The sequence below is a fragment of the uncultured Anaerovibrio sp. genome (assembly GCA_902786545.1).
In the GTDB taxonomy this organism is placed as follows: domain Bacteria; phylum Bacillota; class Negativicutes; order Selenomonadales; family Selenomonadaceae; genus Anaerovibrio.
Genome location: CADACU010000009.1, coordinates 1 through 57,671 on the forward strand (window position 1 = coordinate 1; position 57,671 = coordinate 57,671).

At 44.8% G+C, this 57,671-nt stretch carries 44 protein-coding genes (1 of these 44 running past the window's edge); 42 read left to right on the forward strand and 2 right to left on the reverse strand.

Annotated features, from left to right (window positions below):
* The 5 genes from QZV24_RS02780 to QZV24_RS02800 form a co-directional block, all read left to right on the forward strand.
* The coding region (locus tag QZV24_RS02780; RefSeq protein ID WP_363137805.1) for a DUF1653 domain-containing protein at positions 1-127 on the forward strand (127 nt) is incomplete at its 5' end.
* A 283-nt stretch (positions 128-410) separates the two neighbouring features.
* Positions 411-1,223 carry an SDR family NAD(P)-dependent oxidoreductase gene (locus QZV24_RS02785; protein ID WP_294519837.1) on the forward strand — a complete coding sequence of 271 codons (813 nt, stop codon included), beginning with the start codon at positions 411-413 and terminating at the stop codon, positions 1,221-1,223.
* Positions 1,224-1,734: 511 nt separating this feature from the next.
* The gene (locus QZV24_RS02790) at positions 1,735-2,133 is read left to right on the forward strand and encodes a low molecular weight phosphotyrosine protein phosphatase (protein ID WP_294519840.1); all 399 of its coding nucleotides are present in this window, start codon (positions 1,735-1,737) and stop codon (positions 2,131-2,133) included.
* Positions 2,134-2,265: 132 nt separating this feature from the next.
* Complete coding sequence (locus QZV24_RS02795; protein WP_294519843.1) at positions 2,266-2,886, forward strand: TetR/AcrR family transcriptional regulator; 621 nt, start codon at positions 2,266-2,268, stop codon at positions 2,884-2,886.
* Positions 2,887-3,060: 174 nt separating this feature from the next.
* Positions 3,061-3,762, forward strand: coding sequence for a PrsW family intramembrane metalloprotease (locus tag QZV24_RS02800; protein ID WP_294519846.1), 702 nt, complete (start codon positions 3,061-3,063; stop codon positions 3,760-3,762).
* Positions 3,763-3,820: 58 nt separating this feature from the next.
* Here QZV24_RS02800 and QZV24_RS02805 read toward each other — a convergent pair whose 3' ends face one another.
* The gene (locus tag QZV24_RS02805; protein WP_294519849.1) at positions 3,821-4,948 is read right to left on the reverse strand and encodes a DUF362 domain-containing protein; all 1,128 of its coding nucleotides are present in this window, start codon (positions 4,946-4,948) and stop codon (positions 3,821-3,823) included.
* A gap of 182 nt (positions 4,949-5,130) precedes the next feature.
* Between QZV24_RS02805 and QZV24_RS02810 the strand changes: the two genes are divergently transcribed.
* Positions 5,131-6,249, forward strand: coding sequence for a GGDEF domain-containing protein (locus tag QZV24_RS02810; protein ID WP_294519852.1), 1,119 nt, complete (start codon positions 5,131-5,133; stop codon positions 6,247-6,249).
* Between the two features lie 2 nt (positions 6,250-6,251).
* Here the strand turns inward: QZV24_RS02810 and QZV24_RS02815 are convergent, their stop codons facing one another.
* Complete coding sequence (locus QZV24_RS02815; protein ID WP_294519855.1) at positions 6,252-6,797, reverse strand: DJ-1 family glyoxalase III; 546 nt, start codon at positions 6,795-6,797, stop codon at positions 6,252-6,254.
* A gap of 56 nt (positions 6,798-6,853) precedes the next feature.
* Here QZV24_RS02815 and QZV24_RS02820 point away from each other — a divergent pair, with 56 nt between their 5' ends.
* The 36 genes from QZV24_RS02820 to QZV24_RS02995 form a co-directional block, all read left to right on the forward strand.
* A complete protein-coding gene (locus QZV24_RS02820; RefSeq protein WP_294519857.1) occupies positions 6,854-9,475 on the forward strand; it encodes a DUF4127 family protein in 2,622 nt (873 codons plus the stop codon).
* Positions 9,476-9,679: 204 nt separating this feature from the next.
* Positions 9,680-10,231 carry an adenine phosphoribosyltransferase gene (locus QZV24_RS02825; protein WP_294519860.1) on the forward strand — a complete coding sequence of 184 codons (552 nt, stop codon included), beginning with the start codon at positions 9,680-9,682 and terminating at the stop codon, positions 10,229-10,231.
* Positions 10,232-10,269: 38 nt separating this feature from the next.
* Positions 10,270-10,851: a hypothetical protein gene (locus QZV24_RS02830; protein ID WP_294519862.1), complete on the forward strand. Its 582-nt coding sequence runs from the start codon at positions 10,270-10,272 to the stop codon at positions 10,849-10,851.
* Positions 10,852-10,913: 62 nt separating this feature from the next.
* A complete protein-coding gene (gene priA / locus QZV24_RS02835; RefSeq protein WP_294519865.1) occupies positions 10,914-13,373 on the forward strand; it encodes a primosomal protein N' in 2,460 nt (819 codons plus the stop codon).
* 12 nt (positions 13,374-13,385) lie between these two features.
* Positions 13,386-17,051 (forward strand): dynamin family protein, encoded by a 3,666-nt coding sequence (locus tag QZV24_RS02840; protein ID WP_294519868.1) that lies wholly within the window; start codon positions 13,386-13,388, stop codon positions 17,049-17,051.
* A 172-nt stretch (positions 17,052-17,223) separates the two neighbouring features.
* Positions 17,224-18,834 (forward strand): type I restriction-modification system subunit M, encoded by a 1,611-nt coding sequence (locus QZV24_RS02845; protein ID WP_294519871.1) that lies wholly within the window; start codon positions 17,224-17,226, stop codon positions 18,832-18,834.
* A gap of 2 nt (positions 18,835-18,836) precedes the next feature.
* Positions 18,837-19,964: a Fic family protein gene (locus QZV24_RS02850; protein WP_294519873.1), complete on the forward strand. Its 1,128-nt coding sequence runs from the start codon at positions 18,837-18,839 to the stop codon at positions 19,962-19,964.
* Positions 19,965-19,966: 2 nt separating this feature from the next.
* Positions 19,967-21,193: a restriction endonuclease subunit S gene (locus tag QZV24_RS02855; protein ID WP_294519876.1), complete on the forward strand. Its 1,227-nt coding sequence runs from the start codon at positions 19,967-19,969 to the stop codon at positions 21,191-21,193.
* 566 nt (positions 21,194-21,759) lie between these two features.
* Positions 21,760-24,582: a type I restriction endonuclease subunit R, EcoR124 family gene (locus QZV24_RS02860; protein WP_294519879.1), complete on the forward strand. Its 2,823-nt coding sequence runs from the start codon at positions 21,760-21,762 to the stop codon at positions 24,580-24,582.
* Between the two features lie 123 nt (positions 24,583-24,705).
* The gene (gene dapF / locus QZV24_RS02865; protein WP_294519882.1) at positions 24,706-25,545 is read left to right on the forward strand and encodes a diaminopimelate epimerase; all 840 of its coding nucleotides are present in this window, start codon (positions 24,706-24,708) and stop codon (positions 25,543-25,545) included.
* 11 nt (positions 25,546-25,556) lie between these two features.
* Entirely contained in the window at positions 25,557-26,435 is an 879-nt protein-coding gene (locus QZV24_RS02870) for a YicC/YloC family endoribonuclease (RefSeq protein ID WP_290656915.1), read from the forward strand.
* Positions 26,436-26,450: 15 nt separating this feature from the next.
* Positions 26,451-26,696 (forward strand): extracellular matrix/biofilm regulator RemA, encoded by a 246-nt coding sequence (gene remA, locus QZV24_RS02875; RefSeq protein WP_290656914.1) that lies wholly within the window; start codon positions 26,451-26,453, stop codon positions 26,694-26,696.
* Positions 26,697-26,699: 3 nt separating this feature from the next.
* A complete protein-coding gene (gene gmk / locus QZV24_RS02880) occupies positions 26,700-27,317 on the forward strand; it encodes a guanylate kinase (RefSeq protein WP_294519887.1) in 618 nt (205 codons plus the stop codon).
* Positions 27,317-27,532: a DNA-directed RNA polymerase subunit omega gene (gene rpoZ / locus QZV24_RS02885; RefSeq protein WP_294519890.1), complete on the forward strand. Its 216-nt coding sequence runs from the start codon at positions 27,317-27,319 to the stop codon at positions 27,530-27,532. The genes gmk and rpoZ overlap by 1 nt, the downstream gene beginning before the upstream one ends.
* 22 nt (positions 27,533-27,554) lie before the next feature.
* Positions 27,555-28,748, forward strand: a complete 1,194-nt coding sequence (coaBC, locus tag QZV24_RS02890; RefSeq protein WP_294519894.1) for a bifunctional phosphopantothenoylcysteine decarboxylase/phosphopantothenate--cysteine ligase CoaBC — start codon at positions 27,555-27,557, stop codon at positions 28,746-28,748.
* Positions 28,749-28,866: 118 nt separating this feature from the next.
* Positions 28,867-29,169 carry an STAS domain-containing protein gene (locus QZV24_RS02895; RefSeq protein WP_294519896.1) on the forward strand — a complete coding sequence of 101 codons (303 nt, stop codon included), beginning with the start codon at positions 28,867-28,869 and terminating at the stop codon, positions 29,167-29,169.
* Between the two features lie 33 nt (positions 29,170-29,202).
* Positions 29,203-35,292 (forward strand): non-ribosomal peptide synthetase, encoded by a 6,090-nt coding sequence (locus tag QZV24_RS02900; RefSeq protein ID WP_294519899.1) that lies wholly within the window; start codon positions 29,203-29,205, stop codon positions 35,290-35,292.
* The gene (locus QZV24_RS02905) at positions 35,289-36,620 is read left to right on the forward strand and encodes an MATE family efflux transporter (protein ID WP_294519902.1); all 1,332 of its coding nucleotides are present in this window, start codon (positions 35,289-35,291) and stop codon (positions 36,618-36,620) included. The genes QZV24_RS02900 and QZV24_RS02905 overlap by 4 nt, the downstream gene beginning before the upstream one ends.
* A 22-nt stretch (positions 36,621-36,642) precedes the next feature.
* Entirely contained in the window at positions 36,643-38,922 is a 2,280-nt protein-coding gene (locus QZV24_RS02910) for a SpoIIE family protein phosphatase (RefSeq protein WP_294519905.1), read from the forward strand.
* Positions 38,923-39,008: 86 nt separating this feature from the next.
* On the forward strand, positions 39,009-40,691 hold the full coding sequence (locus QZV24_RS02915) for a phospho-sugar mutase (RefSeq protein WP_294519908.1): 1,683 nt from the start codon (positions 39,009-39,011) through the stop codon (positions 40,689-40,691).
* Positions 40,692-40,754: 63 nt separating this feature from the next.
* Entirely contained in the window at positions 40,755-41,453 is a 699-nt protein-coding gene (locus QZV24_RS02920; protein WP_290656904.1) for a DUF554 domain-containing protein, read from the forward strand.
* Positions 41,454-41,484: 31 nt separating this feature from the next.
* Positions 41,485-42,075 carry a gamma carbonic anhydrase family protein gene (locus tag QZV24_RS02925; protein ID WP_294519911.1) on the forward strand — a complete coding sequence of 197 codons (591 nt, stop codon included), beginning with the start codon at positions 41,485-41,487 and terminating at the stop codon, positions 42,073-42,075.
* A gap of 46 nt (positions 42,076-42,121) precedes the next feature.
* A complete protein-coding gene (locus QZV24_RS02930; RefSeq protein ID WP_294519914.1) occupies positions 42,122-43,207 on the forward strand; it encodes an HAD family hydrolase in 1,086 nt (361 codons plus the stop codon).
* 21 nt (positions 43,208-43,228) lie between these two features.
* The gene (locus tag QZV24_RS02935) at positions 43,229-43,516 is read left to right on the forward strand and encodes a hypothetical protein (RefSeq protein ID WP_294519917.1); all 288 of its coding nucleotides are present in this window, start codon (positions 43,229-43,231) and stop codon (positions 43,514-43,516) included.
* 1 nt (position 43,517) lies between these two features.
* On the forward strand, positions 43,518-46,379 hold the full coding sequence (locus tag QZV24_RS02940) for an AAA family ATPase (protein ID WP_294519920.1): 2,862 nt from the start codon (positions 43,518-43,520) through the stop codon (positions 46,377-46,379).
* A gap of 156 nt (positions 46,380-46,535) precedes the next feature.
* Complete coding sequence (locus QZV24_RS02945) at positions 46,536-47,483, forward strand: RodZ domain-containing protein (RefSeq protein ID WP_294519922.1); 948 nt, start codon at positions 46,536-46,538, stop codon at positions 47,481-47,483.
* A 20-nt stretch (positions 47,484-47,503) separates the two neighbouring features.
* On the forward strand, positions 47,504-49,384 hold the full coding sequence (locus QZV24_RS02950; protein ID WP_294519925.1) for a YgiQ family radical SAM protein: 1,881 nt from the start codon (positions 47,504-47,506) through the stop codon (positions 49,382-49,384).
* Between the two features lie 2 nt (positions 49,385-49,386).
* Positions 49,387-49,842, forward strand: coding sequence for a transcriptional regulator NrdR (gene nrdR / locus QZV24_RS02955; protein WP_290656894.1), 456 nt, complete (start codon positions 49,387-49,389; stop codon positions 49,840-49,842).
* Between the two features lie 24 nt (positions 49,843-49,866).
* Positions 49,867-51,606: a radical SAM protein gene (locus QZV24_RS02960; RefSeq protein WP_294519929.1), complete on the forward strand. Its 1,740-nt coding sequence runs from the start codon at positions 49,867-49,869 to the stop codon at positions 51,604-51,606.
* A 15-nt stretch (positions 51,607-51,621) separates the two neighbouring features.
* Entirely contained in the window at positions 51,622-52,440 is an 819-nt protein-coding gene (gene pgeF, locus QZV24_RS02965) for a peptidoglycan editing factor PgeF (protein ID WP_294519932.1), read from the forward strand.
* Positions 52,441-52,463: 23 nt separating this feature from the next.
* Positions 52,464-53,153, forward strand: coding sequence for a YggS family pyridoxal phosphate-dependent enzyme (locus tag QZV24_RS02970; protein ID WP_294519935.1), 690 nt, complete (start codon positions 52,464-52,466; stop codon positions 53,151-53,153).
* Between the two features lie 32 nt (positions 53,154-53,185).
* The gene (locus QZV24_RS02975) at positions 53,186-53,704 is read left to right on the forward strand and encodes a cell division protein SepF (RefSeq protein ID WP_290656887.1); all 519 of its coding nucleotides are present in this window, start codon (positions 53,186-53,188) and stop codon (positions 53,702-53,704) included.
* A 42-nt stretch (positions 53,705-53,746) separates the two neighbouring features.
* On the forward strand, positions 53,747-54,547 hold the full coding sequence (gene proC / locus QZV24_RS02980) for a pyrroline-5-carboxylate reductase (protein WP_294519939.1): 801 nt from the start codon (positions 53,747-53,749) through the stop codon (positions 54,545-54,547).
* A gap of 7 nt (positions 54,548-54,554) precedes the next feature.
* Positions 54,555-55,346: an RNA-binding protein gene (locus QZV24_RS02985; protein ID WP_294519942.1), complete on the forward strand. Its 792-nt coding sequence runs from the start codon at positions 54,555-54,557 to the stop codon at positions 55,344-55,346.
* A gap of 274 nt (positions 55,347-55,620) precedes the next feature.
* Positions 55,621-57,159: an FAD-dependent oxidoreductase gene (locus QZV24_RS02990; RefSeq protein ID WP_294519945.1), complete on the forward strand. Its 1,539-nt coding sequence runs from the start codon at positions 55,621-55,623 to the stop codon at positions 57,157-57,159.
* A gap of 200 nt (positions 57,160-57,359) precedes the next feature.
* Positions 57,360-57,671, forward strand: partial view of a DivIVA domain-containing protein gene (locus QZV24_RS02995; protein ID WP_294519947.1) — the 5' portion only. Its footprint extends 291 nt past the window's final position; only the first 312 of its 603 coding nucleotides appear in the window; its start codon is at positions 57,360-57,362; its stop codon lies off the right edge, out of view.

Consider the following 57,671-nt stretch of genomic DNA (forward strand, 5'->3'; position numbering starts at 1 on the left):
GAATAAACTATATAAGATTGTTGCCATTGCCCAGCACACCGAAACTGATGAACAGCTTGTGGTGTATCAGGCCATGTATGGCGATGAGGGGATTTATGCCAGACCGCTTGAAATGAATGGCTTATAATTGACGCTCTCAGATGCGTTTTAAGGCCGATTTCAAATCAAATAAGTAAATACCACTAAATAGGCACCTTGCCAGTAAGGTGCCTATTTTAGTTTGCAGGAAATTAGCATTATTCTGTTGAAATAAACATCAATGGTTTCATTGTCATTGTGGGAAAATAGCGATTGCAACGGGTGTTTTAAACAAAGGAGACCGACAGGACAAGGATTCCCATCGAGGACGTTCGATACATCGAAGGGAATTTGTCTGATTCGGATTTCATTATTGTATGGAGGAAATATCGATGGTTGATTACGGATTAAAGAATAGAGTGGCGTTGGTCACAGGAGCGAACAACCCGCAGGGAATCGGAGCAACGACAGCGCTTGCTTTTGCCCGTGAAGGGGCGAAGGTGGCTTTGGTGTACAAGAAGGTGCTTAGGCCGTTTGATAAAAGCAAGACCGATAGAAATGGGACAGACAAATATTACGCGGCAAATGCGGGGAACGCGGATATCGTAGAAAACAGGCTCAAGGAAATGAACGCCGATTATATGGTTCTGGAAAACGACATTTCCAATGAGGATACAGTAAAAGAAATCTATTCGGCAGTTATGGATCAATACGGAAGAATCGATATTCTAGTCAATAATGCGGCAGTCGATGATGAAAACGGTTTTGACACCATCGAAAAAATAACCGCAAATGTGATTGACAATACATTTGCAGTCAATGTTCGCGGAAGCATCTTGATGATAAGGGAATTCATCAAGCATCGAAGCGACTACGGCAGAATCATTAATATTTCCACGGATGCGTCACAGATTTTTGCAGGCCAGATTACGTATGGAGCGAGTAAAGCATCGATGGAAGCGCTAACCCGCAGTATTGCCCTTGAAGTGGGCAAGTATGGAATCACTGTGAATTGTGTTGCTCCTGGTCCAACGCAAACAGGATGGATCGATGATGTTTTGGAAAAAACAGTACTCCCGCTGATTCCAATGGGAGTATTGATGAAGCCGGAAGATATTGCCGAAACGATTTTGTTTTTGGCAAGCAAGCAGGCAAGAATGATTACAGGGCAAGTCATAAAAGTCTCCGGAGGACACGCCCTCTGATACAATGCTTGGATATGAGGAGAATTATATGATACGAAATGTAATCTTTGACATCGGGAATGTGCGAATGGATTTCCGATGGAAGTTAATGCCATACAGTGGGATAAAATACCGGACACAGAGCGCAGCTATGTAAGTGAAGGATAAAATTGTGACGCTCTCAGATGCGTTTTAAGGCCGATTTCAAAATCATACTAGCCGGGATTTAAACCCGGCATTTTTATGCGTATAAGCGACAATTTATAAAAAATAATGGTGAAAAGTATTTAGCTAGTTTTACCACTTTTAATTGGAGTTTTTGAAAAGGGGTGAAAACACCAAAGCCTTGGTATTACTGAAAAAGGGTCAGTGGAAACGAGTTTGAGTTTTACCACTTTTTTACCACTTTTGAAGGGAAAACTATGCCTATTTTATGCCAAAATATAGCTTTTTGTGATAGAATTATGGGGTAGTGAAATTTTTACGAAGCTTGTAAAATCAAGGTTTTAAAGGGGGTTGGGCTGAGTTTGTTATGAAGGATGTGGTGAAAAAAGCCGGGTTAGAGAAAGAATTTTATATTCAATCCAGAGCTACACATAGAGATGAACTGGGGGCAGATACTCATTGGGGGACCAAGGAAAAGCTGGACAAGGAAGGAATACCGTACACCAAACGGCAGGCCACTCTAATGACCAGAGAAGACTACAATAAGTATGACTATATTCTGGGTATGGACGATGAGAATATGCGTTATATCAGCAAGATTATCGGCACTGATCCTGCAAACAAGGTATTTATGCTGATGGATTTTGCCGGGGAACATCGTAGCATTGCTGATCCTTGGTACACCGGCAACTTTGATGCCACTTTTGATGATGTGTTAAGGGCATGTCAGGGGTTGTTGAAGCATATTTGTGAATTGAAGGTTTAACCATGTATTTTGTATTCAAAATATTTATTAAATGATACAATTTTGTTATAGTTCAAGAAATATATATAATTATATTGCATAGAATTTTTATAATTGATATAATAATTTATGCAATGTCTTAGATGAGGGGAAGTGGTCATTATTAGACGCACAAATACTAAGGAACGAATTTTAAAGGAATCATTGAGATTGTTTTCATCATTAGGTTATCATGCTGTAGGTGTGGAAATGATAGCCGCTGCCGTTAAGGTTACTCCACCATCATTGTACAAGCATTTTAAAGGCAAGCAGGAAATTCTCGATGATATCATCGCTCAGTCTGATAAAAATTATCAGGAGCATATTTTTCATTTTGATACTTTTACGACTGAGGAGCTCCGGGACTTTGATTTTGAGAAATTCTGCGAAGCTACAATGGAGCATGTTGACAATGTGCTGCATGATGAAGTGGTAAAATCTGTCCGTAAGCTGTGTATGATTGAACAGTTCCGCAATGAAGAGCTCAGACTTATGCATATCAATAACACTTATGTGGAAAGTGAAGCAACTGCGAAAAATTTTCTTTCCAGCTTGATGAAGGCAAAGGGGATTGAGGTTCCGCCTAACATTGATCATATAGCCAGAGTGTTCGTTGCTCCGCTTATTTCCACTGTTGACCGTTGTTATTGTGATCCTGATTTTGAAAAAGAAGGGATAGAATACATCAAGTCACATGTGAAGTATGTTTGGAATAAATACTTTAAGGATAAATAAAATTGGGTACAAACCGATATGAAATGTTGGTTTGTACTTTTTTTTTGACAAATTTAACGCACAACTGATACCTGAGTAGAATTGGTAAATAAGTTAAATTTGTATATCGAAATTTGAAAATCAAATTATATATGGGGTATAATTAGCTCATAACCTGTGAAAAGAGGAAGCGCAATGGATGATATTCTTATGGCGGTGACGGTGCTGCCAGGATTGGCTTTTGTATATTATATTTATCAATTGGATAAAAAAGAAAAGGAACCGACTGACCTGCTGGTTAAACTGCTGGGCTTGGGTGCATTGAGCTGTATCCCTGTGGTGATTTTTGAGTTGTTGGCGGAAAAGATGATTCTGGAGGAGTTCCTGTATCCGGGGACGGTGGAATATGCTTTTGTCGAAGCTTTTTTAGGTGTTGCTTTGATTGAGGAATTCGCCAAGCTGTATGTATTAAAAAAGTTCACTTGGACTCATCCGGCCTTTACCCATCATTTTGATGCTATAGTGTATGCTGTTTGTGTCAGCATGGGCTTTGCTATTTTGGAAAATATCTTTTATGTATTGGATGGAGGATTTACCATCGCTTTTTCCCGGGCAGTGACATCCATACCGGGACATGGTGTCTTTGGTATATTTATGGGAATATACTATGGTTATGCCAAGGAACAGCTGCATCGTATGCAGCGTCAGCAAAAGGACGAAAATTTGCGCATTGCGCTGATAATGCCCACCCTGCTGCATGGCTTTTATGATTTCTGCATTTTGACCGATGATGAGACAATGATGGGCATTTTCCTTATTTTCATCATCGTATTGTATATTATAGCGTTTATAAAAGTAAGAGAGATGTCCAAACAGGACCATCAGATTTATTACTAAAAGTTTCAATTACAATAAAAAAACGGGGCTGCCAAAGCAGTCCCGTTTTTTGGTTAAATTATTTCATTACAATCAATTCATATTCCCGGCTACCCATACCAATTTTTTCCCCGTGCTCCAGAGTTTCCTTCCAATGAGCATTTGGATTATTGGTTTTCCAATGATCGTGGTGATCATGGAGCTCAGGATGTTCAGCCAATTGGTCACCCAATTGGGAATTGCGGATTGGTTCGGCCTTTTGGCAAATGTCTACGCAGGCCTGATCCAAAGCAACCGGGTCAAAGGAAGCAGCAATACCCAGATTTGGCAGAATAGGGGCGTCATTTTCACCATGACAGTCACAGTTTGGTGATACATCCATTATCATATTGATGTGGAAGGATGGGCGGTCTTGAACAACCGCCTGGGCATACTCGGCCATTTTTTTATCCAAAAGGTCACCGGCATCCCACTGGTCGTTATGAATAGCGTCGAATGGACAAGCACCGATGCATCGGCCACAGCCTTTACAGATGTCCTTGTTAACCACTGCTTTTTTATTTACATAGGAAATGGCATCTGAGCCGCAATGCTTGGAACAAATCTGACAGCCCCGGCATTTTTCCGGATTTACAGCCACCTTACCGGAGGAGTGCTGTTCCATTTTACCGGCCCGGCTGCCACAGCCCATACCGATGTTTTTTATTGCACCGCCAAAACCGGTCATTTCGTGCCCTTTAAAATGAGCCAGACTAATGAAAATGTCTGCATCCATAATGGCTCGGCCAATTTTGGCTGTTTGGCAATATTCACCGTTTTTAACCGGCACCTCAATGTCATCGGTTCCCTTTAAACCGTCACCGATAATAATTTGACAGCCGGTGGTGATGGTGTTGAAGCCGTTCATATTAGCACAGTCCATATGCTCCAAGGCGTGCTTGCGGCTGCCCGGATACAGAGTGTTGCAGTCGGTAAGGAATGGAATACCACCCTGTTTTTTTACCAAATCAGCCACTGCCTTGGCATAGTTGGGGCGGATAAAGGCCAAATTACCCAGCTCGCCGAAATGCATTTTTATGGCCACAAACTTTTTTTCCATGTCAATGTCCTGAATACCAGCCTTCAATAAAAGCTTTTGTAATTTGGTAAGAATACTGGTTCCAACCGGAACACGAAAATCAGTGAAATAAACCTTTGATTTGCTCATACAAACCTCCTAATTGTAAAATACACACTATTATTTTAACTTTTTTCTTAGAGTAAATTCAAACTTTTTAAGAAAAATCCTGCTTACATAGTCAGAAAAATTTTACTTTTGGCTTCCTTGTGTTAAAATAAGTAAGTGAAAGTTTACTTCTATGAAAGTATTCATTCCGAAGGGTGATGAATTTGAATAATGTATTGGATTTGCAGGAAGCATACATATCAACTTTAATTGGTGTAATGCTGCTGCTGGTAGTGATCCAAAATAATAGATGGCGATTCAATGTTAAGCGGCGGGAAAATAAAATATTATTTGTTTTAACCATGTCAGTATTGATTGCCTGTATTTTGGACTGCACGATTTATTATTTGGATGGTAAACCGGGGGCTCTCAACTGGTATTTCCTGTTTGTGTTTAATGCGGCGATGTACGGCATTGCTATGCTCCTGTGCTGCAGCTGGATGGTGTTTATCATGCAGTATTTGATGGGAGAAATTGCTTCCATACATCTGAAGGTTATGAATGGGGCGTTGTTATTAACCTGCGGGATATTGATATATAATTTTTTCAATCCGGTTTTCTTTTATATAAACGAATTCAATCAATATGTCCGTGGGCCATATAACGACATTTTGTTCAGTATAGCGGTATTTTTACTGCTGTACTTGTTCTTCGTTTATGAATACATTATTTACCGAGGTGGCGGTTTGAAGTTTTTCCCGCTTACCAGTTTTGTGTTGCCCATTATTGGCGGTATTGTGGTGCAGATGCTAAATTATGGTATTTTGATAATTTGGCCTGCTGCAGCGATATCCATCACCGGGGTCATTCTCAGCTTGCAAAATGAAATGATTTTTCGGGATAATCTCACCGGCGTTTATAATCGACGATTTTTTGATAATATACACACACTGATAAAGACAAAGCACCCCTTTGGCCTTATGTTCCTGGACCTTAACAAATTTAAGGAAGTAAATGACCGGTTTGGACACAAGGCCGGTGATGAGGTGCTGAAAAATATTTCACAGATAATGCGTAAAGTGGCACGATTCTCCGGTACAGTTATCCGTTATGGTGGCGACGAATTTATTATGTTGATAAATACCGATGACATTAAGGTAATGGAAGCCTATGTCAGAAGATTAAATTCTGAGATAACGACCTTCAATGCTGAAAGTGGAAAACCATACGAGATTTCTGTGGCAATCGGGTACTGTATTACCACCCTGCAGCCGGAAAACTTGGCTGAGGCAGTGCGGAAAGCAGACCAATCCATGTATAAGGATAAACGCGGTGAAAGGTAATTTTAGAGATAGAGGGTGTCTTCACCAACTTCTATGGCTTTTTCACGGCTTACCAGCAATTCAATAATCTTTAGTGCAAACGGAATGGCTGTGGCCGGACCACGGGAAGTAATTATCTTACCGTCAACGGCTACCTTATCGGTGGTGACATTTCCACCGGTGAGATGGCTTTCAAAGCCCGGGTAGCAGGTGCATTTTTTGCCTTGAACCAGTCCATTATCACCAAAAACGGATGGAGCAGCGCAGATGGCGGCCAGCCATTTGCCTTCAGTGGCGTATTTTTTCAACAGGGATACAACAGCCTGACTTTTACCCAGATTTTGAGTCCCAACGCCGCCCCCTGGCAATATGACAATGTCAAAGTCATCAGCATTGACCTCAGACAACAAGGCATCGGCTTCAACAATAATGTTGTGAGCGCCGGTAATGATTTTTGTGTCGTGGATTGAGGCTGCTGTTACATTTAAGCCGCCCCGCCGCAGAAAATCCACCTGAGTGAGGCCTTCTACTTCTTCAAAGCCATTGGCCAATAATACTAATGCATTCATTTATATCGCTCCTTTATTTTTTATTTATGGATATTATATCATAACGAGGTTTTTCTATGATAAAGTTATTTTTTATTACGATGTTAACTGTAAATTTGTTTTTGATGTCTTTTTGTTCGTTGGGGTATGCCAAGGCCAAGGGGACTATTTTATTTGTGCCCCATGATAATCGCCCGACCTCCTGTGAACAGTCGGCTGAGGCCCCGGAGCTGTTGGGGTACAATGTTATAATGCCACCTAAGGAAATGCTGGGAGGACTGCATACCAAGGGAGACATTGACGCTCTGTGGGATTGGGTAAATAACAATTCCAAAGAAGCAGATGCGGCGGTAATATCCACTGATACCCTGATTTATGGTGGGTTGGTGGCTTCCCGTAAACATGATTATACCGACAAGGAGCTGCGCCAACGGACTGAACGAATTAAAAGCATCAAGAAAACTAATCCGAAAATGAAGCTTTATACATTTTCCTCGTTGATGCGCACACCAAAAGATGGTGCGGCAGCCGGTGTTGAAGAACCCGACTATTATCAGGTACATGGCGAGAATATTTTTAAGGCATCCGCCCTGGTGGATAAGAGCGAAATCCGGAAGCTGTCCAGGGAAGAGGCCAAGGCATTAGGTGGCTATCGAAATTCCATTCCTCAGAAGATTTGGAATGATTATTTTGACCGGCGCAAAAGAAATATCACTGTTACCAAGCGGTTAATGGATTATGTTTCCGAGGGTGCCATTGATTATATGGTGGTTGGTAAGGATGATAATGCCCCATATTGTGCCACTCATCAGGAAGCCCGTCAGCTGACCAAATATGCCAGGAAGCTAAAGCAGGACCAGTTTATGTTGTCGACCGGCATTGATGAATACAGCATGCTGCTGTTGACCAGAGCCGTTAATAAGTTGGAAAACAAGCAATATAAGGTTAATGTCCAATACAATGTAGGTATGGGCGGTGAGACGGTACCAGCATTTTCGGATGTAAGAATTCATGATTCCATTATGGCAGAACTGGCTATGGCTGGAGCCAAGGAAGAAGCTTCACCTGATGCGGCTGATTTGGTATTGCTGGTAAATACTGATCCAAATGGCCGGACGCAGGATGGCCGACCTGACCCAGGGGATGCCGATCCAATGTACAATGATGGTAATCCACGGCTGGGTACCTGGGAATTTTTGCGGATTGTCAAGGAAAATTTGGCGGGAAACCGCAAGGTGTCACTGGCAGATGTGGCCTTTGCCAATGGCAGTGATAATGCCTTGATGCATATGCTTCATAAAAATCATTTATTATTCAAATTGCGTTCCTATTCCGGTTGGAATACAGCAACCAACAGCACGGGCTTTGCCTTGGGGCAGGGACTTCTTTCTCTGGGGTTAAATCAAAATCAGTGCAATCAGATGCTGGTAAAGCGATATTTGGATGATTGGGGGTATCAGGCCAATATACGGGAGAAGCTGGCCCAAACCTTCCCATCCAGTAAGTACTATTTTGATTTGGCAGAATATGAACCTACTGCCATAGAGTTTACCCAAAAGGGGTTGCAGGATTTTGCCAGAAATAACCTTTCAGAATATCCTGGTTTGGATAAATTGACAGTGAATTTCCCTTGGCATATCCCATTTATTGGCGGTATCAATGTGCCGGCCAACACCTTTATCAATGATAAGATAGCTTTGCATGGACGCTGGGCCGTGGAGATGAACCAGGCCACTTGTGGACAGGGGGCGGCCTACATTCGGGCAAAGTTTAAGGGCCCGAAAATCGGGGTAAAAATGGATGATAAGAACTGCTGGTGGCGGTACAGCATTGATGGTACCCAGTTTGATCGGATTAAATTTACAGATGATGTGACTGTTTTGGCTACTGACTTGGGATCAGGGGAACATAAAATCACCCTGGTGCGGTCCACTGAAGGTGAGGCAGGACTCAGTATTTTCAAAGGATTCGTTTTTGATAAAGAAGACGATTTACTGGAATTGGTTGAACCGGAACGCCTGCAGCTGGAGTTCGTGGGGGATTCCATTTTAGCCGGTGGTTTTAATGAGAAGTATATCTATTCCGGTACTTATTATGATATGGAGGACAATGATATGTCCTTTGGCCCGCAGCTGGCCCGAATGCTGGGAGCTGATTACAGTGTACTGGGCAAATCGGGTGAAGGGGTTGTTCACAATTATGGTGAAACCTGGCCAAGCCATGAAGTGCATACAGCAGACCGTTATCCATGGACCTGCTATTCCTTTAATGGCGAAGTTGAGCATCCGGTTTGGGATTTTGCCAATCATCCATCTGATGCGGTAATTATTTCCATTGGCACCAATGATTTTACCGATCCGAACCGTAAGCCGGAGGAACAGGATTTTATTGATGGTTACAAGCGGTTGGTGCAGGTAGTAAGAAAATACAACCCACAGACACCAATTATTTGTGTGGAAGCGCTACCAACCATGATTGGTCCACGGGCAGGTCGATGGACAGCGGCTGCTGTGAAGGAGCTGCAACGGCAGGGGGATAAGGCCCTGTACTACATTCCACTAAATAAAGACAAGCCGTTGATGGATGATGAGGATTATGTTGGAGATGGTACTCATCCATCCAAGGAAGGTTCCCAAAAGATTGCCCTGTTCCTCTTGGACAAGGTGAAGAACATTCTGGCTGAACATGGAAAATTATGATATAATTTAACGGTATGGGATACATTTATTCCAATATTTTCGGGTTATCCGGTTTATCCGATGTTAATGGGGACTAAAGTTCACTCCACTAAGGTGGGAGTTAGGCAATCGTCAAGCAATGGGTAACATCGACTACATTCAGATGGAGTTAAATCCTCCATGAATAGGTCTTAATTTTATGATAACCGCTAAGGAGCAAAACAAATGAGCATTTCAACCCAGGATATAAATTATGTAAAGGACCATATCCGTCTGGTGCCGAATTTTCCCAAGGAGGGCATTCAGTTTGTGGATATTACCACTACTTTAAAGGATGCCAAGGCCTTCGGGATTACCCTGGATTATATGAAGGACATCGTAAAGGAAGAAAATATCGATATTGTAGTAGGGCTGGAGTCCAGAGGCTTTATTTATGGTGCTGCCCTGTCAGCTGCCATGAATGTGGGCTTTGTACCAATCCGCAAGCCGGGCAAGCTGCCGGCTGATGTTATCAGTGTTGACTATGAGTTGGAATATGGTCATGATACTATTGAAATGCACAAGGATGCTATCCAGCCTGGGCAAAAAATCCTTATTGTGGATGATTTGCTGGCTACCGGTGGTACGGCTGATGCGGCTGCCAAGCTTATCAAAAAAGCGGGTGGCAATGTAATTGGGGCTGTTTTCTTTATCGAACTGACCTCGTTGGGGGGCCGGAACAAACTGGCAAATGACGGTATCAAGGTTCATTCCATGCTGCAGTATGATTTGGATTAGTTTTTGATTACTTATTTGATGATAAATGGAGCCGATTTATGAAATATTCGTGTTCACATAAGATAATTACCTTGGGAGCTTTGCTGATACTGGTGGCCTGTACTATATTGACATCCGGCTGTGGCTCAAAGGAAATAGCCCTGCATGATGTAACAGTGAAAGGGGCTGGCAGCAATCTTGTTATCAGTTTGCCCTTTGATTTTCGCAAGCCAATGGAACCAAAGGAATTTCCCAACGGTACTACAATAAATTCCACGGCAGACCACGACAGTGATTTTGAGGTAACGGTCAACAGCGTTCATTATGATCGGGCCAAATACAAAGCCTTTACCGGAACGGAGTTTAAACCTGATTTGGATTATTTTGCCAAAGGAATGCTGAATAATTTTAAGGATAAATTCAGTGCATCAGGTGGACAGATGACCGATAGTCAGGTGGCTGGTGTGCCGGCCAAGGTGGTTGTTTTGGACCGTACAAGCAAGGATATAAAGCTAAAAATGAGATTTATTTCCTTCTTCAAGGGAGACGAACTTTGGTGTGTTACCATAGCCTATAAGGGCGATGATAAGGATTTCCATGCGGCCGCCGACAAGATGGTTGAAAGTATGAGATTTGAGTAACAAAGATGAACGAGAGGGGCTGTGAATAAAGCAGCCCTTTATTTTATGTGAGGATTGATATTTTGATACTGGCAGATGTTTATATCAACATTCCCATAAAGAGCATTTCAAAAGCGTACAGTTATATCGTCCCGGCCGAGCTGGACTTTCTTGATGTAGGCTGGCGGTGCATTGTACCCTTCGGTGGACGGGATATCGAGGGGTTTATTGTGGCGGTTAAAAAGGTTGGGGATGATGTTCAGGAAGACTACAAACTCAAGGCTATAAAAACCACCTTGGATGAAGAACCGTGGTTTACCCGGGAAATTATTGAAGCGTCTCAATGGATGTCCGATTTTTATCTTTGCTCCGTGGGGGAAATAATGCGTCTGTTTATTCCCGGAAAAAGTGGGGCTCATATTCAGCTGGAATACGATATCAATCCGGAGATGTTTGACCATATGCTGTTGTCGGTGGAACGATACCATCAGGTATATGCGGCTATTCATGCGGCCGGACCGATAAAGAAACAGGCTTTGTATAAGCAGCTGGTGGCGGATGGTCTGGAAGAACTGGCCAACAGTCTGGATGAAATACTGGAAAAAATGCTCAGCTATAATGTTATACGGCGGATTTATAGTGCTGACAATAAGGCCAAGGCTATTTATGAGTATTTTTTTGTGGCCAATAAACCAATCACCGATGAATTGCTGCAGTCGTTTAGCCGCAAGCCGGCTCAAAAACGCTTGCTGGAGTTTATCAAAAACCGCCAAGCTGGAGAAAATGATTGGGCTGTGACATTTACCGCCACTGATTTAAAGGAAGAAGGCTTTTCACCGGCTATTATCAAGGCCCTGACGGAGGCCGAGGTAATCCGCAAGGCAAAAAGCCGGGTATTCAGGAATAGTTATGTTCTCTACAAACGGGGCCACGATGATATCGAACTGACCCCAGCGCAAAAATCGGCAGTGCATAGTATAGCTCAAGCGATTAAGGCACAGGAAAAACAGGAGTTTTTACTTTACGGTGTTACCGGCAGTGGCAAAACCCAGGTTTATATTGAAGCTGCCAAGGCGGCCCGTCGTATCAATCGGCGGGTGGTGGTACTGGTCCCGGAAATAGCCCTTACAGGCCAAGTAGTTCAAGCATTTAAGAGCTATTTTGATGAAGATATAATTGTTATTCACAGCCGGCTGTCGGTCAGTGAACGTACTGATGCCATACTGCGGGTGCGCCGGGGGGAAGCGGGAATTATTATTGGCGCCCGTTCCGCCTTGTTTACTCCTGCGGATAATATAGGCCTTATCATTATGGATGAGGAGCAGGATAACTCCTATAAACAGGACGAATCACCTCGGTATCATGCCCGGGTGGTGGCCGATAAGCTGGCCGAAATTTACCATGCGCCACTGGTTTTGGGCAGTGCTACTCCGTCGCTGGAGAGCTATTACCGGACGCAAATGGGACTGAGCACCATTTTAAAGCTGCCAGGCCGGATTGGTGATAGGCCGTTGCCTTTGGTGAAATGTGTGGATATGCGACAGGAGCTGAAAAAGGGTCGCCGCAATATTATCAGTTATTCATTGCGTCTGCTGATTGAAGAAACCATCCAAAAGGGCGAGCAAATGATATTGATGCTGAACCGGCGGGGCTTTTCCACCTTCGTAATGTGCCGGTCCTGTGGTGAAGTCATAAAGTGCCCGCAGTGCAATATGCCACTTGTTTATCATAAAAATAAACGATTGATGTGTCATCACTGCGACATAACGGTGCCAGTACCGGATGTTTGTCCAAAATGCGAAAGCCGCTATATTAAATTTTTTGGTTCGGGAACGGAGAAGCTGGAGCAGGAGCTTAGCCAGCTGGTGCCAACTGCCCGGGTTATCCGGATGGACCGGGATACTACCACCGGAAAATTTAGCCATGCTGATATTATCCAACGGTTTCGGAACAAGGAATTTGACATTTTGCTGGGAACCCAGATGGTGGCCAAGGGCCATGATATACCCAATGTTACCGCAGTGGGGATTATCAGTGCTGATTCGGCATTAAATATGCCGGATTTCCGGGCCGCAGAGCGGGTGTTTATGCTTATTACCCAGACTGCCGGCCGAGCCGGACGGGGGGATATTCCCGGCAAGGTTATTGTTCAAAGCTATTCCCCGGAAGCTCCGGCAGTACAGTGGGGACTGCGGCAGGATTATGAAGCCTTTTATCACGAGGAGCTTCAGCTGCGCCAAGCACTGTATTATCCGCCTTTTTGCCGGATCGTAAAGCTTATTTTTCAAAATGAACAGCCGGAGGCAGCCCGACAGCAGGCGGAGAATTTTAAAGCAAAATTCAGAGAATATTTTGGTAGCAATCAGCATTATCAGGTAATGGGACCGGCTCCGGCCCTGATTTATTCCTTCAAAGGTATTTTCCGTTTTTCCATGCTGATAAAAACTGATGATTTGCCTAAGGTGAAGGACTTTCTAAAGGCCAATGGTCTGCAGAAAGATATGAATGTAATAATAGATATTGACCCTATAACCACAAGCTGACTGGGAGAACCAATGAACAGAGATTTATTAGAAAACAAGCTGACGGCCGCTTATGATTATTTCCAAAAAGTGAATGATACCAGAAATATGCACCGGATAAGCAATTTGGCCCAAAAGCTGTATAGCAGTACATATGATATCGCTTTTGCCGGTCATTTTTCAGCAGGCAAGTCCTTGCTGATAAATTCGTTTTTAGGGGATAATATTCTGCCATCCAGCCCGATTCCTACCAGTGCCAATTTGGTGAAAATTCACAAGGGAACAGAAGACTTTGCCCGGGTATTTTTTCACAAAGGAATGACCAGGAAATATCTGGCCCCCTATGATTATGATCTGGTAAAGAGTTTTTGTCGGGATGGGGATAGTGTGTCCTGTATGGAGCTCAGCTATCAGAATATCAATATCCCTTCCGGGGTGGAAATTCTGGATACACCAGGTATAGATTCCGCCGATGATGCCCATAAGAAAGCCACTGAGGACGCCATACATCTGGCGGACTTCGTTTTGTATGTAATGGATTATAACCATGTCCAGTCGGAGTTAAATTTTATTTTCACCAAAGATTTGACCGAGGCCGGCAAGGAGGTTTATCTGGTCATTAACCAGATAGATAAACATCGGGAAACTGAATTGACCTTTGCCACCTTTAAAGATTCTGTGGCCAAGGCGTTTGAAAACTGGGGCGTGAAAGCCAAAGGGCTATATTTCATTTCTGTTAAATATCCTGATGCACCCCACAATCAGTTGGCAGAGCTGATGGCGCTGCTGGAGAATAAGATTGCCCATCGCGGAGATGGGTTTGAAGAATCCATATGTGCATCCCTTACCAGAATTATTACGGAATCCATCCGGGCCATTGAAATAGACTATGACAACCGGAAAAAGGAAGCGGCGGCAATTCTGGAGGGGATCGCCGCAGATAAGCTTCAGCTCATGCGTCATGAATATGAAAGCCTTTCCCATGAGCAGAAAATGCTTAATATGGATTGGGAGGATACTTATAGGGCGGGAATTGCCAAAATATTGGAGAATGCTTATCTGATGCCAACCTCTACCCGTGATTTGGCCAGGGATTATCTGGAAGCCTGTCAGCCGTCCTTCAAGGTGGGCCTGTTTGGCAGGGGAAAGAAAACCATGGCTGAGCTGGAGCGGCGCAAGCAGGCGTTTTTTACTGATGCCTCGGAAAAGGCCCAGACGCAGATTGAATGGCATTTAAAGACATTTTTGCTGGATTTTGTTCATAAGCATCAGATAAACAACCAAGAACTACAGGAAAAAATTCAGTCACTGGTTATTTTGCCCCCGGAGGAATTGCTGACGGAAGCTATGCGATCCGGGGCCAAGCTCACCCAGGACGGCAGCTATGTGATGAATTATACCCAGAATTTTGCTGAAGGTATAAAAAATGTGGCCCGCAATAAGGCCGGTGATATAAAGAATGCATTTGCTGAGCTTTTGAATAATCACCGAGGTCAGCGTATGGAGGTTATCAATTCCCGTTTAAGCGAGCTGGCGGAATATCAGAAGGCGTGGACTACCACAGATTGGTTGGATGGGGAAATGTCCCGTATTGCAACCGGACTTGGCAATATACTTTCCAGCGAAGATATGCTGGAAACTAGGGAGGATATTGCGGAAATTTCCCGAGCTGAAGTTTTGGATGAGGAAATAGTAGCTCCCGAAGGCACCATGGCAGCCAAGGCGTCTATGAACAAAGATGAGGACAGGGAGAAGCCGCTTGGTGCAAAGGCTACAGACCCGTCCGCAAACCATCATGAATTAAATAGTGAAGCGGCGGATCATCTGGATGTATTTAATGCTTCCGGTACAGAAAAATTAAAGGAAATGGCACGGAGACTTCATAAAAGTGCTGAGGTAATTGGGAAAATACCGGGGGTGGAACAGCTGGCCCAGGAGCTGCAGGACAGGGCAGAACGCCTTAACAATAAAGGCTTTTTGGTAACCCTGTTTGGGGCTTTCAGTGCGGGCAAGTCATCCTTTGCCAATTCCTTGCTGGGAGAAAGACTGCTGCCTGTGTCCCCTAATCCAACCACGGCGGCCATAAATATGATTTTGCCGGTGGATGAGGGACATCCCCATGGTACAGTGGCTATAAAGCTGAAATCCGAAAAAATGCTGCTGGAGGATTTATTACGGGCCTTTAAGCCGTTTTCTATGTCACCGGTCAGCTTGAAGGATGCGCTCGTTTTAGCCAAGGAGGCCATAAACAGGGGCGGCAACACCCATCAAAAGGAAAAAGCCTTCCTGCGGGCCTTTATATCTGGCTATAAAGCCGTGGAACACATACTGGGCGAAGCATTTGCCAGTGATTTAGCGGGCTTTGGTGAGTATGCCGCCCAAGAGGATAAGTCCTGTTTTGTGGACTGGATAAAGGTGTATTATGATTGTCCCCTTACTGCCAAGGGGATAACCTTGGTGGACACTCCGGGTGCGGATTCCATCAATGCCCGTCACACCAATATGTCCTTTAACTTTATCCGTCAATCGGATGTGGTGCTTTATGTTACCTACTATAACCATGCCTTTGGCAAGGCGGACCGGGAATTCATTATTCAGATGGGGCGGGTGAAGGACTCGTTTCAGCTGGATAAAATGTTCTTTGTGGTCAATGCCATTGACCTGGCGGAGGACCAGGATGAGGCTGACCATGTTCTAAATTATGTTCGCAGCCAGCTTCGTTCATATGGTGTTGCCAAACCACAGATTTTTGCCCTGTCCAGCCAGGAGGTCCTGGAGGAACGGGAGGCGGGTAACACCACTCCAACGGAATTTGAAAAGGCGTTTTACAATTTTGTTGTAAATGATTTGAACGCTATAGCCCTTTCGGCGGCCTGTCAGGAATTTGACAAGGCCGTGGAGCGTATCCACGACCTTATAAAGATCAGCAAGAGCGACAGTGTGCAAAAGCAGAAGCGGGTGGATGAATTAAAGCGTTTCCGCCAAGACATTGGCCGGGTGCTGGCTGATTTGAGCAATAAGGAGCTGGTTAATGGACTGGCGCAGGAGGCCGCAGAGCTTATCTATTATGTTAAGCAAAGAGTATTCCTCAGGTTTCTTGATTTCTTCCGTGAATCCTTTAATCCGGCTACTTTGAGGTCCGGTGGAAATACCAATGAACAGCTCAAGGAGGCTTTGGATCAACTGCTGGAAAGCATTGGCTTTGACTTAGCCCAGGAGCTGCGAGCCACCAGCCTCAGGACAGATAACTATATCCGAAATGCCTTGTTAAAATTTCAGGAGCAAACTAATCAGCGTCTGGCGCAAATCAGCAATGAATTTACGCTGTCTGTAAAGGAATACAGCTATGATAATCAGCTGAATTTCCCCCAGGCATTTATGGAAGTGCCACGGGAAACCTTCGCCAAGCCGCTGTCCATTTACAAGAATCCCAAGGATTTCTTTGAGGAAGGGGCCGCCAAGCTAATGGCCGAGGAAATGGAAGGGTTGTTATCCCAGCTGGCCGATGATTATTTGGCCCGGGAAAAATCCAAGCTTCTTAGTCAGGAAACAGAATCCCTCTGTCACCTTTATGACAAGGTGTGCCAAAGGTTCAAGAAACGCCTGCAGGAGCGTTTGGAAACTAATATCAAAGCCTTGGACGGCGGCCTTGATATCATGGAATTGGAGCAGGTGTATAATCAGCTGATGCAGTTGTAAGATTCAGTATTAGGTAAAGTAATTAAAAAATTTAAGTTGAAATAGGAACTATGAATGGACATATGTTGTTTATTTATGGTTCCTTTTTTTATTCTGTAGCATTATGTGATAAAATACTACTGTATGTAAGTGAATAGAACACTATTATATGAAATATATTTGGGGGTATTATATGGCATCGCAGGAATTAAATCAGGCTCTTTGGGGAGCGGCCAATGTTATGCGAAGCACTATGAGTGCTGATGAATACAAGGATTATTTGCTAGGACTGGTATTCTATAAGTATCTTTCTGACCGCCAGCTGTATGCGGTAGTGGATTTATTGGAGGACCGTAGGCCGGAGTCCCTGGATGAAGCGCAACAGATTTATGAAGAAGCCCGTAATGGTGGTGAATGGGAAGATTTGGCAGCTGAGCTGGAGGAAAGCTATGGCTTTGCCATCAAGCCTGAATACACCTTTACGGCTCTGTATAAGGCCATAAACGACCGGACCTTTACCACCGACCAGCTGCGTCAGGCCATGCGTGATATTGAGCAGGGTGGCCAGCTAGTTCGTGGGCAGAAGCCTTATGAGGATCTTTTCGAGGAATTTGATATTGATTCCAAGAGCCTTGGTACAACCCCAGCAAAGCGTAATGCCATGCTTTCTGATGTAATGAAGGAGCTGGTCCATATAGATTTCACCCAGTATGGTGCGGATGCCTTGGGTGATGCCTATGAATATCTTATTGGACAGTTTGCCGCAGGGTCCGGCAAGAAGGCTGGAGAGTTCTATACTCCACAGGCCGTGTCTGAGCTGATTACCAGAATAGTGACAATGGGCAAAGCGGATAAGCCGGGCTTTTCCCTGTATGACCCTTGTATGGGTTCTGGTTCCCTGCTTCTGCAGGCCAGAAATTATATAAGTGAGGATTGCCGGAATACTATCCAATTCTTCGGGCAGGAGTTATCCCATACCACCTATAACTTGGCCCGTATGAACATGATTCTTCATAATGTGCCATTTACCCATCAGCATTTCCGTAATGGTGATTCCCTTGGTGATGACTGGCCAACAGAGGAGCCTACCAACTACGATGCAACGGTAATGAATCCGCCATATTCCCAGCACTGGAGTGCAGCGGCTGGGTTCCTTACTGACCCTCGTTTCCAGAGTTATGAGAAGCTGGCGCCAAAGACCAAGGCTGATTTTGCGTTCCTGCTTCATGGTTTCTATCATCTGAAGAATGACGGTACCATGGGAATTATCCTGCCACACGGCGTTTTGTTCCGCGGTGCAGCGGAAGGAACCATCAGAAAACATTTACTGGAGAATGGCAGTATTTATGCGGTTATTGGCCTGCCAGCCGGGATTTTCTTCAGTACCGGCATTCCTACCTGTGTCATTATCCTGAAGAAGGATAATATAGACCGCAGTGTATTGTTTATTGATGCTTCCAAAGAGTTCCGCAAGGATAAGGCCCAGAACTATATGGACCCGGAGCATATCAATAAGATTGTGGAGGCTTATAAGAACCGGCAGGACATTGATAAATTTGCCCATCTGGCCACCTTCGAGGAAATCAAGGAGAACGGCTATAACCTTAATATTCCTAGATATGTGGATACCAGCGAACCAGAGCCGGAAATAGATTTGGATGCTGTAACTGCTGATATGGAGAGTATTGATGCTGATATAAAAAATACCAGCAGTGAATTGCTGGGGATGATGAAGGACCTGACCTTCAGCACCCCGGAAATAGAGCAATCCATGAACAAGCTCATTAAAGCCTTGGAGGTGTAAGGATGGTGGAAAATGATAAGATTGATCCTTTTGCCCAATATTACATCTCTGGTGAGCCGGATAAAGCCCAAAAGGCTCATGCCTGGAAAACGGCCATTGGACTGCAGAAGGTAGATAATCTACAGACCTCAGAGTATTTATTGAAAACGGCTCAGGACAATATTGAAGGGCGTATAGATATTGCTGAGGCCAAGCAGCTTATCGATAGCTACTACAAGCAGGATAGGGCCAAGGGAGAGCAGGTGCAGACAGAGGAAGGGGATAAGGTAGCCACAAGGATAACGGAAATCCTTGGGGAAGAATCATTCGTATTTTCCCCTGCCCAATATCTGTCCATTCATCAGCGGTTATTTACTGGAGTGTATTCCCATGCTGGAAAAATCCGTGATTATAACATCACGAAAAAAGAATGGGTGCTAAATGGTGCTTCTGTAACCTATGGCGGTGCCTTGGAATTAAATGCTACATTGGACTATGATTTTCGGACAGAGAAGGAGTTCAGCTATAAGGGGTTATCCATGAGTGAGATAGTTGGTCATTTGGCCAGCTTTATTTCTCGGCTGTGGCAAATCCATGTATTTGGTGAAGGCAATACCCGTACAACAGCAGTCTTTCTCATAAAATATCTGCGTAGTTTGGGCTTTAATGTAACCAATGATTTGTTTGCTGATAATTCATGGTACTTCCGTAATGCTCTGGTACGGGCCAATTACAATGATTTGCAAAATGATATACATGAGACTACTGTTTTTTTGGAAAAATTCCTTAGAAATTTGCTGTTGGGTGAGGATAATGAGCTGAAAAATCGTTATTTGCATATTGATTGGCAGAAAAAAACGACACATTCAGAAACAAAACGACACATTGAACGACACATTGAGAAAGAAAAGGACCTTTTGACATTGTTGAATGAAAATAAGGTTACTGCCAAAACCAAGAATAATATAATTAGTTTGCATAAAACATTTGGTATAGAAAAGATTTTTGGACGAAGTGATGTAGTTAGCGTTTTGGGTCTTACCGAAAAGCCAGCCAGCACCTTGATAAAGAAAATGGTGGATTTGCGTCTTGTTGAAAGTGTGCGTGGCCTTGGTAAAGGTAAATATAGATTTGTGGTACGGGAGGTGTAAGGATGAATACACCTAATATAAGATTTAAAGGATTTAGTTGTGATTGGGAAAAACGGAAGTTGGGGGATATAGTGGGCAGTGTTATCGGCGGAGGTACGCCTAAAACCAGTATAGACGGATACTGGGACGGAGATATTCCTTGGATACAATCCTCAAATGTACTGGAAAATGAAATGTTTGATTTTGAAATCCCAAAGAAAATTACACAGTCAGGATTAGATAAATCAGCCGCTAAGTTAGTTCCTGCAAACTCTATAGCAGTAGTAACCCATGTGGGTGTTGGAAAACTTGTTTTTGTACCATTTGCTTATACAACAAGTCAGGATTTTACCTCCTTAGCAGAATTAAAAACCGACCATCAATTTACTTGTTATGCTTTATATAAGCGTCTTCAAGACGACTTGCATATTGTTCAAGGTTCAGCGATAAAAGGAATAACAAAAGATGACTTATTAACAAAAGAAATAATGGTTCCTACAAAGGATGAACAATGTAAGGTCGGGAAATATTTTCGCAACCTTGACAACCTTATCACTCTTCATCAGCGTAAGTGTGACAGCCTAAAGCAAGTCAAAAAGTATATGCTGCAAAAGTTGTTCCCTAAGCAGGGGGAGAAGGTGCCGGAAATCCGCTTTGCTGGATTTACTGGAGATTGGGAACAGCGGAAGTTGGGTTCTATAGGTGAAACATATACTGGATTATCAGGAAAAACAAAAGAAGATTTTGGGCACGGTGATGCTAGATTTGTAACCTACATGAACGTTTTTAGTAATCCTGTGGCCGATAAAGATAAAGTTGAGGCAGTAGAAATTGATTATTCCCAAAACGAAGTTCAGTATGGCGATGTATTTTTTACAACTTCATCAGAAACACCAGAGGAAGTTGGAATGTCAAGTGTATGGCTTGAAAGTACGGAGAATACTTATCTTAATAGTTTCTGTTTTGGGTATAGGCCAAAAACAATTATTAATCCGTATTTTATGGCATATGTTTTGAGGTCAGATGAAGTACGGGCAAAAATAATCTTTTTAGCTCAAGGAATTTCAAGATATAACATTTCAAAAAACAAAGTAATGGAAATAGAAATCCCTTTTCCTGATATTAAAGAACAGAAGAAGATAGGTGCGTATTTCTCCAATCTCGACAACCTTATCACCATTCATCAGCGTAAGTCAGATAGCCTTAAAGAAATCAAGAAATTCATGTTACAAAATATGTTTCCCCAATAAGATGGTGCCTATTTTCGCAGCAGTAGAGCTCAGCCAATCATGCGGCATTTCATTAGCATTCTTGGGAGCTCCTTGCATGGGAGGTACTACGAAATCACAGATTTCTGTACCTCCGCATAAAAATAGCACTTGCTGATATATCAGGCAAATGCTATAATGAGCGTAGAAAGAAGGTGCCGCCTAGCGGTCGCCCTCGTAGTTAATCGTTTTTACACGGAATAACCGCTCGGTCTGGCCGGACTAGGAGCGGTTATTTTTTGTTTCCATGATTATGAGCAGAATCAATAGTAAAACCACTATCACACTGTCGTTCATGGGCATCACCCCCTTAAAAGAGGGCAATAAACCGCCAAACAGCACCCGTGAATATTATACCAAACATACAGTCGCAATTCAATAAATTCAAAGTGTATCGGAGCAGATATTATGGCACAGAGCGAAGCATCAATGGAAAAAGCCCTTATAAAACAGCTTACGGAGGATGTGTCCCAGTGGACTTACCGCAGGGATATTACTGACGAATTACTGATGGGGAATTTAATCAGATACAGCAGTTCATGCTGGATGTGGCCAAGTCACCATACAAGGCAGCTCTTTGGCTGGCCGGGGAAAATGGTGAGGCGGTTATTCCTCTTACCAGAGAAGATGCCTCCAAGGGTTCCATTCATCTTATGGCCATCAGCAACCGGGAAATAGCCGGAGGCCGTTCTTCCTACGAGGTCATAAACCAGTTTGTATCGGAAAAGCAGGATGATGAGGACAGGGAGCGCCGTTTTGATGTTACTCTATTGATCAACGGCCTGCCTATGATTCATATTGAACTGAAAAATCAGGACCATCCGTTTATGGATGCCTTCAGACAGATTAAGAAATACAGTCTTGAGGGCAAGTTCCGTGGCTTATTTGGCATGGTTCAGATGTTTGTGGTTAGCAATGGCAGCAATACCAGATACATTGCCGCTGATACCGGTTCCAATCTAAATGAGAAGTTCCTTACCTCTTGGGTAAACAAGAAAAATGAACCAGTGGAGAATTACCTTGAGTTTGCCAAGGAAGTATTGCGTATTCCAGAGGCCCATGAAATGGTGGGAATGTACAGCGTAATAGATTCCGAGCGGAAAAAGCTGATACTGCTTCGGCCTTATCAGGTTCATGCCATCGAGGAAATCAAGAGTGCTTCCTCACGGCAGGAATCTGGCTTTATATGGCATACAACAGGCTCCGGAAAGACTCTTACCTCATATACTGTGGCCAAGAACCTTATTCTGATTCCTGGCATAGACAAGACCATATTCCTCATTGACCGCAAGGATTTGGACCAGCAGACTTCCTTATCCTTCAAGGCTTATGCGGAAAATGACATTATTGATGTGGATGATACGGATAATGTCCATGAACTCCTGCAGAAGCTGAAGAACAAGGACAGAATCGTTATTGTAACCACCATTCAGAAAATGCAGATTATTATGAAGCGGTACAATAATGATGAGAAGAAGGATTCTCCGACCACCAAGAAGCTGCGCAGTATGAGAATTGCCTTTGTGGTGGATGAGTGCCACAGAACCGTTACCCCGGAAACCCAGCGAGAATTACAGAGATTCTTTGCCGGTTCCTTGTGGTATGGATTTACCGGTACGCCTATTTTTGATGAAAACAAGAGGCAGCGTAAGGGTGATTTGGCCCGTACCACCGAGGCTCTGTACGGCCCTTGCCTTCATAACTACACCATTAAGGAAGCTCTGCAGAACAAGGCTGTTCTTGGCTTCCAGATAGATTATCGGGATTCCTTGTCTGAGGATACCATTCTCACCGTAGGGGAAAAGCTAGGTGTTGGCAGCTATGATAATCTTCAGGTACATGATAAGGTGGTAAGGGAGCAGGAGGTATTGTCTGCCTACTACAAGAACAGCGGTGAAGATATTTATGATTCCGATGATCACCGCCGAGAAGTAGTGGAATACATTGTAAATAAATGTGCCGGCAAATTTAGGCTTCATGCACCCCAGGGGGAGGCTTATGAGGCTATTCTGACGGTGCAGAGTATTGATATTGCCCAGAAGTATTACAAGCTCTTTAAGGAATATGTGGCTAGTGGTAATGTTTCCGCATCCATCAAGGAAAAGTGTGTTGATTTCCCTAAGATTGCCATTACTTACACCGTTACCGAAAATGATGATAAATCCATCGTTAATCAGCAGGCAATGAAGGAAGCCCTGAAGGACTACAACGAAATGTTTGACACCAATTTTGCCTTGGACAGCCTTCAGGCATATAATACCAACCTTAATGACCGTCTGGCCCGGAAAAAGGGCCGGTATAAGCAGCGTAAGGAACAGCTTGACCTTGTCATCGTTGTAGACCGTCTTCTGACTGGTTTTGATGCACCGCCTTGTGCTATTTTGTTCGTGGACAGGCCGCCTATGGCTCCCCAGAACATTATTCAGGCCTTCTCCCGAACCAATCGGATTTACGATCAGAACAAGCTCTATGGCATGATTGTGGTATTCCAGCGGTCGGCCCAGTTTCAGACAGCGGTGGATGGAGCCCTTTTACTGTACAGTAATGGTGGAACCAAGGAAGTAAGTGCGCCGCCATTTGCTGAGATAGAGCGGGATTTTCAGGAGGCATTGAAGGAGCTTTGGCAGATAGCGGCCACCCCGGCCGAGGTGGAAAGCCTCAAGGGTGATGTAAGTGCCAGGCAGAAATTTGCCAAGGCCTTCCAGAAGGTAGACCGGCTCAGCGGTGAGCTGCAGGTTTATCAGGAGTGGGAGGACAAGGATTTCTCCGACTATGGCATTGACCGTGAGCAGCTTAATGACTACAGCGGTAAATACAGGAATGTCATTGAGGAGCTGAAAAAGCCGAAGGAAAATGAGCCGGTTATTAACATAGATATTGGCTACGAATTGCAGAATATCGGCAGTGTAACCATTGATTACCGTTACATAGTTTCCCTGATCCAGACCTATATGCCGGATGAGGATGACCTGATAGCAGAGCCTATCCATGATGAAACCATTGATGAGCATATAACCAAGCTGGGCGAAGCCAATCCAGCTCTGGCAAGTGTAATCAGCACCTTCTGGAACGATATGAAAAAAGACCCTATTAAATATAAGGGCCTTGATGCGCTGACAATAATCGAAACCAGTATTGAAAACACCATTGATAGGAAGATCAGGGAATTTGCCAAGGAATGGTGTGTAAAAACACAAGATTTAGAAGCTTGTGTAAATACATTCCAGGATGGTGACAACATCTCCCTGCAGATAGATTATGATGCCTACCGGAAAAGTCACGATGGGGTGAGCAAGCTGAAATACAAGCGGGCCGCCAAGGATGCTGCGGTGGAGCTTATCAAGGATATAAGGCCACTGCGAGATAAGTAATGGGTGTTTATTTGTTTCCACGAGGATATGCAATATCTGTAGTATTTACAATACCAAAAAATATGATAAAATATATTGATGTGTAAAATGAAAACTCCTAGGCAAGTTAGGGAGGAATAGATAATGAAATTTAATTTTACCAAGCTTCAGGGCACAGGTAATGATTTTGTTTTGATTGATTGTTTAAAGGAGCCGGAGCTGGATTATATTGGGGCAGCCAAGTCACTGTGTGACCGCCATTATGGCATTGGGGCCGATGGTATTTTGCTGGTGCTTCCGTCCGATAAGGCCGACATCTGCATGCGGATTATCAACGCTGATGGCAGTGAGGCGGAGATGTGCGGCAACGGTATCCGCTGCTTTGCCCGTTATGTTTATGAAAAGGGCATTGTGACCAAAGAGGAGTTTACCGTGGAAACCGGGGCTGGTATCCTGGTACCGAAGATGATATTGAAGGGTGGCCAGGTCAGTCTGGTTCAGGTGGATATGGGTGAACCAATTCTTGAAGGGGATAATATCCCCGTACAGGGCTTTGGCCTAAACCGGGTCATAAATGAGTCCATTGCCGTAAAGGACAAGGAGTTCAAAATGACCTGTGTGTCCATGGGGAATCCTCATTGCGTGGTATTTGTCGATGATGCCGAGGGCTTCCCGATTTATGAATACGGTCCTCTTTTTGAGTCCCATGAAAAATTCCCCCGGAAAACCAATACTGAGTTTGTGGAAATAAAGGATAGGTCCCATCTCCGTATGCGGGTTTGGGAACGGGGGGCAGCGGTTACTTTGGCTTGTGGTACCGGTTCCTGTGCAACGCTTACGGCTGCAGTGTTAAATGGCCTGGCTGACCGCAAGGCGGAAATACAGCTGGATGGCGGCAAGCTGATTGTGGAGTGGGCCGATAACAACCATCTGTATATGACTGGTCCCGCTGAATTCGTATTTACCGGTGTAGCGGAAATTTAGGAGATATGGCGATGATTAAAAGTATGACCGGCTTTGGTGCCGGGGATTTTGAAGATGAGTCCTTTAAGGTTCATGTGGAAATAAAGACGGTAAATCAGCGATATTTGGAAGTGAATTTCCATATGCACCATACTTTGGCGGCCTTTGAGGCGGATATTACCCAAAAGATTAAGGAATATATCTCTCGGGGCAAATTGGACATAAATGTGAAATATCACGATTTGCGGGAAAAGAAGGTATCCATTATCGTGGATAAGGGCTTGGTAGAGGCCTATGGTTCGGCCTTGACCAATATAAATGAACAGCTGGGGCTGACCCGGCCGTTTTCGGCAGTAGATATTGCCCGGTTCCCGGATGTGCTGTGCGTTGACGATGAAGATAATGATATGGAAGAAGCCGGACCGGCAATTTTGTCGGCGGTGGAAGCTGCCTTGAAGAATTTAGTGGCTATGCGGGAAAAGGAAGGACGCAATATTGAAGGCGATCTGTTGGCCCGGGTGGATACACTGGAGAGCTATGTAAACCAGCTGGAAAAATTGGCACCGGAAATTGTGGCCAATTACCGTCAGCGGTTGGAGACCTTGTTGGAGCAGTATCTGGCCAAGGAGGATATTGACGAAACCAGGATTATCCAGGAAACGGCCCTGTTCACTGACAAGGTGAATTACACGGAAGAGGTTGTCCGGCTGCACAGTCACTTCCAGCAGTTTAGGGAGATTATCAAAGCCGATGAGCCGGTGGGCCGGAAGATTGATTTCCTGATTCAGGAGATGAACCGGGAGATTAACACGGTTGCATCCAAGGCTAATTCGGTGGGAGCCGCCCAGATTGCCGTGGATGTAAAATGTGAGATTGAAAAAATTCGTGAGCAAATTCAAAATATAGAATAAGGGCGTGACGAATTTATGAGTTTTAAGCTAATAAATATCGGCTTTGGCAATGTGGTTTCGGCCAATAAGGTGGTAGCGGTGGTGAGTCCTGAGTCGGCCCCGATCAAACGGGTGGTACAGGATGCCAAGGAACGTGGCCAGTTGGTGGATGCTACATATGGCCGCCGTAAGCGGGCGGTTATCATAATGGACAGCGGTCATGTGATTTTGTCGGCAGTTCAGCCGGATACCATGTCACATCGATTTGTTGAGGAGGATTAGTTAATGCGTAAAGGCTTGCTGATTGTTATATCAGGTCCATCGGGCACCGGCAAGGGTACGGTCTGCGAGGTGGTCAGAAAGAAAAATCCTGATATAGCTTATTCTGTATCAGCTACCACCCGAGCTGCCCGTCCCGGGGAGCAGGATGGTGTAAATTATTATTTCCATACCAAGGAAGAATTTGTGGCGATGATCAACAACGGAGAGCTGTTGGAATGGGCCAATGTTTATGGCAATTACTACGGGACTCCATTGAAAAAGATTGAAGAGCAACGGGCCAAGGGTATCGATATCATTTTGGAAATAGATACCCAGGGGGCCATGAATGTTAAGGAAAAATGTCCGGATGGGCTGTTTATTTTCCTTGTGCCACCATCGCTGGATGAATTGAAAAGCCGCCTGTGCGGTCGTGGTACGGAAGACGATGAAAGCCTGAAGCGGCGTTTGGGTTCGGCTATTGCTGAAATCGAAATTGGCCGTCAATACAGATATGTTGTTGTCAATAAAACAGTGGATATTGCTGCCGACGAAATTACCAATATAATTCAGGCCGAGCGGCATCGCACTGATTTGAATATTGAAATTTTGGATAAGTTGAAAAATCGGAAGGAGATTGAATAATGGATATTGTAACCCCATCTTTAGATCAGGTATTACCAAAGGTAGATAGCCGCTATACGCTGGTTTCTTTGGCGGCAAAACGGGCTCGTGATATTATGGATGGCAGCCACGATGTAAAGGCTGACCGGGTTTCCACCCGAGATGTTACCAATGCCCTGGAGGAGATTTATGAGGGCAAAATCACCTATAAGCGTTTGCGCAATACTTCCAAGTAATTGATTTAAAAGGAACAAGCTTATGCTTAAGGACAAGAATGTTATACTGGGGGTTACCGGCGGTATCGCGGCATATAAGTCAGTGGAAATTGCCAGCCGGCTGCGAAAGGCCGGAGCATCAGTCCATGTAATTATGACGGCCGGTGCTCAGAATTTTATTACCCCATTGACTTTTCGGGAAATAACCGGCAATCCGGTAACGACCACCATGTGGGGGGAAATAACCAACTACAATGTGGAGCATATTGCCTTGGCCCAGTTGGCTGATGTGATAATTGTTGCGCCGGCAACGGCTAATTTTATTGCCAAGGCAGCTATGGGAATGGCGGATGATATGCTGACCACCACTCTGTTGGCTACCAAAGCTCCAATATTTTTTGCGCCAGCTATGAACACCAATATGTATGAGAATTCCCTCACACAGGGAAATATTCAGAAATTGGTGGATTTGGGCTGGCATTTTATTCCACCGGCTACCGGTCATTTGGCCTGCGGCACGGAGGGAAAGGGGCGTATGCCTGAACCGGCAGAAATTGTGGCTTTTGTAGAGGAAAATTCAGCCATGAGCCTCGATATGACTGGGCATAAAGTACTGGTAACAGCAGCAGGTACCTATGAGCCTATTGATCCGGTGCGGTATATTGGCAACCGTTCCAGTGGTAAAATGGGGTATGCCATTGCTGAAGCGGCACAAAAACGGGGGGCTGAAGTTGTATTGGTATCCGGCCCATCGGCACTGAAGGCTCCGGCTGGGGTGAAGCTTATTAAGGTTGAAACTGCGGCGCAAATGCGGGATGCGGTTATGGATAACTGCCAGCAGGCTGATATTATCATCAAGGCAGCCGCTGTAGCTGATTATCGGGTACAGGAAGTTTCTGAGCATAAAATAAAGAAGAATGACCAGGAATTGGTGCTCGTTCTGGAAAAAAATCCGGATATTCTTAAAGAGCTGGGGGCAAAAAAGCGGGCTGGCCAGCTTTTGGTGGGCTTTGCTGCTGAGACGCAGAATCTGCTGGAATACGCCAAGGATAAGCTGGAAAAGAAAAATCTTGATATGATTGTAGCCAACGATGTTTCCAGAAAGGATGCTGGGTTCAATACAGATACCAATCTGGTAAAGCTGCTTTATCGTAATGGCACGGTGGATGAGCTGCCGCTTATGAGCAAGCATCTGCTGGCTGATGAATTACTTAACCGAGTATTGAGATTGAAATAATGTATGATTGCTGAGCAATATATGGAGATATATCTGTATATTGCTTTATTTTTTTTGCAGGAATAGGCTAAATGGTGACGAAATACTTATAATAATTACTTTGAAAGGATGAACTGCTATGGAAATCAAGAAGGAAAAAAATGGTTCAGTACTGAAACTGACTCTTATAGGAAAGCTATCCATCCAGGAAGCCAAGGAATTAGGCAAGGTAGTAGATGATGAGCTGTCCGATGTTACGGATTTGACTTTCGACTTTAAGGAGCTGACCTATGTGTCTTCAGCCGGGCTTAGAGTATTGCTTACAGCTCAGAACATAATGGATGATGCCGGTGGCACCATGAAACTGTTAAATGTTTCACCGTTTATTATGGATGTACTTAAGCTGACCGGATTTAATAAGTTTATGAATATAGAGAATTGATAATCATTTGGTGTCAATCAGGGAGAAAATTAAATGAAATTATTAGTTAATGAATTCTTGGCTCAAGCAACAGCCCGGCCGGACAAACCAGCGGTGATGGATTGCTATGGTACGGATACATATGGCGTTCTTAACCGGCGTTCGGCGATTGTGGCGGCCCGTTTACTTGATATGTCGCAAAATCCAAATACAGGAATGCGGGTTGGTGTACTGCTTCCCCGTAACCGAGCTTATTTAACGGCAGTATTAGGTATTTTACGGTCTGGCGGAGCGGTAGTTCCTTTGGAAGAGGATTATCCGGCAGAGCGGGTACACTCTGTGTTGAGAGATGCAGGCTGTGTTGCCTGTATTTCTATTGAACAGTTATCCGGAAAGGTTGCTGACATCCCTGTTTTGACATTAGAGGATATATTTGCTGATGAGGATACCCTTGCGGTAGATGAGACCATAAATTTATCGGCCCCGGACAAGGAAGGCTTGATTCTCTTTACTTCTGGCTCTACTGGCAAGCCGAAGGGAGTAGTGCACCGTCACACCTTTTTCTCCATGTGGCTTTACACTGTGAAGGGATACCATGAGTTTTCGGGCAAAGATGTGACCTGCTGTATGGCCGGGATGACATTTATTGCATCTTTTGTGGATCTTTATCCGCCGCTTATGGTTGGAGGCAGCGTCTACATTGCCAGCTCCACGGAGCGGATGAATGCAGACATGCTGTATAAAATTATCCAAAAGCGTCATATCACCGGGATGTTTTTGCCACCGCAGATGTTCTATGTAATGCGGGAGTTGTACGGCCGTTTGCCACTAGATTATGTTGTCTTAGGCGGTGAAAAGGCGAAGGCAAAGTACACTATGGACGGCAATATTCACGAGGTATATGGTTCCAGTGAATGTGCAGCTATTCTTCTTCATAAAATAGCCCAGGAGGATTCCCGTATGTTGGGAAAACCGGGTAATGGTGTAAGTGTTTATCTGGTTTCGGATGATGGAAAACTCATTCAGGAGCCGGGTGTACTTGGTGAGCTATGCGTGGAAAGTCCTTGGCTGGCATTGAGATATAACAATATGCCTGAGGAAACGGCTGCCAAGTTTATGGATAATCCATTCGGTGCGGGTCGTCTGTTTCACACCGGAGATTACATGGCTTATGATGAAGAGGGAAATCTTCTGTTCCACGGTCGTAAAGACCATATGGTGAAGCTTAGAGGGTACCGGGTAGAGCTTGGTGAAGTGGAATTGACTGTGCAAAAAGCCAATGGTGTTCAGGAGGCCGCCTGTGTCACTATTCGGGTGCATGGTGGCGACAAATTGGCTTGCTATTATATTGGTGACCAAGTGGACAGCAATGTTTTGCGCAATCATGTGAAGGCCATTTTGCCGGAATATATGGTGCCGGATTATTTTGTATATCTGGCTGATATGCCGCGCAACGAGCGGAATAAAGTGGATTACCTCGCCCTGAAAAATATGGAGCCCCCAGTAGAAGAGGAAGAATATGAACCACCACAAAATGACCTGGAGGCAAAGATTTGTGCTGCTTTTGCCGAGGTATTGGAGCTGCCGAGGGTTAGTGCATTGGCAGATTTCTTTAATATGGGTGGAACTTCGTTGTCTGTGGCTATGTTGGTGGCTCAGCTGGATGATGCCACCTTGTCCTTTAACGATATAGCATCTTATCCAACTCCACGGGCCCTGGCAGCCTATTTAGAAGAAAATGCCAAGAACCACCGGGAGAAGCCGGTAATGAACCGGGAATTTTATCCGCTTACCAAAACTCAGATGGGCATTTACTTGGAGGGGTTAACTGGTGGTAACACTTCCACCTATACATTATCCTATTTGATGGTAGCTGATGCTAAGGTTACGGCTGACCAGTTGGTAAGGGCTGTAAAGGATGTTGTGGATGCGCATCCTTCTATGAAATATGTTATTCGGGCCGGGAAAGATGGTATACCACACATGTATATGGTACCAGATGCTGTGTTTGAGGTTCCTGTTATAGATGGTAGTGAGGAGCAGCGCCTGGATTTTATCCGTGAATACATGCCAGTGGTACCTATGACAAATGAACTGCTGTTTTACTTTGCTGTTTATCGCACTGCAGAGCGATGCTATCTGGCCTTAAAGAGTCATCTGATTTTCTTTGATGCTACATCCTTAAGCCTCCTGATTAGTGAGCTGAACCGGGCCCTTGGTTCCTCCTCGGGCAGGGGAGAATATTTGCAGGAGGAATATACCATACAGCAAGTGGGTATGTATGAGGAAGCGCTCATGCAGGAAGGGGCTCATGAAAAGGCTGAGGCATATTTTCAAAATCTGTTTGCCAAGATGGATGAAGTACCATCATTGATGGGCGATCGGGAAGGATCTCTTACCCCGGGAGTCAGTGAAAATATGCGGTATATACCGAAAAACCTTACTGTAGAGCAGGTAAAGGCTTTTTGTAATCGCCATCAAATATCTGAGGGCAGCTTCTTTATGGGAGCCATGGCGTTACTGTTGTCCAAATACCTGAACAGCAAGCAGGTTTCCTTTTCCAGTGTATATAACGGCCGTGCCCAGGCGGGGATGGATACCACTATTGGCACGCTTATAAAACGAATTCCTGTTTATGGTGATTTTACTGAAAATATGCCGGTGGTGGACTATCTGCGGAATATGGGACGGCAGATTGTCACCAGCATGGGTAACGATATTTATTCCTTTGATGAGGTGCTGAAGCATTGTCCGGTAAATGAGGATGTGGAATTCATCTATCAGGGAGATTTGTTCACCGATAACATGGGCGGTGGTAATAACGATGAAGGTGGAAATCTCATTTGTGGCGATTCCTATTTCCTGGAGCATTACCACACCGGCATGGTTACGGGGTGCTTCTCTATTCAATTTTTCTCTACCAATGGTTTGTATAATATGACCATAGAATATCGCAATGAGCGGTTCTCACCGGCCTTTGTGGAGCGGTTTGCCCAGGATTTGTTTACGGTAGCGGAAGGGCTTTTACGCCAGGAGTTGATTGGGGATATTTCCCTTCTTACGGACGACGACAAGAAATCCTTGGCCGTCTTTAACGATACACAAGTTATCATGGATTTTGTCCCTGTACAGGAACAGATTCGCCGGCAGGCCCAAATGACGCCTGACAAGATGGCTGTTACAGCTGCCGGTCACTCGCTGACCTTTAGGGAACTGGATGAGCTTTCCGACCAAGTGGCCCATTCCCTTATCAGCGAAGGGGTGACATTGGAAACACTGGTTGGCGTACTCTTTGACCGGGAGGTTTGGGCCTATGTGGCCGAAATTGGTATATTAAAGGCCGGTGGTGCCTTCGTACCATTTATTCCGGAGTATCCGGATGAGCGGATAGAGTATTGTCTGGAAGATGGCAATATTCCTATTTTGCTTACTTCAACGGATTTGATGAACCAGCGTTCAGCCCTTAGGGAGCAGTGCAAAGTGTTGTCCTTGGACAAGCTTCTGGAGAATAAGGTGGCGGACACTGACCTTCCGAAGGTTGGTGCTGATAATTTGGCCTATTGTATCTATACCTCCGGTACTACCGGGAAACCGAAGGGGGTAATGATTGAACATAAAAATATTGCCAACTATGTTCATTGCAATGAAAAATCTCCGGAAATTATGCATTATACCAAGTCAGGGCGCGTTGCCTTGGCATTGGCTTCTTTCTCCTTTGATGTGTCCATCGTAGAGGAATTTGTTCCGCTGTGTAATGGCTGTTCGGTAGTAATTGCCACGGAAGAGGAGATACATACACCAAATCTGTTGGCCCAGCTGATTATAAATACTGGGGTAAATGGTATTACCTGTACTCCGACCTATCTTTTGGGCCTGTTGGCTATCCCGGAAACTGTGGAAGCCCTGCAGCAGATTACCTTTTATGATGTGGGGGCGGAAGCCTTCCCAGCCGGGCTCTACCAGAAGCTACGCGCTCTGCGCCGGGACAGCGTGATTTTGAATGTATATGGTCCTACAGAGGCCACTATGGGCTGTGCTGCCGAGGAAATGGTGGAGAGCGAGGTTGTTACCGTTGGTACACCTATTGCCAATACCCAGTTCTATATAGCTGATTCCTTTGGCAATCCATTACCGATTGGTATACGGGGTGAGCTGATGATCTGCGGCCAGCAGGTTGGCCGGGGCTATATAAATTTACCGGATAAAACGGCAGCGTCCTTCTTTGATAAAGATGGCATCCGGGCCTATCGCAGCGGCGATTTGGCCGCATGGACCCATGATGGGAAAATCCGGGTCTTTGGCCGTATTGATAATCAGATTAAACTTCGGGGCTTCCGTATTGAGCTGGATGAAATTGAGAAGGTGCTGATGGAGTATCCTGACATCAATTCAGGGGCGGTTTCTGTCCTGAAAAAGGGCACAGGAGAATATTTGGTTGGTTATTATACTTCAGTTAATGCTGTGGATGATAATAAGCTCAAGAACCATCTTGCGGCTAAATTGCCGGAATATATGGTTCCAAATCTGTTTGTTCGACTGGAGGCTATGCCGTTGACGCCAAATGGCAAGGTAAACAGGCGAGCCCTGCCGGAACCGGATTTGTCGGCCTTCCGGGCCAAGTATGAGCCACCGGCCACGGAGGTGGAGCGGGTTCTTTGTCATGCCTTTGCCCTGGCCCTTAATTTGCCGGAGGACAAGGTGGGAGCCTTGGATGATTTCTTTGATTTGGGTGGTGATTCCCTTAGTGCCATGGTGGCTTTGGCCAACGCGGATATTTCGGGACTGATTGCCGCAGATATTTTCCAGAAGCGAACCCCTAGACAGATTGCGGTTATTGCTGAAGAACGGGTGAATATGGGCAGCTTCGAAGAGCGGGAAATGGCAGCCCGCAAGCAGCCGTTGGCCTTGACCCCGCTGCAAATCCAAATGCTGGATATACAGCTGTTCCGCCCAGAGGCCACCATGTGGAGTAATATGCATTTTCTGGTGCAATTTGAGTTGGATGAGGTTGATATGCATCGGTTGTGTAAAGCGGTTAATCGGGCTATTGCCAATCATCCTGCCTTATCATCGGTATTCCGCTTTGACGAGAACCGGGAGTTGGTACAGCAGTATGTAGCTGGTATCCTGGAAGAGGTTGAGTTACAGGATATCAATGAAGAAACCGTACCAATGCTGCCGGATGTTTTGGTTATGCCATTTGACAAAATATTGGATGCCTGTCTGTGCCGCGTAAAGGTGTTCCGGTCCCCATCCCATGGATATATGTTTATGGATATTCATCATCTGCTGATGGATGGCGATTCCCTTGGGGTGCTGTTGGCGGATATTGTTAATGCGTACTTCGACCGGGAGCTTCAGCCTGATTATTATTTTGCCCTTCGCAGTGAAGAAATCCAGCGGATAGAGCAAGGTAGTTGGGATGAGGACCGGGCATGGTTTGAAGCGCAGTATGGGGATGAGGTTTGGTGTAAAGTACCAGATATGTCTGTAGAGTCCCAGGAGTTGGTAGACCGTAAGCATATTGACCAGGCCGCTATGGAACAGCGTCTGGATTTTTCGGCCGATGATGTAAAAAAGGCTGAGAAATTCTGGGGGGTTAGTCACTCAGTAATGGCCATTGGCGCGGCTCTTTTGACCTTGTCCCGCTTTACCGGCAAACAGCATGTCATGGTGAATTGGATTTATAATGATCGCCTGGCGGCGGAAGCTCAGCATGCTGTGGGTATGATGATAAAGAATTTACCGGCTGCAGCCCGTATGGAAGAATATGCCTCTATGTCTGAATTCCTCATATCTGTGAAGGATCAGGTGGCAGAGGGAATTGCGCATAGCTCCTATGATTTCATGGCAGAAAATTTTGAGCCTTTCGTTGATGATTGTATGGAGGTAAATCTCCAGCTGGGAATCAATGGCGACGAGCTGGATGTGTTTAAACCGACCCTTATTGAGCTGGCAGACGAATTTGCAGCTGCTGGTGCGCCTTTGGAGCTGGAGCTGCTGGAAAATAATTATGGTGATGGTGGCTTTGATTCCGAGATGGAATATGCAAAGGGATTATTTGATGCAGAACAAATGCGAGCCTTCCACGACCTCTATGTAAAAACTTTGGAAGGTATTGTTAGTTGTGAGGAAAAATTATGAATATAAAACTATCTGATCATTTTACCTGTGGTAAGCTGGTGTGGTTTGCTTTACCGACCATTGGTATGATTTTGGTGTCTACCACCTATGACCTTATCGATGGCTATTTCGTGTCCAATTATATCGGTAAGACAGCTTTCGCCGCGATAAATATCATCTACCCGTATCTGCTGGCTATTATGGCGGTGGGGATGATGTTTGGTGTGGGCGGCAGTGCCCTTATTGCTGCTGAGTTGGGCAAAGGGGATCGAGTGCTGGCTAACCGCTACTTTACCATGATTGTCAAGGCGGCATTTGGCGCCGGAGTTGTACTGGGGGCAGCTGGTTTGTTTGCTTTGCCAACGGTGTCGGAACTCTTGGGAGCCACTGAGGATATGATGGGCTATGGGCTGCCCTATGGTCGTGTACTGTTGTGCTTTATGCCTATAGCAATTTTGAGCTACGCCTTTCAAAGCCTGCTGATTACCGCTGAAAAGCCCCAGTTTGGTCTGTATTTTTCCCTGATAAATATGGGGTCAAATATTATCTTCGATTGGTTGTTCATTGTGGTTTTCGGCTGGGGGATGACAGGCGCAGCCCTGGCTACGGCCATTGGTATGTGCCTTAACGGTATATTGCCCCTTGTCTACTTCCTGCGGGAAAATACAAGTCCTCTACGGCTGGTGAAGAAGAGTGGTTGGGATATTGGACCACTGCTGGGGGCCATGGGTAACGGTTCCTCCGAAATGGTGACCAATGTTTCCACAGCATTGATTTTCATATTTTATAATATGCAGCTTATGCGGTTTATCGGTGAAGATGGCGTGGCAGCCTATGGAACGGTTCTGTTCGTTGAGGGAATTTTTGCGGCAATCTTCTATGGGTTGGCCATGGAGGCCACATCAGTGGTGGGGTATCATGCCGGAGCCCAAAACTATGATGAGCTGCAAAGTCTGCTGAAAAAAGGCGTTATGCTTAATTTGGGCTGTGGTATAGTGATGTTTGGTTCAGCCCAATGCTTTGCTCCTTTGGTAGCAGAAATCTATTTAGGCTACGATGCTGAGTTATGTGCCTTGGGGATATATGCCCTTAGAATGTTCGCTTTTGCCTTTATTTTACAGGGCTTCAATGAATATGCCTCGGCGTACTTTACCGGTTTGGGCAATGGGCGGGTTTCAGCGGCTATAGCCTTTATGCGTACTTTTGTGCTGCAATCTGTGGCCATTTTTGGCTTGCCGATGATTCTGGGGACCGATGGCCTCTGGTTTGCCCAGACCTTTGCTGAAGTGGTTTCTACTTTGGTAGCAGTTGTATTTTTGGTAAAATTCCGTCACGAATTTATGGGATAGAATAGGATGGAGTATCATCGATATGAAGGATATTTTTAGCTATTTATCAGGTGGAAAAGAGAATAGTATTTTGCATAAGATGATACGCATTCTTCTGGGCAGCAATCTGATTGTTATTCTTGTTTTGGTAATAATTGCTTTTTACGGGCTGGGGTCAGCTCTGTACCAGGCTGAAGAAATGGGACATAAACTTGGTGAGGTGTCCTATCAGAATAGTTCTGAGCTTTTGGTAAAGCAACGGCAAGAGGAGCTAATGTATATTACCAGTGATAATGCTAAAATTATCAATTTGTACATGGTTTCTAATGTCTATGATGTGCAGGCCATTGCCCACGAGGCCAGTGAGCTTTATCGTCATTCAGGGTTTTATCCGCCCCGGAATGTAGCTGTGCCCAATGCAGAAGGTTTTCAACCACTGAAAATTTATCTTCAGCACGGAACGGAGGTAAACCCTGACAATTATCGCCAGGAAATAGCCTTAATGGCCAATATTGAAGGCCTTTTTGTTCGACTCATGGAATGTAATGATATGGTAAAATCCTATTTCATTACTTCTAAACATAATTATACCCTGTCCGTTGATGAACCATCTGATGTGGAGAGAAGCAAAGAAAGTACACCCAAGGTTGTATATAATGCCGTGGAGACTGATTGGTATAAGGAAGCGGTAGAACAAGGTAAACCTGTCTTTACTGATGTTAGAATGTTTTCATTTTCCAATGAGCCGGGTTTATTTTGTGCCTGCCCGTATTATGATGATAATAGTTCCTTGCTTGGTGTGGCTGCCGTGGAGATTTCCCTGGAAAATTTGCGAATCCTTGTAAAGGATACCAATCTGCCTAATGCCGGTTTTTGTTTTGTTTTAGATAAAAATGGGAGGGTTATTTTATCATCCCAAAGTGAGGCCTACCAAGCTGGTGCAGAAATGGAGCTGCCAGTAGATTTGAAGAAGGATATTCGCGTTGCGAATAACCAAGGCTTATCACAGATAGCTCAGAATATGACTTTGGGCCAAAAGGGAATTCATCTGGCAGAAATAGATGGCGACGAATATTTTGTGGCTTATGCTCCAATTGAATGTACAGGCTGGAGCTTTGCTACGGTCTTTGCCAAGGATGATGTAATTGCTCCTGTCGAACAAAATAAAGAAAATATTGAACTGCTCACTGCTGACTTAATGGATGATATGGAGCGAAATATAGATTCAATAGTACTTTTTATGGTATTATCCATACTCTTCCTGCTCTTATTTGTAATAAAGATAGGACAGAAGGTGTCCGGAAGATTTGTTGCATCCATTCAGAAGCTCACCAATGGTGTTCGTGATCTCACCAAGCGGGCCATAGTCGGCACATTACATGCTTTTGGTGAATTGCCGGAGAAAGGTAATAAAAGGTCAAATAACAGCTTTGCGCAGCGGGTGGAAATTCATTCCGGTGATGAAATTGAAGAATTGGCCAATTGTTTCAATATCATGACTGAAGAATTGGAAGGATATATGAATACCCTTGTAGCTGAGACAGCGGAAAAGGAGCGTATAGCTACAGAGCTAACTCTGGCCCAGGATATCCAGATGGGGGTATTGCCTCATAAATTCCCGCCGTTCCCGGAGCATAAGGAGTTTGATCTTTTTGCCTCTATGGAATCAGCCAAAGAAGTGGGGGGAGATTTCTACGATTTCTATATGGTGGATGATCATCGTTTGGCTGTTACCATTGCTGATGTGTCCGGTAAGGGAGTGGGGGCGGCCATGTTTATGGCGATATCCAAAACCATACTGAAGAACCTGCTTCTAACCGGCAATAATCTGACATTATCTGATATAATGGCCCATGCCAATAACCAGCTTAAAGCGGATAATACCGCCAGAATGTTTGTGACGGTGTTCATTGGCCTTTTAGACATAAGGACAGGTCGTTTTGAATATGTGAATGGGGGACATAATCCATCGCTGGTTTATGAAAAGGACAAGGGAGCTTTCCGATATCTAGATGTGGAAGCCAATTTTGTACTGGCCGGACGAAAGAATATTGCTTATGAAAGTCAGTCGATTATCCTAAAGCCGGGTGACGGTCTGTTTTTGTATACTGATGGTGTTACCGAGGCCATGAATGATAAGGATGAGCTGTATGGTGAGGAACGACTGTTGTCGTACCTTAATAAATCTTCCAATGCCAATAATCCAAGGGATTTAATAGAAGATATAAGCAAGACGATTGTGGACTTTGTAGGGGATGCGGAGCAGTCGGATGATATTACTATGCTGGGACTGACTTATTGGGGGCCATCCGGTGAAACATAACTTTTTTATAGATAAATAAAGGATTTTGACGGCATATTATCGAAGTGTAGTGGGTAGAAATACTTTGAAAATGGAGGGGCTTTGTTATGTATAAAAATGAGTATGAGCGTTGGTTGTCCTTTGACCTTGAAGATTGCGATTTGTATCCTGAATTGGCCAAAATTGACAACAACGACGAGGAAATCAAGGACCGTTTTGCGGTATCTTTAAAATTTGGTACAGCGGGCCTTCGGGGCGTATTGGGGGCCGGGACTAACCGAATGAATATTTATGTAGTGCGGCAGGCTACCCAAGGTATTGCCAACTGGGTGAAAAAACAGGGGGGCAGCCAGACTGTGGCTATCAGCTTTGATACCCGCCTGAAGAGTGATATTTTTTCCAAGGAAGCAGCCTGCGTATTGGCCGCCAACGGTATCAATGTGCGGATTTATGAAGCAGCAATGCCGGTACCAGCCCTGTCCTTTGCCACCAGATACTACAAATGCAATGCCGGAATTATGGTTACGGCCTCCCATAATCCATCCAAATACAATGGGTATAAAGCCTATGGGCCGGACGGCTGTCAGATGACCGACGATGCTGCCGCCATAGTATATGACGAAATACAAAAAACCGATGTGCTCACCGGGGCCAAACGGATTTCCTTTGCCCAAGGTGTAGAGGATGGCTTGATCCGGTTTGTGGATGATGGCTGCAAAAAGGCCTTCTATGAGGCTATCGAAGCCAGACAGGTTCGTCCGGGACTGGCCAAGACATCCGGTTTAAAGCTGGTATACAGCCCATTAAATGGTTCTGGTCTGGTGCCGGTAACCCAGGTATTAAAGGACATTGGCCTGAACGATATTACCATAGTGCCGGAGCAGGAGTATCCAAATGGGTATTTTACAACCTGTAGCTATCCAAATCCGGAGATTTTTGAAGCGTTGGAAGCTGGTTTGAAGCTGGCCAAGGAATGCAATGCTGACCTTATGCTGGCCACTGACCCTGATGCTGACCGGGTAGGTATCGCCATGAAGTGTCCGGATGGTTCCTATGAGCTGGTATCCGGCAATGAAATGGGTGTGTTGCTACTGGATTATATCTGTGCCGGACTTATTGAAAAAGGTAAGATGCCAAAGAATCCGGTGGCGGTAATGTCCTTGGTATCCACCCCATTAGCTGATGCGGTGGCCAAGAATTATGGCGTGGAGCTGCGGAAGGTACTGACCGGCTTTAAGTGGATTGGTGATCAGATACTTCATCTGGAAGAGGCCGGGGAAGAAGAAAGATTTATTTTCGGCTTTGAGGAAAGCTATGGCTATCTATCTGGCTCCTATGTGCGGGATAAGGACGCAGTAGTAGCCTCCATGCTGATTTGTGAAATGGCTGCTTATTATCGCAGTATTGGCTCCAGCATTAAACAGCGGCTGGAGGAAATATATGCCAAGTATGGCCGTTATTTTAACAAGATTGACAGCTATGAATTCCCGGGACTTAGCGGTATGGACAAGATGGCTGGTATCATGCAAAAGTTGCGGGATAACCCACCAACCGATATTGCCGGACTGAAGATTGTCAAGGCAGTTGATTACAAGAAAACAGAAGAAACTGGTTTGCCAGCGGCCAATGTTTTGGTTTATTCGCTGGATGGCGGGGCTACAGTTGTTATCCGACCTTCCGGTACTGAGCCAAAAATCAAGGCATATTACACTACCCTGGGGAAGGATTTAGCAGAAGCCCAGGCGCAAAAGGATAAACTGGCTGCGGCTGTAAAACCATGGTTTGATTAAATATTTAAAAATCTGTATAATAATTACATCATTTATGTAAGTTTTATTGTACGGAGAAAGACTATGTTTGCTGTCATTGTAAATACTTTAGCTATTACCGTTGCCGTCTTTATTGGGCTGTTACTCAGAAAGGGCTTGCCGGAGCATATTTCCAGCAGTATTATCAAGGCTTTGGGACTTTGTACCGTCGTTATCGGGGTACAGGGGGCTATCAAAGAGGATAATATTCTGATTATGATTATTTCTGTGGTTATTGGTTTAACCATTGGTGAAGCACTGGATGCGGACGGTCGTGTTAACCGGTTTACTGACAGAATATTGAAAAAAGGCTCGCCTAAGGCCAATTCCTCCAGATTGACGGAAGCATTTATTACTTCCTGTCTGATTATGAATGTGGGGGCAATGGTGATTGTTGGCTCTCTGGATGCCGGCCTCAGGGCGGATTATACTATGCTTTATACCAAGTCCTTGCTGGACTTTATTTCCGGTATAATGATGACCGCTGCCATGGGAGTTGGGGTATTAGGTTCGGCTATTTTTACCTTCTTCTTTCAGGGCAGCATTGTTTTACTGGCAGAATATCTGGCACCATATTTGTCCGAGGCTATTATCAATGAAATGTCCTGCAACGGCTGCCTGTTGATTTTGGCTATTGGTCTGAATATGTTGGGACTGACCAAGTTCAAGGTTATCAACTATTTGCCTACCCTGTTGGTGGCACCCATAGTTTTGGTAATATTTGGTTATTTAGGGATAAATTAAGTTTTATGGATTATGGAGAGGTGTTATTGCTATGCATTATGAGAAAATCAAGGAACAGGACGCCAAGCATTATATTTATGAATTTGATGGACGGTATCCTAAAATTGATGAAAAAGCCTATTCCTTTAGCACAGCAGTATTGATTGGCGATGTGGAGCTAAAAGAATACGCCAGTGTTTGGCCAAATGCCACCCTGCGGGGGGATATAAACCGAGTAGTTGTGGGCCGTTACAGTAATATTCAGGATAACAGTTGTCTGCATGTGGCGGATGATTACGGCTGTATTGTAGGGGATTATGTAACGGTGGGCCATAGCGTCACCTTGCATGCCTGCACCATTGAGGATTATTGTCTTATTGGCATGGGAGCCACTGTTTTGGACGGAGCGGTTATTGGCCGTGGGTCCATTGTTGGGGCCGGAGCACTGGTTACCAAGGGAACCATCATACCACCAAATTCGCTGGTAGTAGGCTGCCCTGCCAAGGTGAAAAAGACTTTGGATGAAAATGGCTTCAAGGCAATTCATGCCCAAGCTGTGAAATATAAGTCGGAATGGGCTGAAAAATACGGTTTGGGCTTGGAAGTTGGCGGTGAGGTATACGACGGCTCCAAGATTGTCTAATTATACTTGCTGGTATTTGATTAGTTATTTACAAGGGGGATTTTTAATGAAAATGAATAAGAAAAAGTTATGTGCTGCTGTTTTGGCAACTGTATTAAGCTTTAGTGTAGCTGCTGGACTGAATGAATCTGAGGCTGCTACCAGGGCTGAAATGAGCAAAATCACTGTAAATAGACAAGGCAACAATTTTATTTATTGGAACGAGCAGTCAAATGCCTTCAAGCAGCTTACCGGCTATGTAAGGGATGTTACCAATCCAATGAGCAAAAATTATATTCCGGTAAAGGATCGGATTGCGGTATTTGATTTTGACGGAACCTTGCTTTGCGAAACTACGCCTTCCTATTTTGAATGGATGATGCATCTGAAACGGGCTCTGCATGATCCAAACTACACACCATCGGCTCAGGACAAAGAGGATGCCCTGCAGGTTCAGAAAGCAGTAGAGAGTATTGGTGTTCCGGTACCAACCAGTAATCAGGCTCAGGCCCAAGCTTCGGTTTTTTCCGGTATGGATTTGGACGAATTTGATAACTATGTAAAGGATTTTATGGAGACTCCGGCTGAGGGACTGACTAATTTGAAGAGGGGCGAATCCTTCTATCTGCCTATGGTGGAAGTAGTATCTTATTTGACCAATAACCGGTTTAAGGTGTTTGTGGTATCCGGCTCGGACCGTCAGGCCGTTCGGGTTATTTGTGAGGATGTGCTCCCGATAGATTCCGACAATATTATCGGTACTGATATCAAGTATTTGGCTGCTGAGCAGGGGGATACTGACGGACTGAAGTATATCTATGAGAAGAAGGATAAGGTTATCCGTGGCAAATTCGTTATGAAGGATTTGCAGATGAATAAGGTTTCCAACATTATGCGGGAAATCGGCAAACAGCCGGTACTGGCCTTTGGTAATTCCACCAGTGACGCCAGTATGCTCAACCATGCTATATACAATAACAAATATCGGGCAATGGCCTTTGGTATAATCTGTGATGATCAGGTGCGCGAGCTGGGTAATCCAAAAACCGCTGAGAAAATGACCAAGGCCTGTGAAAAATACGGTTGGGTCACTATTTCCATGCGTAATGACTGGAAAACAATTTATGGTGATTATGTAAAACGCAGTAAGTAATGTGATATTTAGGAGTTTTGGATGCTTATTGGTCATTTAGGGGCTCTTTTGTCATTTGTTACCTTTTTCATATCGGTGATGGCGTATTCATATGGGAAGGATGCTTATGAAATTGAGCCCTTTGAACGAAATTGTTTCTTTGTTTTATTGGGCTGCACTGTAATAAATATTGCAGCCCTCCTTTTAAAGGATTATTCGGTACTTTATTACGCTGACTATCTCCAGTTTGTGGCGAGTGTTGGTGTGTTTTTGATGTTTGCCGGTTTGTGCTGGGTGTTTTATCAGATAAAGTATTCAAGGGGACGATAATATGTCCACAGACAAGAAAAAAGAATTTGCTCAGCTGTCCAAGGCTACCAAGGAGCTTTACCAAGCACTTTGTGCCAATATCAGGGGGCAGGATGAGGCAATTCACTATTTTGTACAGGGAATTTTCAAGGGACAGTTTATTCCGGATACGGAATCACAGGCCCTAAACAATGTATTTTTGCTGTCGGGACCACCAGGTACCGGCAAATCTACCTTGGCTTATATTACCGCCAAAACCTTAAACAGGAATGTGATTGAGATAAATCTGGATGCCAATGCCGCGGAGTCCTCGGCTGAGGATTTTGTCAAAACGGTAAGTGGCAATTCGGAAGCAGGATTGATTTCCAGATTTGTGGAGGATAATCCTGACGGTATTCTGTTGCTTAAAAATATTGAAAAGGCCAATCCAAAGGTGGTATCGGCCATTAGTCAGGTAATCGAAAACGGCAGTGTTGTTGATGCAACCCGGAATGTGGAGATTTCCTTTGCCAACACGATTATTATCTTCACCACCAATATGGGGGCGGAGCTGTATCTTAATGAGGAAAACGGGGCTGTTTTGCCGAAATCAATTGTACTGGAAACCTTTGTCCGTATTCTGGCGGAGTCGGAATTTCCAGTACTATTTTTTTATGAGTATTTCAATAACGACCATATCATTTTCTTCAAGGAGCTATCTGCCAATCACATTGTGGAGCTGATTGAGCAGAGCTTTGTGGAATTTGTGCAGGAAATACATCAGGAATACGGCTACGAACTGGAGCTGGACCCGGATATGACCAATTTGTGTCTCTATAATCAATGCGATATTATTGATGCAAAATCAGTAGTGCCGTTAAGCAAGGCATTTATGAAAAATGAATTTTATGAGCTGAGCCGCCATATTGGGGACGATGTCCTGACCAAGCTGGAAAAAATCACCTTTACTGTGGAAACACCAGCTCAGGATAATCCCATGTATTCGCTGTTTATGTTTCAGGAGAAGCCTCAGGTATTGGTCATTGCCGATAAAGAAAAATATCCGTCATTGGTGGAAAATGATTATGTTGACCTGTTATTTGCTCAAAATGTGGAGCAGGCTGTAGAAATATTGACTGATAATTATATTTCCTTTGCTGTGGTGGATTTAATGCAGGGAGTAGAAGACCATGGAGTGAAAATGCTGAGTCTGGATGATGAGGTATCCCTTGGCCTGGCTATGTTTGATTTTATTCGGGATAATTTGCCAACCTTGCCGATTTATCTTGTAAAACAGGACAGCATTAGTTTGGCGGATTATTTTACTTTTATGCAAAAGGGTGCCCGGGCAGCGGTGGATTTATCAGTGGACAGTGCACAGGTGACCGCCGAGCTGTTGATGATTGCCCGGGATATTTTGGTACAGAAAAATTTTGATGTGCTGGAAAAAGAAGGCCTGATATTAAAGTATAATACGGCCCAAAAGCTGTCAGAGGATGGCAAACAGGCTGAAATAGTCTTTTATGATTTTGATTTTCAGAACATCAATGGCCCGGACCCAACGGATGAGTATCTGGAAAAGGTGGACGATGACCGTCATTTTGATGATATTGTGGGTGGCAAAGCGGCCAAGGAGGAACTTAAATATTTAAGCGACTATCTGGTTAATCCGGAAGTATTTGTGATGAAAAACCATAGCACGCCTTGTGGTGTGCTGCTGTTTGGCTATTCAGATGCCGGCAAGGTATCCTTGGGCAAGGCACTGGCGACGGAAACCGGTTCTACCCTGCTGATGACCACTATATCGCGCATGGCTGATCTTACCCCGGAGGGGGCCTGTGAATTCTTGAAGGATTTATTTGATCGGGCCATTCGGGAAGCACCGGCGGTTATTTTGATCGAGCAGCTGGGGCAGCTGCTGGATACCATCGGCATAGGTGCAGTAAATGCCATCGTCAACGGTATAAAAAATATCAAATCCAGCGGTGAACCGGTGTTGTTCGTGGGAACATTGGATTGGGCCCATTCCACGGTCAGTGATGATAATTCTGATTTTCCACCGGAGCTGCTTCATTTGTTGGAATACAAAATACGGGTAAGGCTGCCGGACCGGGAGGAACGGATTGAGGGAATTACCAAGGCGTTAAAGGCCCGGGGAATTGATACGGTGCCGGAGGCGCTTATTCAGAATATCGCTGATAGGGTAATTGGCCAAAGTATCGCTGATATCAATGAGTTTATCTCCATGGCCATCCGGATGGCGGCCAAGCAGCAAAAGGAAGTGGACCGGGATATTCTGGCAGATGCCTTGGGAGAATTCCATTTTGGCCAAAAGCAGGAATGGGATGAGCCAAATTATTATTCCACAGCAGTTCATGAGGCTGGCCATGCTTATATGCTATGGCTCACTGGCGAAAAATCCACCTTTGTCACCATTGTGGGTCGAGGTGAATACGGTGGATATACCCGACCAAAGGTAAACGAAAAGATAAATAAAAATTATACCAGAAAATATTATCTGGATAAAATACGGATGAGTCTGGCCGGACGAGCGGCTGAGGTAGTATTTTTAGGCGAAGAGGAAGGTATCAATGCCGGTGTCAGTGGCGATTTGCAAACAGCTACAATACAGGCTCTGACCATGATTAACGATGTGGGGATGGGCAAAAAGCTGCGGGCTTATGTGCCATGGGAACAGATAACTACCAGCCCGGTGGGGGTTGATATCTACAACGAGGCCAATGAAATTCTCCAGCAGGAGTATGAAACTACTTTAAAACTTATCCGGGAAGGAAAAGAGGCTGTAAAGGCGTTAGCCGATAAACTGCTGGAAAAATATCAGCTAACCGGTCCTGAAATAGATGAGATTTTAGACAGCTTTACCAAACCGGTGGAAATGAAATAAAATGCAGGCACTGTGTTGAGCAGTGCCTATTTTTTTGTAAAAAATGGGCAAAAAGATGGAATTGTAATAAAATTTCAGAAAAATAGTGCTGTTTACTTGTGCATAAAAATATATAAATGTATAATATAGTAGAGTTTTTATGTGGGAGGTTAGAACATGCTCGGTGATGCCTTGAGACGAGAAAGAGAAAAGCAAGGACTTACAGTAAAAGATATAGAAAATGAGACCAGTATACGGTCTGTATATATAACCGCTATTGAAAAAGGTGATTATGATTCATTGCCTGGAGATGTTTATACCAAGGGGTTTATCCGTAATTATGCCCGGGCCCTGAATATGGATAGTGAATCATTGCTACAGCAGTTTAATTCGGAACGAAACATCGAGACACCGATACAGCCGGTGGACCAGATGTCCAAGCCTAATTATTATGAAGATGTTCCACAGCGTACAGTCACCGTAAAATCATCCAATCGGGATGTTTATCGGTCTGATCATGGGACAAATCTTTTTTCCTCCGGTGATGATTATCGGGAGCGTACCGAGGAAAAGAGTGGCTCCAAAGCATTTTTGATTTTTTTGGCTGTGTTGGCAGTATTTTTGGGGGGCGTTTATTATGCCTTCAGCGATACTCCGTCAAAGCCTGCCAATAAACCTGCGGTAAAAACCGAGCAGGTGAAGAAAGAGAATACAAAAACTACGGAAAAGCCAGTAGCCAAAACCTATGACAGCGTTGATGTAGTAGCAAAATGTGATGATGTTTGTTGGGTTTCCGTTACAGTTGATGGCAAAAATGTTTTCGAAGGTATGATGGAAAAGGGCAAGGAAATGTCCTGGAAGGGTAAGGACAGAGTTGTGGTCACTGCGGGAAATGCAGGGGCTATGGAGCTGATCTGGAACGGCAACAGCCTTGGCAAGCTGGGTAACAAGGGTCAGGTGGTTGAACGGGTTATGACCAAGGATAATGATGGCCGTGCAGCTGCCAAGAGTGATACCCAGTCAGCCGCCAATACCGGTGTCAATGCGGATAACAACACTGTTCAGGAGAAAAAGACGGCAGCACCTGATAAAACGGACGCTGCTAAGACAAAGAAAAGTAACTGATAAATATATGGTGTGATTGAATGAGCTTTTTACCAATATCAAAGTCTGATATGGAACTTAGAGGCTGGGAACAGCTGGATTTTATCTTTGTTTCCGGGGATGCCTATGTGGACCATCCCAGCTTTGGACCGGCTATTTTGTGCCGTCTTTTGGAAAAGCATGGTTATAAGGTTGGGTTGATTCCCCAACCGGACTGGCACAACACCAAAGATTTCGCCCGCCTGGGAAAACCCCGGCTGGGCTTTCTTGTTTCAAGTGGTAACTTGGATTCACAGCTAAACCGGTATACTGCTGCCAAACGAATACGGCATCAGGATCAGTATTCACCTGGGGGAAAGGCCGGTTGCCGACCGGAACGGGCTGTAATAGTGTATTCAAAGATGCTGCGGAAATGTTGGGGTAATGATGTTCCGATTATTATTGGCGGCATCGAAGCCAGTCTGCGCCGCTTTGCCCATTATGATTACTGGGAAAATTCTGTCAGAAAATCAATTTTGGCCGAAAGTGAAGCGGATTTGCTCATATATGGGATGGGTGAGCATCAGCTGATTGATGTGGCGGCCCAATTGCACCAGGGGGTTGAAATACAAAACATTCAGGATGTACAGGGAACCTGTTTTAAAGTGCCTAATTTTGACTATATATGGGACTATACACCACTGCCATCCTTGGATGAGGTCAGCCGGCACAAGGAAAAATTTGCCGAAGCCTTTAAAACAGAGTATTTGGAACAGGACGCCTTCCGGGGTAAAAAGCTGGCTCAGCAGAATGGCCAATGGTGTATTGTACAAAATCCACCGGCTATGCCCCTTAGTATGGAGGAAATGGATGAAATCTATGACTTGCCCTATGAGCGGGCCTGGCATCCGATATATGACCAAGCTGGCGGTGTTCCAGCCTATGATGAGGTTAAATTTAGTATTGTAGCTCATCGGGGCTGTTTTGGCGGGTGTAATTTCTGTGCTATTATTTCCCATCAAGGGCGTATAATTCAACCCCGAAGTGATGAATCTATTCTGCGGGAAGCCAAGCTTCTTACCAAGCTGCCGGGGTTTAAGGGATATATTCACGATGTAGGCGGTCCTACAGCAAATTTTCACCGGACCTCCTGTGATGCCCAGCTAAAACGGGGGACTTGTCATGGTAAGCAGTGCCTTTCGCCGGAGCCATGCAAAAATCTTGTGGTGGACCATAGCAGCTATATACAGCTGTTACGGAAAATCCGGGCATTGCCGGGCATAAAAAAGGTCTTTATTCGGTCTGGAATTCGATTTGACTATTTGATGCTGGCCAAGGATGAATTTTTACAGGAGCTGTGTGAGCATCATATCAGTGGTCAGCTAAAAATCGCTCCGGAGCATATATCTGATAAAGTAACTCATATGATGGGCAAATCCGCGAAAAAGGTTTATGTACGGTTTGTAGAGCGCTTTGCTACCATAAATCAAAAGCTGGGGAAGAAACAATTTCTGGTACCGTATTTTATGTCCAGCCATCCTGGGGCCACACTGGATGATGCCATAGAGCTGGCGGAATTTATCAAAAAAATGGGTTATCACCCACAACAGGTACAGGATTTTATCCCAACACCTGGCACCTTGTCCACCTGCATGTGGTATAGTGGCATAAATCCGTTGACAGGGGCGCGGGTATATACGGCTAAAAATCCGGAAGATAAGGCTATGCAACGAGCTTTGATGCAATATTGGCTACCGGAAAATTATCCATTGGTAAAAAAAGCCTTGGAAAAAGCCCATAGACAAGATCTCATCGGTTTTGGACCGAAATGTCTGATAAAGCCGGAAAAGAAGCCTAAGGATAAAGCCAGTCCAAGAACTGGTAATGATAAACGAAGCAATCACAGAAGCAACCATAATAGTAAGAAAAGTAAGAAGGTGTAGTAATGCTTTGTCCATATTGCAATACAGAAGACAGCAGAGTAATCGATTCCCGGGCAGTGGATGATGGCCGGGCCATACGGCGTCGGCGGGGATGTAATAATTGTGGCAAACGCTTTACCACCTTTGAAACAGTGGAGCAGCTGCCTTTAATGGTGGTCAAGCATGACGGCACCCGACAGATTTTTGATCGCAACAAGCTGTTAAACGGTCTTATCCGGGCCTGTGACAAACGGGAAAAATCCCTGGAAAGTATTATGATTCTGGCCCATGATATTGAGCAGTCCATCCGGCGGGAATACGAGCAAGATGTAACATCCAAGGATATTGGGGAAATGACCTTGAAGAAGCTGAAGAATTTTGACCAGGTTGCCTATATCAGGTTTGCATCCGTATACCGGAAGTTTTCAGATATCAACAGCTTCCGTCATGAGCTGGATGTGCTTTTGGCGGATGAATAATGGACTTAATATGGAGGAAGCTATTTGTCCTGGCAATTAAAGGAGCAGCTTAAAGAGCTGTTGAAGGAAGAAACTGGATATTATATTTATCCGGCTGGTGGCCGCACACGAGTGGCTCTGGCGTATCCAAATTCATATTTTGTAGGTATGTCCAATCTGGGGCTGCATATTATTTATCGTCTGTTAAATCAGCGTCAGGACACAGCCTGCGAGCGGTGTTTTTTGCCGGAAAAAAAACAGCAGGCCGAATATGTTAAGACCAAGTCCCAGCTAATGACTGTTGAGACCCAAAGCCAGGTTTCATCCTTTGATATATTGGCCTTTATCATGTCCTTTGAAATGGATTATTTCAACATTATCAAAATGTTGGAGCTAAGCAAGATAAAGCCTTTCGCCAAGGACAGGGGGGAGCGGGATCCGTTGGTTATAGCCGGTGGTCCGTGCGCAACCTTTAATCCTGAGCCTATGAGCCGGTTTATTGATGTGTTTGTCATCGGTGAAGGTGAAGCGATAATGCCAACCTTTATGGCAACCTATAACCAGGCCCGTAGTGCTGGAAAAACCAAGGCTGAAATTCTGACTGTTCTTGCTCAAATCCCCGGGGTGTATGTACCCTCCTGCTATGATATAGCTTATGATAAAGAAGACCGGTTTGCCGCAACAATTCGTCCTATTGGTGATGCGCCACCTACCATCAGTCGGCAGTGGCAGAAAAATCTGGATGAATATCCCGGTGAAACAACCATTTATACGGAAAACACCGAGTTTAACCTTCATTTAGTGGAGATTGCCCGGGGCTGTGGCCGGCATTGCCGGTTCTGTATGGCGGGGTATTGCTTCAGAAAACCACGAAACCGTTCTCTGGAAGCCATTGAAAAAATGCTGTTGCAGGCTAAAAAGGACGGTCGGCGCGTGGGATTGATGGGGGCAGCTATCTCTGACTATCCGGAAATAGATGCATTGTGCCGGGAGATTTTGGGGGATGGCCTAAGTATGTCGGTAGCATCCTTTCGGGCCGATTCAGTTACCATGGAGCTGGTGGATTCCTTGGCCAAAAGCGGCCTGAAGACCCTTACTATGGCTCCGGAAGCCGGTAGTAAGCGAATGCGGGCGGTTATCAACAAGGGGATTGAGGAAGAACATCTTATTAAGGCCATGGAAATGGGTATAAAAGCCGGTATCAGGCATTTTCGTCTGTATATTATGATAGGTCTGCCGGGGGAAGCACCGGAGGACATTCAGGGCATAATCGATATGGCCAATCGGCTAAAGGATTTTATGGAAGCCAATGGCGCCAATGGTCGCCTTACCCTTAGCATAAATCCATTTATTCCCAAGCCGTTTACCCCGTTTCAATGGGCTCCTATGGCTCCATTAAAATACATTCAGGGGGCTTTAAAACAGATAACTGCTGCTTTAAAAAAGCGTCATAATATAGAAATTATTGCTGAATCCCCACGGGATGCCTATGTACAGGCGGTTTTAGCCCGGGGCAATCGTACAACCGGGGATTATCTTTGGGAAGCCTATGAAAATGGTGGTAGCAAGGCGATGAAATCCGTGCTGAAAAGCCACGGCCTGTCCATGGAGGATATTGTCAGTCAGCCAGTGGCTCTGGATAATGTTTTACCTTGGGATATGTTGGATATGGGCTTTTCAAAGGAGTATTTGCAGAAAGAATATCGTGAATCCCAACAGGCCAGTCCAAGGCATACGGTTCAATGCTTTGATGGCTGCCATCGGTGTGGTGTCTGCCGGGATTGATTATTGGTGATTTATATGAGTTTTTCACTTATTTCTGGTAAAAAGAATAATTTGTGGATTGGCAAATTTTCCATCTTTCCGGAAGATTGCTTTGTCCACGGTATTTCCACCCGATATGGTGGAGTGAGTCATGGTGCATTTGACAGCTTAAATTTAGGCCTTCACGTAGAGGATGATGCTGATGCGGTTAAACAAAATCGGGATATATTCTTTGAAGGATTGGGATTGTCCAAGGGCAGCGGAGTAACCTGTCAACAGGTTCATGGCGATCGGATAGCGGTAGTTAGCCGGGAGCAAGCAGGCCGGGGAATGTATGATTACAGTACATCAATCCCGGATGTAGATGCCCTTGTTACCAATGTGCCCGAGTTACCGTTAATGCTGTTTTTTGCTGATTGTACCCCTATTTTACTGGCGGACCCGGTAACAAAAGCCATTGGCGTTGCTCATGGAGGCTGGAAGGGAACTGTCGCATCGATTGCTCGGAAAACTGTTCAACGAATGGTGGAAGAATACGGCTGCAACCCACGCAATATACTGGCGGGGATTGGACCGGCTATTGGTCCGTGCTGTTACGAGGTTGGGGATGAGGTTGTCCACCAATTTACCGATGCTTTTCCGGAGTTTATCCAAGATATTCTCACCAATGAAGCCGGTAGTAATCGGTTGAATCTGGCCAAGGCCAATCGGCTACAGCTTATTCAGGCGGGACTTGAAGATAATAATATTGATATGGCTGGGGTGTGTACCTCCTGTAATAATCGGCAGTTCTTTTCCTATCGGGGAGACAAAGGCCGAACGGGACGGATTGCCGCCGTACTGTCCATACGATAAACTAATCCCGGAAGGTGATATAAATGATAGCGGAGAAGTTAAAAGAGGTTAAGGAGAACATTGAAGGAGCCAAGGCAAAACGAAGCCCGGATAAGCAGCACGAAGTACGGCTTATCGCTGTGACGAAAAATCATGATGTTCAGGCGATGCGGGAAGCTATTGATGCCGGCGTAACCGACATTGGTGAAAATCGTATCCAGGAAGCCAAGGAAAAGTTTGCAACGCTGGACCGGGATGTGACCTGGCATTTAATCGGTCATTTACAGACCAATAAAGCCAAACAGGCCGTAAAAATATTTGATTTGATTCATTCAGTGGACACACTGCATTTGGCTGAGGCCATCAACAATGCCGCTGCTGGAATCAACAAGGTTCAAAAGGTATTGGTACAGGTCAATTTGGCCAAGGAAGACTCCAAGTCAGGTGTATATGTCGAGGAATTGGCGGATTTGCTTCACAAGGTGGATGAATTGCCGAATTTGCAGCTTATGGGGCTGATGTGTATAGCTCCGAATTATGATGATGTGGAAGAATGTCGCCCATTATTTGCAAAAATGTACGAAATTTTCCAAAAAGTGAAGGAAATCACCTTTTCAACAGCGAATATTTTATACTTGTCAATGGGAATGACACATGACTATGAAATTGCCGTTGAGGAAGGGGCAAATATGGTACGGGTTGGAACCGGAATTTTTGGTCCAAGACAATATTGAGTGGGAAAACCAGTGTGTGAGGAGGAAATCCTGTGGGTAAGATAGATTCTATTTTAAAGACCCTTGGAATTAAAGAAAGCGAAGAGGACGAGTTACTTTTGGAATCTGACATTGAGATAAATGAGGGGCCAGTTGAACCCAAAATGAAACCAGCTGAGCCTGTCAGCGGGAATAACCGCCACATATATGATAGGAAGGTGGTAGGCATGAATACTGGTTCATCCTCAATTCGTGAAGGGGGCAACAACGCTGCTTTGGCAAGTGCAATGATGAAGGTGGTAGTAATCAATCCGAAAAGTATTGATGATTGCCAGCAGATTGCCAACTGCTTGAAGGAAAAGCGTCCAGTTGTTATCAATTTGGAAAATGTGGAGGAGCAGACAGCTATCCGCATTATTGATTTCATCAGTGGTACCATTTATGCCATTGATGGTGCAGTAAACAAGATTAGCCGTAATGTATGGCTATTTGCACCAAAGAATGTCAATATTGCTGTAAGTCAGCAGAACCATGGACTGAGCAATATGCCATGGGAACCAAGCAACAAGTAATTTAGATAATGTACAAAAATTATAGGGAGGCTGGTGATTGTCATGAAAATTGGATTTATTGGTGGAGGATCCATGGGTGAGGCCATTTTGTCCGGTGCTCTGGCTAAGGATTTGGTATCGCCAAAAGATGTGTTTGTATCTGAAATAAGGGAAGATAGATGTAAGGCCCTTAAAGCTGAACATGGTGTCAATGCGGTGACTGACAATGATTTTGTTAAAACCGCCGGTCTGGACCTGCTGATTTTGGCTGTAAAGCCACAGGTGGTGACTGAGGTAATGGAGTCCTTAAAGGGTAAGGTTCCGGCCAAGATGCTGATTGCTTCCATTGTTGCAGGTCTGCCAATTAAAACTATTGAGAAGTATTTCCCGGAAAATCCGATTATCCGCATTATGCCTAACACACCGTTAGCTGTTGGTGAGGGTATGTCGGCCTATGCTCGGAATGAAAAGGCATCATCCCAGGCTGCCAAGGGAATTCGGGACATTCTCTATGCTTGTGGACAGGCAGTAGAAGTAAAGGAGACTTTGCTTGATGCTGTAACAGGTCTTTCGGGCAGTGGCCCAGCGTATGGCTTCCTGATGATAGACGCACTGGCTGATGGCGGTGTGGCCGCCGGACTGCCACGACAGACAGCTATCCTGTTGGCAGCTCAGACTCTGTTGGGTGCTGCCAAGATGGTGGTGGAAACCGGTAAGCATCCGGATGTATTGCGTGACCTGGTAACCAGCCCGGCTGGTACAACCATTGCCGGTGTACGGGTTATGGAACAGCAGGGCGTCCGTGGTGCACTTATTGACGCAGTTTTGGCTGCAACTGAACGCTCAAAGGAATTGGGGAAATAATTAGTATATGTCATCCGAACAAAGAGAAAAGATTATAAGATTTTACAAGGGGACAGAAGGCGCTGAAACAGCTATTAAGCTGGTGGATATGGCCGAACAGGTTCAGCGTAGCCAAAAGTTTCGCATAAGCGGTTTTCTGGATCCATATGGACAGGAAATTGCTGAAACCATTGCTGCAAACTATCCTGGTATCCGAGTTGATTTTGAAGGAGGATATCCGGGGGCAGAACGGCAGCGGGCTATGTTTATTGACAACACCTTCGGTGGAAATCCCGGCTTTGATATTGTCGTCATAAAGGCCAGCTGGAACGGTCAGTATGAGCATATCGGCCATCGTGATGTGCTGGGTGCCTTGATGGGCCAGGGAATCGAACGAGACCGGATAGGTGATATTCTGATGAGTGGTGAAACCTGCCGGATTTTGGCGGATGATAAGATGGGCGCCTTTCTGTTGGATAATCTCACTCAGATTGGCCGCAGCGGAGTTTCCTGTGAACTGGATGATTTAGCCAATATTACCCCAAAGGAAGAACGGTGCAAGGAAATTAAAGCAACGGTTGCTTCTTTGCGGGTGGATTCCATCGCTGCAGCGGGGTATGGTTCTTCCCGTAGCAAGGCAGCTTCGGACATTGCTGCTGACAAGCTGAAGCTGAATTGGCAGCCGGTAAAAAACGCCTCCCAGTCCGTGAAGGAGGGGGATGTTCTTTCCATGCGGGGGCGTGGACGACTGGAAGTGGTCGAGGTCCGTGGCTCTACCAAGAAGGGCCGCATAGGTGTGCTATTAAAAAGATATTTTTGATTTTAAACCGCCTTCGGGCGGTTTTTTTGTTCGTTCGGCTTTTTTTAGGAATTTCTACATAGTTATGTGCGGAAAATGTATAAAAGTCTGCCTTTATCAAGCTTTGTATTTAACAGCCTAATACTGTACGGTCATTTATTGTCAGTTGGGTCGCTTTGGCGAAGGATGTGCCCCATATCCTGATACATAAGACCATCTTAAAACAGGAAAACAGATTTTTACAGCGAATAAATTGATTAAGATGTTGATATATAATGACCGGAGGTATGTTAATATGGAGAAACACTTTTCTATTCCCATGTCTCGCCGTAATTTCATGAAGCTGGCCGGCATTGCTATGGCAGGAGTTATGGTGGGGGGGACCAATACATCAAAGACTCAGGCATTTAGTGGTAAGACTTCCACAGCAAATTTCAATGATGCTGATTTGCCAATACTTTATGATGCGGATGTTTGCGTTGTTGGTGGCGGTGCGGCAGGGACGGCAGCGGCCATCAATGCCGGAAAAAATGGGGCCAGCACTGTTTTGGTGGAGCAGGGAATTTCCCTGGGGGGACTGGCTACCCAAGGTTTGGTATATCCATGCATGCGGACTTTTATCCATAATAGCGATACCCCATATATTTTGGAGCTTAACAGGCGCATTGAGGAGAAACAGGGAGTTACGCCCCTGCTGGGTATTGAAGATGAAAACAGCTACGGTGGCGGGCAAGGATTCTATGTGCCGGAGTGCCTGACCTGGCTTTATGATGAATGGTGCGAGGAAGCCGGGGTAACTGTCCTTTATGGTACTACCCTGGTGGGAGCAACAGTAGAGAATGGAACTATTAACGCCTGTGTGGTACAGACGGTAGATGGTTTGGCAAAAATTACAGCCAAAAGCTTTGTTGACGCCACAGGTGATGCTTTGTTGTCCCGTTTTGCTGGTGTTCCTACGGAAAAGGGATCGGAGAAAACCGGACGCAATCAGCCTATGAGTCTGCGCTTTGAGATGAGTGGTATTGATGTACCAAAGGTGCATAAATTTTTCCATAATAAATTGAAAGATACCTGGATGGGAGAAAAAACTGACCGAAAATTTGAAGAGGATGTGAAGAAGGGTCGTACTCCCTTTATGGAATTTGCCAAATGGAAAAAGACTGAGAGCTTCTTTAAAGAGGGCGTCACCAGGGGAGAGGTTACTGAGGATGATATTCTCTATATCCAGGCCTATTCCATTATGGGCAAGCCTCATACCATGTCCATGAACTGCCCTGAAATTCCACCATTAACCTTCTCATCCACGGATGCTATTTCCCGCAGCCAGGCGATTACTTTTGGGCGTAAGATGACCCGCCGTTTGGCCAGCTTTTTTAAAAAGAATATTCCTGGCTTTGAAAAGGCCTTTATCAGTAAGGAAGCCAGCATGGTAGGTGTGCGGGAGTCCTGGCGTATTAGGGGAAAATACTATCTTACTGAGGAAGTGTATATGAAGCGGGAAAAATTTGTGGATGCGATATGCCGTACCGCTTATCCTATTGACATACACGATGTGAAGCTGGATTTTTATGAAAAGTTAAAAAAAGGCGAGTATTACGAGATTCCATTTAGGGCACTGATTGCTGACAAGGTGGATAATTTGTTGACGGTTGGTCGCTGTGCCAGCGGAAGCTTTGTGGCCCAGGCTTCCTTCCGTATTCAGCCAACCTGTATGAGCATGGGAGAGGCCGCCGGTATTGCCGCAGCCTGGGCATTGAAGAAAAATATTCCGGTATCTGAGGTTAAATGGGAGGAAATACCAGAAAACCAGCGAAGCTACGTAAGTAAAAGATAGAAAAATATTTAGGATATATATGGACTGTGAATTTGTATAATACATATTCACAGTCCTTTTTTTACCATCCAAGTGAATATAAGATGAATAATAAGTCATATATTATATAAAATAGGTACTACAGTGTTTTAATAAAGAAAAAAATATGCTAAAATATAGTGTGGTTTTGACCGTAAAACTATTGCTTTAGGGGGATGAGTATGCTTACACCAGTAGATATTCATAATCAGGAATTTGGCCGTAGCTTTCGTGGCTACGATATGGAAGAAATAGATGATTTTCTCGATCAGGTAGTAAATGATTACGAGAAGCTGTACCGGGAAAACAATCAGCTGAAACGGGAGATTGAGCTCAATGAAAAGGAGCTGACCCAATATCACCAGCTGGAGAAAAATCTGCAGGACACTTTGCTGGTTGCTCAGCGCACTGCCGATGAGGTTATAAATACTGCCAATTCCCGGGCTGATGAAATCCGTCAGGCCGCCAAGCAGGCTGAGGAAAACATCATTCAC

Bases quoted from the DNA above. Each gene is read 5' to 3' on its own strand.
- QZV24_RS02785 (WP_294519837.1), top strand. From the start codon at position 411: ATGGTTGATTACGGATTAAAGAATAGAGTGGCGTTGGTCACAGGAGCG.
- QZV24_RS02790 (WP_294519840.1), top strand. From the start codon at position 1,735: ATGAAGGATGTGGTGAAAAAAGCCGGGTTAGAGAAAGAATTTTATATT.
- QZV24_RS02800 (WP_294519846.1), top strand. From the start codon at position 3,061: ATGGATGATATTCTTATGGCGGTGACGGTGCTGCCAGGATTGGCTTTT.
- QZV24_RS02805 (WP_294519849.1), bottom strand. From the start codon at position 4,948: ATGAGCAAATCAAAGGTTTATTTCACTGATTTTCGTGTTCCGGTTGGA.
- QZV24_RS02815 (WP_294519855.1), bottom strand. From the start codon at position 6,797: ATGAATGCATTAGTATTATTGGCCAATGGCTTTGAAGAAGTAGAAGGC.
- QZV24_RS02820 (WP_294519857.1), top strand. From the start codon at position 6,854: ATGATAAAGTTATTTTTTATTACGATGTTAACTGTAAATTTGTTTTTG.
- QZV24_RS02825 (WP_294519860.1), top strand. From the start codon at position 9,680: ATGAGCATTTCAACCCAGGATATAAATTATGTAAAGGACCATATCCGT.
- QZV24_RS02830 (WP_294519862.1), top strand. From the start codon at position 10,270: ATGAAATATTCGTGTTCACATAAGATAATTACCTTGGGAGCTTTGCTG.
- QZV24_RS02840 (WP_294519868.1), top strand. From the start codon at position 13,386: ATGAACAGAGATTTATTAGAAAACAAGCTGACGGCCGCTTATGATTAT.
- QZV24_RS02845 (WP_294519871.1), top strand. From the start codon at position 17,224: ATGGCATCGCAGGAATTAAATCAGGCTCTTTGGGGAGCGGCCAATGTT.
- QZV24_RS02850 (WP_294519873.1), top strand. From the start codon at position 18,837: ATGGTGGAAAATGATAAGATTGATCCTTTTGCCCAATATTACATCTCT.
- QZV24_RS02855 (WP_294519876.1), top strand. From the start codon at position 19,967: ATGAATACACCTAATATAAGATTTAAAGGATTTAGTTGTGATTGGGAA.
- dapF (WP_294519882.1), top strand. From the start codon at position 24,706: ATGAAATTTAATTTTACCAAGCTTCAGGGCACAGGTAATGATTTTGTT.
- QZV24_RS02870 (WP_290656915.1), top strand. From the start codon at position 25,557: ATGATTAAAAGTATGACCGGCTTTGGTGCCGGGGATTTTGAAGATGAG.
- remA (WP_290656914.1), top strand. From the start codon at position 26,451: ATGAGTTTTAAGCTAATAAATATCGGCTTTGGCAATGTGGTTTCGGCC.
- gmk (WP_294519887.1), top strand. From the start codon at position 26,700: ATGCGTAAAGGCTTGCTGATTGTTATATCAGGTCCATCGGGCACCGGC.
- rpoZ (WP_294519890.1), top strand. From the start codon at position 27,317: ATGGATATTGTAACCCCATCTTTAGATCAGGTATTACCAAAGGTAGAT.
- coaBC (WP_294519894.1), top strand. From the start codon at position 27,555: ATGCTTAAGGACAAGAATGTTATACTGGGGGTTACCGGCGGTATCGCG.
- QZV24_RS02895 (WP_294519896.1), top strand. From the start codon at position 28,867: ATGGAAATCAAGAAGGAAAAAAATGGTTCAGTACTGAAACTGACTCTT.
- QZV24_RS02900 (WP_294519899.1), top strand. From the start codon at position 29,203: ATGAAATTATTAGTTAATGAATTCTTGGCTCAAGCAACAGCCCGGCCG.
- QZV24_RS02905 (WP_294519902.1), top strand. From the start codon at position 35,289: ATGAATATAAAACTATCTGATCATTTTACCTGTGGTAAGCTGGTGTGG.
- QZV24_RS02910 (WP_294519905.1), top strand. From the start codon at position 36,643: ATGAAGGATATTTTTAGCTATTTATCAGGTGGAAAAGAGAATAGTATT.
- QZV24_RS02915 (WP_294519908.1), top strand. From the start codon at position 39,009: ATGTATAAAAATGAGTATGAGCGTTGGTTGTCCTTTGACCTTGAAGAT.
- QZV24_RS02920 (WP_290656904.1), top strand. From the start codon at position 40,755: ATGTTTGCTGTCATTGTAAATACTTTAGCTATTACCGTTGCCGTCTTT.
- QZV24_RS02925 (WP_294519911.1), top strand. From the start codon at position 41,485: ATGCATTATGAGAAAATCAAGGAACAGGACGCCAAGCATTATATTTAT.
- QZV24_RS02930 (WP_294519914.1), top strand. From the start codon at position 42,122: ATGAAAATGAATAAGAAAAAGTTATGTGCTGCTGTTTTGGCAACTGTA.
- QZV24_RS02935 (WP_294519917.1), top strand. From the start codon at position 43,229: ATGCTTATTGGTCATTTAGGGGCTCTTTTGTCATTTGTTACCTTTTTC.
- QZV24_RS02940 (WP_294519920.1), top strand. From the start codon at position 43,518: ATGTCCACAGACAAGAAAAAAGAATTTGCTCAGCTGTCCAAGGCTACC.
- QZV24_RS02945 (WP_294519922.1), top strand. From the start codon at position 46,536: ATGCTCGGTGATGCCTTGAGACGAGAAAGAGAAAAGCAAGGACTTACA.
- QZV24_RS02950 (WP_294519925.1), top strand. From the start codon at position 47,504: ATGAGCTTTTTACCAATATCAAAGTCTGATATGGAACTTAGAGGCTGG.
- nrdR (WP_290656894.1), top strand. From the start codon at position 49,387: ATGCTTTGTCCATATTGCAATACAGAAGACAGCAGAGTAATCGATTCC.
- pgeF (WP_294519932.1), top strand. From the start codon at position 51,622: ATGAGTTTTTCACTTATTTCTGGTAAAAAGAATAATTTGTGGATTGGC.
- QZV24_RS02970 (WP_294519935.1), top strand. From the start codon at position 52,464: ATGATAGCGGAGAAGTTAAAAGAGGTTAAGGAGAACATTGAAGGAGCC.
- proC (WP_294519939.1), top strand. From the start codon at position 53,747: ATGAAAATTGGATTTATTGGTGGAGGATCCATGGGTGAGGCCATTTTG.
- QZV24_RS02985 (WP_294519942.1), top strand. From the start codon at position 54,555: ATGTCATCCGAACAAAGAGAAAAGATTATAAGATTTTACAAGGGGACA.
- QZV24_RS02990 (WP_294519945.1), top strand. From the start codon at position 55,621: ATGGAGAAACACTTTTCTATTCCCATGTCTCGCCGTAATTTCATGAAG.